Here is a 55,874-nt window from a genome sequence, read left to right as displayed (position 1 = left end):
TAAGGGAGGGCCCGCTCAGGCGAGGCGGCCTGAGCGGGCGTTAGACAATGGACAACCGGTTGATGCGGCCTCAGTAGGGGACGCGGTCCGCCTTCTCGGCGTACTTCTTCCACACCTCGACGGCCTCTTCGCGCATGATCTGCTGGGTCGGGATCGAGCGCTCGCCGACATCCTTCTTGAGTTCCGCATAGATCATGCTGTCGTCGAAGCCGCCGTATTGCAGCGCGTCCTCGACTTGGGCCGCGTAGTAGACATTCTTGATTCCGGCCCAATAGGCGGCCGCCATGCACATGGGGCACGGCTCGGCGCTGGTATACAGCGTCGCGTTCCGAAGCTTGAAGCTGCCCTGCGACTTGCAGGCCTTGCGGATAGCCTCGATCTCGCCGTGCCAGGTCGGATCGTTCTCGGCGACGACGCGATTGGCGCCCTCGGCGATGATCTCGCCGTCCTGGACGATCACGCAGCCGAACACGCCGCCGGCGCTGTCGACCAGCGACGTCTTCTCCGACAGGGCGATCGCCCGGGCCATGAAGTGCTCGTGGTTGTCAGACATGGGATCCTCTGTCGTGGAAAATCTGTTTGAATGTTCGAGATTGTGAGCCGTGATGAGTTAACGACCGATGCTCGGCGACATCTTTTATGTGGGTCGGCGCTAGACTTTGTGCGGCATGATTAAAAACCGCGGTTGTTCCAGTCGATATGACTTTCGGTTCGAGCCGTATCGCCGCGCGGATCGGAGGAACGGCGCGAGTCGAGGTGGGCGTATGGCCGCGACCGGCCGGCACGGACAGGCCTCCGCGATCATCGGTCACGCGGATTGGACCGCCCCGCTGGAACCGTGCTCCCCGCGAAGCGCATCTTCATCAGCAAATGACCGGCGGCCACGATCCGACCGTGACATGAATAGACAGGGCCCACCGAACGCCGTCAACGCCGCCCAGCAATCGCTCGCGATGGAATTGTAAATATTCACGAATGCAATAATGCGAGAGAAAATGCTTGATCACCATCGTCGACACGGCGGCTCTTGCTGCACGTCCGTCGCTTTAGGGCGACAGCGGCGCCCGGCGTCGGGCCGGCAGCATGCGGGCTGAGACGCAGGGACAAGAAAAAATCATTCGCCTCGTCGAAGCCGTCCACGGCGACCCCAATCCTCCCGGCGGCGCCCGTGAGGTCCCGGCAGGTAGATCAGGACAAGTGACGTTACCCGCGTTCAAACCTCCGGAAAAGATTGGCGCCCTGGGCAGGCAAGCCAATAAAGGCGTCCCTGATCCGGCGCTGCCGGTCCGGCCGGGCCCCTGCCTGTGAGGGGCGATGGGCGGCGCTGCCCGCAACGCGAAGAGCGGATCCTGCCACAGCACTGCGGTCAGGAGGGGTTGGTCGACGTGCCGGATGGAGCCTGACCGTAGCCTCCCGGAGACGAGCGTCGCCCCCATTTTTCGTTGTCGCTCCGTCCCAACTCGCCGGGATCGGAACTTGGCGGCGGCCGAAAAGTTTCGACGTTCCAGGCCGCGAGCGCGTCAGATAAAGAACTTGTCGGCCTCTCGTCTGAAAACGCGAGCGCTTGGGAAGGCGTATTGTATTTACAATCCAAATACTCGCTTTCCTTTCCGAGGTCTTGACTCTCTGCCGACGTTGCATGTTGATCTATGCTTGCAAGGCAGCGCCGACGTTCGAGCGGCGGAGGCACGATGCAAGACCAATTTTCGGTTGTTTCTCCTCTTGTTTCGCGGAGTGGCAGGCTCCTGCGAGTCTGTCGTCGGCTCGGTGTCATGGAATGCGAGCCGCTGCTTCCTTCCGCCGGGGGAGGTGCGTGTTCGCGCCCTCGCACCGGCCGGTCTGGCGGCCTCCTGCACGCCCATCGTGGGACCCGCCGGTCGGCGGGCGGGCGCGGTGCGGAGGGCCGTCCGCCACTCCACACGAACGCGCGGGTGCAAGCAGCTGTGCAAGGGAAGCGCGTCGGTTCATGAGCGGTGCCACAACGTCCGTCAGCATCGTGACGCAGACGACTGTCCGGCCGGAGAGCGCGGACGCCTTCGCCCACTGGCAGGCCGATACCCATGCCGTCGTCGCGACCTTTCCGGGCTTCATCGAGCAGCAGTTGATCCCGCCGCGGCCGCCGCTGCAGGTGGATTGGGTGATCGTGCAGCGGTTCCACAGTCTGGAGCAGGCACAGGCTTGGCTGGCCTCGCCCCAGAGGCAGGCGCGCATCGAGGGCGCGACGCCGATGCTCGTGGGCCGCGACGACGTCCACATCGTCAAGGACGACGCCAGTGCGGCCCGCACGTCGCCGGTCAGCACGGTGATCAGCACCCGCGTGAAGCCCGGCCTAGAGGCCGCCTATCTCAAGTGGGAACAGAAGATCGCCGCCGCGCAGTCCAGGGCGCCCGGCATGCAAGGCTATCGGTTCGAGCCGGCAGTGCCGGGGGTGCAGGAGGATTACGTCGCGATCCTGCGCTTCGACAGCGAGGCGAACCTGCAGATCTGGATGGACTCGCCCGAGCGCCAGGCCCTGGTCGCGGAAGCGGCCCCCCTGACCGCGGAATACCACACGCGGACGGTGCAGAGCGGCTTCGAACAATGGTTCCGCAACGTCGCGCCAGAAGGGGGGGCGGCCCCCGCGGCGTGGAAGATGAACATGATCGTCGTACTGACGCTCTACCCGACTGTGTTCCTGTGGGGAATCCTGATCGGCACGCCGATCCTCTCCGGGATGCTGAAGGTGGACTTCCCGGTCGCCCTGTTCATTGGCAACGTGTTCAGCGTGCTCCTCACCTCGCAGATGGTGCCCTGGACGGCCAAGCGGCTAAGCTGGTGGCTGTCGCCGGATCCGGCTCGGCGGGCGCGGGTCAACCTGCAGGGCGCAGCGCTGCTGATCGCCGCCTACGCACTCATGATCCTCGTGTTCTGGAAGCTGTTTTGACCGGCGTGGCATCCGGGCCGGCGCGGCCCGCGCGCGACCGAGCCCCGTTCGCCGCGCGGCGGCGTACCGGGAAAGGGCGCCTCATGCTCCGACCGGTGTCCCGGGTGGGCCCGCTCTCGGCGGCGGGGCTGCTGATCCTGGCCGGCGCATCCGCGCTGCTCGGGCCGGCCTGCGCTGAGCCTGCCCCGGCTCCGATCATCACCGGGGACGTAGACGGGACGCGCGTTCCGGCGGCGCCGACCCCGGCCCGCGCGAAGCGCCAGGAGGCCGGCATTCCCGTCGCGGCCGCCACCGCGATGGCGGCGCCGCCGCCCTCGTTCCTCAGCTTCTCCGACACGGTGGTGAGCTACCGGTTTCAGGGGCCGTCGGCGGAGCCCGGGCTCTTCGTGAGGCGCCCCAACGGCACGGCGCAGGGCGGGTTCGCGCCGCGCGAGGTGCCGAAGACCGTCATCAACTTCTTCCACGCCAACAGCTGGGCGTACGGCACCAACCTGATCTCCCTCGACATCCTCAGGTCTGGGTCGCAGGATCCGGCGGGCGACAAGGAGCGCCCGTTCAAGGATTACGGCGCGACCGAGGTCTACCTGATCTACCGGGGCGTTCTGAGCCTCAACAAGATCTTCGAGACCGAGTCCATCGCGATTCCCGGGCTCGTCAAAGACGTCGGACTGTCGTTCGGCGCCGACATCAATACCAAGAACACGTATTTCGACGCCGAGAAGCGGGCCGGCACGTTCGGCCTGAGCTTCGCCTTCGACGTGCCGGCCGGCTTCGTGAACCTGAAGGTCCAGGGCTACAAGGACTTCTCGCGCAACGGCTTCGCCGGGAACGGGCCCACGCCGGGCATCCCCGGGAACGGTGCCCTGCCGGGTTTCGACTACGCGCATTTCCGCAGTGTCGAGTTCAAGATGACACCGGAATTCGAGATCACCTACACGATTCCACTGCCGTTCACCGGGCTGCCGCTATCGCTTGCCGGCTTCAACACCATCGTTCTGCCCAAGGGGCGCTACGGCACGATCAACCAGAACGACACGCAACTGGAGTTCGTCTCACAGACAAATCTGGTCCTGGATGTCGGGCAACTGGTTGCCGATACGCCCAACCGGGTCGAGATCTTTGCCGGGTTCCAGTACTGGCACAACAAGTTCGGCGCCGATCCGCGGCGCACCATCAACACCGAGGAGAAGGCGCTGATCGCGGGCGTCGCCTATCATCTGAAATGAGCCGGTCCGTCGTGATCCGTGCAGTGCCCCTTGCCGGTGGCGTCAGCAATCCAGGGTCGTGTCGCGCTCCCACTGGGTGAGATGCTGGCAATAAGCGTTCCACTCCTCGTTCTTCAGCTTGAGATAGCTCGGCACGAAGGGGCCCAGGGCCTCGCCCAGGATCGCATTGCCCGACAGGGCGCGCAGGGCGTCCAGCATGTTGAGGGGCAGCCGCTTCAGGCCCTCGACCGTGTGGCCCTCGGTGTACATGTTGATGTCGAGCCGCGGGCCCGGATCCCGATGGTTGCGGATCCCGTCGAGGCCGGCCGCAAGGAGCGCGGCCTGGAGGAGATACGGGTTGACGGCCCCGTCGGCGAGGCGGAATTCGAACCGACCCGGCCCGGGAATCCGGATCATGTGGGTGCGGTTGTTGCCCGAATAGGTCACCGTGTTCGGGGCCCAGGTCGCTCCCGAGTTGGTCCGGGGCGCGTTGATCCGCTTGTAGGAATTGACGCAGGGGTTGGTGATCGCCGCCAGCGCGTCGGCCGAATGGATCAGGCCGCCGATGAAGTGGTAGCCCGTCGGCGACAAGCCGACCGCGTCGGACGGATCGGCGAAGATGTTCTCCTCGTCCCGCCAGAGGGAGACATGGACGTGGCAGCCCGAGCCGGTCAGGTCCGAGAACGGCTTGGGCATGAAGGTCGCGCGCAGGCCGTGCTTCTCGGCGATCGACCGGGTCATGTACTTGAAGAAGGCGTGGCGATCGGCGGTGACGAGGGCATCGTCGTAGTCCCAGTTCATCTCGAACTGGCCGTTCGCGTCCTCGTGGTCGTTCTGGTAGGGCTTCCAGCCCAGGTCGAGCATCGCGTCGCAGATCTCGCTGATCACGTCGAAGCGCCGCATCAGCGCCGATTGGTCGTAGCACGGCTTCATCTGCCGGTCGGACATGTCGGCGGGCTCGGCGCCGTCGGCGGTGATCAGGAAGAACTCGCACTCGACCCCGGTCTTCATCCGCAGACCGAGATCCGCCGCCTCCGCGATCAGGCGCTTGAGCAGGTTGCGGGGCGCCTGCTCGACCGGGCGGCCGTCCATGGCGAGATCGGCCGGCAGCCAGCCGACTTCGGGGCGCCAGGGCAGCTGGATCAACGCGTCGGCGTCGGGGATCGCGAGGAGGTCGGAATCGGCCGGGCTCATGTCGAGCCAGGTGGCGAATCCCGCAAATCCCGCGCCGCTCCGACAGGTGCCCGCGATCGCCGCCGCCGGGACGAGCTTGGCGCGCTGGGTCCCGAACAGATCCGTATACGAGACGAGGAAGTACTTGATGCCGCGCTCCTTGGCGGCGGTCTCGAGATCGAGCGACATCGCATGCACCCTCACTAGGGCCGACGAGGGCCGGAACGGGGGAGGGGTCGCCAGTCGGCGGCCCCTGTCTATCGGAGTGCGACCGTCAGGGCGCGGCTGTCACAGGCCGGCCTTGCCGGGGATCCAGTCGGTCCCGGCGAGGGGGACTTGCGCCATGGCCGCGGCCTCGATCGTCAGGGCGACGAGGTCCTCGGGCTCCAGGTTGTGGAGGTGGCTCTTGCCGCAGGCGCGGGCGATGGTCTGCGCCTCCAGGGTCATGACGGCGAGGAAGTTGGCGAGGCGCCGTCCACCGAGCACGGGGTCGAGCCGCCGGGCGAGCTCCGGATCCTGCGTGGTAATGCCCGCCGGATCCTTGCCCTCGTGCCAGTCGTCGTAGGCACCCGCCGTGGTGCCGAGCGCCGCGTACTCGGCCTCCCAGCGGGGATCGTTGTCGCCGAGCGCGATCAGCGCCGCGGTGCCGATCGCCACCGCGTCGGCGCCCAGCGCCAGCACCTTCGCCACGTCGGCGCCGGAGCGGATGCCGCCGGAGACCACCAGCTGGACCTTCCGGTGGAGGCCGAGATCCTGGAGGGCCTGCACGGCGGGCCGGATCGCCGCCAGGGTCGGGATGCCGACATGCTCGATGAACACGTCCTGCGTGGCCGCGGTACCACCCTGCATGCCGTCCAGCACGACGACGTCCGCGCCGGACTTCGCGGCGAGCGCGGTGTCGTAGTAGGGGCGGCTCGCGCCGACCTTCACGTAGATCGGCTTCTCCCAGTCGGTGATCTCGCGCAGCTCCTCGAGCTTGATCGCGAGGTCGTCCGGCCCGGTCCAGTCGGGGTGGCGGCAGGCCGAGCGCTGGTCGATGCCCGGGGGCAGGCAGCGCATCCCGGCGACCCGCTCGGTGATCTTCTGCCCGAGCAGCATGCCGCCGCCGCCGGGCTTGGCGCCCTGGCCGATCACCACCTCGATGGCGTCGGCCCGGCGCAGGTCGTCCGGGTTCATGCCGTAGCGGGACGGCAGGTACTGGTAGACCAGGGTCTGCGAGTGGCCGCGCTCCTCCGGCGTCATGCCGCCGTCGCCCGTGGTGGTCGAGGTCCCGGCGAGGCTCGCGCCGCGCCCGAGGGCCTCCTTGGCGTTCGCCGAGAGGGAGCCGAAGCTCATGCCGGCGATGGTCACCGGGGTCTTCAGGCGGATCGGCTTCGAGGCGAAGCGGTCGCCCAGCACCACCTCGGTGCCGCACCGCTCGCGGTAGCCCTCCAGCGGGTAGCGGCTGATCGAGGCGCCGAGGAACAGCAGGTCGTCGAGATGCGGGAGCGCGCGCTTCGCGCCGGCGCCGCGGATGTCGTAGATGCCGGTCGCCGCCGCCCGGCGGATCTCCGCCATGACCTCGGGGGTGAAGGTCGCCGAGGTGCGCGGCACCGTGCGCGGGGGCGTCTCGGCCATCAGTAGGCTCCGGCGTTGTCGACGTGGAAGTGGTAGAGGCTGCGCGCGGACCCGTAGCGGCGGAACTCGCCCGGATCGACCTCACCCGCGAGGCCCGCGGCCTTGAGCTTGGCGAAGAGCTGTTCCCGGTGCGCGTCGGCCATCGGCTTCTCGACGCAGTCGGCGCCCAGGCTCGTCACCGCGCCGCGGATATAGAGCCGGGCCTCGTAGAGCGAGTCGCCCAGCGCCTCGCCGGCATCGCCCAGCACCGTCAGGGTTCCGGCCTGGGCCATGAAGGCCGACATGTGTCCGATCGACCCCTTCACGAGGATGTCGACCCCCTTCATGGAGATGCCGCAGCGCGCCCCGGCATTGCCGTCGATCAGGAGCAGGCCGCCCTGGGCGGTGGCCCCGGCCGCCTGGCTGGCATCGCCGCGCACGTGGACGACGCCCGACATCATGTTCTCGGCCACACCGACGCCGGCATTGCCGCCGATCACGACGGTGGCCTGCTTATTCATGCCGGCGCAGTAATAGCCGGCGTTGCCGTCGATCTCGACGTGGATCGGGGCGTCGAGGCCCGCCGCGATGGCGTGCCGGCCGTCCGGATTCACGACCGTCCAGCGGGGCTCGTTCGTGTCGGGACGCAGGACGTGGAGGGCGCGGTTCAGGGCGCGCAGCGGCTCGGCGCGCAGGTCGACGGTCGGCATCAGTGGCGCTCCCAGGCGTAGACCTTGGCGGGCTCCGGCTCGAAGACCCGGGCGCTCTCGATGCCGGGCAGGCCGACGAGGGCGCGGTACTCGGAGCCGAAGGCCACGTAGGCGTCGGTCTCGGCCATGACGGCGGGCTTGCAGGCGATCGGGTCGCGCAGGACCGCGAAGCCCGTCCGAGTGCCGACCACGAAGGTGAAGAACCCGTCGAGATCGGTCAGGCTCGCCCGCAGGGCCTCCTCGAGGGAGTCGCCGGCGCGCATCCGCCAGCTCAGGTAGCCGGCGGCGACCTCGGTGTCGTTGCTGGTGGCGAAGCGCATCCCCTCCCGGCGCAGCCGCCGGCGCAGGTCGTTGTGGTTCGACAGGGAGCCGTTATGGACGAGGCACTCGTCGAGCCCCGTCGAGAAGGGATGGGCGCCGTTCGTGGTCACGGCGCTCTCGGTGGCCATGCGGGTGTGGCCGATGCCGTGGCTGCCCGCCATGCCGGCGAGGTCGAAGCGGTCCGCCACCGCGGCGGGCAGGCCCACCTCCTTGTAGATCTCCATCCGCCGGCCCGCTGAGACGACGTCGATCTCCGGCGCGTGGTCGGCGAGCCAGGCGCGGACCGCGTCCGCCGCCGCCGCGTCCACGGTCAGCACTGTGTGGGTGTCCCGCGCGCGCGCCGCGCAGGCCTGCTGGCCAGTCGCGGCCTCGAGCCGGGTCACGACGGTCGCCAGGGCCCGCGCGTCCGCCCCGCGCAAGGTGAGCTTCACCCCCGCGGCAGTGTCGCCGTAGACGGCGAAGCCGGCGCTGTCGGGGCCGCGATCGGTCATCGTCTCCAACATCGTGGAGAGCAGCGCGCCGAGCTGCGGTTCCAGGCTCGGAGCCTTCAGGAATAGTCCGACGATCCCGCACATGACGCTGCGAACTCCGTGTCGCCTGCCGGCATACGGCTCGCACGGCGCCCTGGATTCGTCAACTGAGGATCACTAAAATTTCCTGATGAGAAATTCACCACCGGCTGCGGCGAGGTCGGGCAGGGAGGCGCGGTGCGCGCGCCGCCGTCACTGCCGGGGATAGGCGATGATCGACAGGTAGGTCATCGGCCGCTTGATCAGCGTCTGCGGCCCGTGCAGCGCCTCGGCGTCGAACAGGAGCGCGTCGCCCGGCTTGAGGTGGTAATCCTGCCCGGCGTGACGGTAGCTCACCTCGCCGCTCAGCATGTAGATGAACTCGATGCCCGCGTGGCGGAAGCCGGTATAGACCTCGGCATCCTCCTCCAGGGTGATGAGGTAGGGCTCGAGCACGGTCTCGCCGCGGATGCCGGCGCCGAGCAGTTCGTAGATGTGTCCGACCTTCGTGCCGCGCCGCTCGATGACGACCCCGGTGCCCTTCTTCACGTAGGAGCAGTCGCGGCTCTCCTCGAAGGCGGCGAAGAGGGTGGTGATCGGCACGTTGAGCGCTTTCGCCACCGCGTTGACCGTGGCGAGCGACGGCGAGATCTGTCCGTTCTCGATCTTCGAGACCATGCCGGGCGAGATGCCGGCCGCCGCGCTGAGATCCGCGACCGACAGTTCCCGCTCGCGGCGCAGGGCGCGGACCTGGTGCCCGAGCGCCCGTTCCAGGCTCTTGCCGTCCTCGGTCGGCGCGTTCGAACCGGTATTCAGCATGGCAGGCCCGCGAACTGGAAGAACCCGCGGCCGGAAGCGTCCCGGCCGGTCGATCCACGGTCCATAGCCGATTGCACCGCGTTCCGCAGGCCTGCCGCGCGGCGCCGCGCGGGGACGGGCTCAGGCGCGGACGAGCTTGCCCACGACGGCGAGCAGCTGCTCGGGCTTGAACGGCTTGGTGATCCAGCCCGTCGCCCCGGCCGCCTTCGCCTGCTGCTTGATCCCCTCGTCGGATTCCGTGCTCAGGAAGAGGATCGGCACGCCCGTGCAGCTCGGCAGAGTGCGCAGCTGCTTGATCATCTCCAGCCCGTTCATCACCGGCATGTTGAGATCGGTGATGACGAGGTTGACGGTCTCGCTCCTGGCCTTCGCGAGGCCTTCGGCTCCGTCGCCGGCCTCGATCACCGTGTGGCCGGCCGGGCCGAGCACCACCTTGATCATCTGCCGGATGCTGGGCGAGTCGTCGACGGCGAGGACAGTGGCCATGACACGTATTCCGTTCTTGCGCCTGAAGCGTGCGCCTAGAGGAGCGGCGCGCTGGGGAGTGCGATCGCGGCGCGCCGGAACGCGCTCTCCACCGCCGGGGGGACGTTGACCAGCGCGATCCCGGCGGCGCGACTCTGCGCCGTCTTGTCGGCCGCGAGCACGATCTGGACGAAGGTAACGTCCGCGCGCTCGACCGCCGCGCAGTCGAGGGTGAGGCGCATCGTGCCGGCAAGCGCCGCCGACAGCGTATCAAGCAGCGACCGGACGGTCCGGATGGTGCAGTCGGGACCGAGCGTGAGGACAGAGACCTCCGACATGCGGGTTCGTACCCTCGACGACAGGAATGCGCGGCGACGCGCCGCCGCATTCGAGTCAACACCGCAACGGGTAAATTCTTCCTGAAGGTCCGATCAATCGAGGGCGGCTGACGCGGCTGCGGGGCCAGCACTGGTCAGGTCGAGATTCTATGTTGAATAGAAATCCGTCACCAATACACTGGTCCGATTCATTCGTTGCAGCCTTCGGTTGAGTGATAACGCTTTCTTTAACGGCGATCCCTAGCATCACGTGGACACCGTCCATCGGATTGCCGCTCGACCAGCGCGCATCGGTCGACGCCGAGAGACGTGCCCACCGATGTCCTTCCAAGTCGCCCACGACATTCTCAGGCAGGTCCCGGTTCGGTTCCGGCGGCCCGAAGGGCGGTGCAGGGCGGACGCGGCGCCCGCCTCGACCTCCGCGGCGCCGCTGGAGGCGTCCGCATCCCCCGCCGCCGAGGCGGCAGCGCCGCGCCTCGCAGTCGCGGTCGATGCGACGCCTTCGACGCGGTCGGCCGATCTGCTCCAGGCTTGGCTCGGCCTCTCGGCGCAGCAGCGGGAACTGCTCGATGCCCTTATCGGCGAGCTCGGGATCGTCTCGGCGGATGTCGAGAGCAACGTCCATGGCCTGTCCAACCGGTTTCAGAATATCGCCGCCTCGACCTGCGAGCAGTCGGAGATCGTCCGGGGGCTCGTCGCCTCGGTTCAGACGGTGCAGATCGATGACAGGGCCCTGCAGCTCGGCGAAGTCGCCGCCGGCCTCGGCGAGACGCTCACCGCGCTGATCGAGCGGATCACCCTGATGTCGTCCCGCGGGTCGACCCTCGCGCAGGGACTGGCGGGGGTGCTCGACGGCCTGTCGTCGGTCGAGGGCAGCGTGGCGCAGATCGAGCGGATCAACCGCCAGACCAACCTCCTCGCCCTGAACGCCAAGATCGAGGCGGCCCGGGCCGGCGCCAGCGGCGCGGCCTTCGCGGTGGTCGCCGACGAGGTGCGCGGCCTCGCCACGACCATCAACGCCCTGTCGGACGTGATCAAGCAGCAGATCGGCACCATGGCGGCCGGCCTGCGCAGCAGCCACGCCCTGCTGGGCGACATCGCGGCGATCGACATGTCCGAGGAGAGCCGGACCGCCGAGACGCGCGTCCGCATGGTGATGCGGGCGCTGGTCGAGCAGAACGCGCAGGTCGCGGGCATTCTGCAGCAGACCGCCGAGACCACGCAGGCCATCACCCAGGACGTGTCGGCGGCGATCGTGGCGATGCAGTTCCAGGACCGGGCCAAACAGCGCATCCAGAACGTTGAGGGCCTGCTGCGCGCGGCTGGGGCGGAACTCGGCCGGCTCGCCGAAGAGCGCGCGGACGACGTCGCCGTGCCGGATGCCGGCGCCGACCCGGCCTGGATCGAGGCGGCGATCGCGGGCTGCACCCTGGGGGAGGTTCGGGCACGCCTGACGGCGCGTCTGCTCGGGGATGCTCCGGCGTCCCCGCCCCAAGCCGCCGATGCTCCGGCCGCCGACGATCTGGACGGTATCGACCTGTTCTAAGCCCAATCGCGTCGCACAGGCAGTTTGCTCCGGAATCGCGCCTGGCCGAATTCGGGCGCGCTTGATTCCATGGCCACCCGCGTGCCCGGCCGCGGGACCTGCTGCGTTCACCCGCCCGCGCCCTAATTCCGGTCACCGACCGATGCGCGGGGCGGCCGCATTCCGCCTTCACAGGTCTGCATGACGTCGGCCCGTGCCGGATCGGCGCGTGCGCTGGCATGCGCCCAAGATCCTGTGATCCGCGTCTCACGCGATCGGTGTATCCGATAATCCATCTGCCTTGAGCCTCGGCAGATATACTATCGGTTAAGTATCAAAGATCGCTCGTTAACCGAAAATTTTTGAGGCCGATTATATGGAGGTGAGTGTATCGAGCGCAGGTGGGGTGTCGTTCCGCGTTTCAGCGAGGAATGGCGCACCTGTCGACATTCCATCCGGCTGCCTGAGCTCGAGAAGAATTGCCCGCGTCCGGAGTTGGAGCATCCGTTCGTGCTCACGGCCGGGCCGTTCAATTTGTATCTGCGTTTGTGCGAGCGGGCCCGATCGTCCCATGACTGCTCTCGATCCCTCAGACGTCTTCCGCGCCGAGGCCGCCGAACTCCTTGCCTGCCTTGAGACGACCCTGCTCGACCTCGGGGACCGCCCCGAGGATCGCGCCCTGATCGACACCGCCTTTCGCGCCCTGCACACCATCAAGGGTTCGGGCGCCATGTTCGGCTTCGAGCAGGTCGCCGCCTTCACCCACGACTTCGAGACCGCCTTCGACCGCGTCCGCCGCGGCGAGGTCCCGGTCGACCGCGACCTCGTCAACGTCTCCCTGTCGGCCAAGGACTACATCCGCGGCCTCATCGAGGAGCCCGAGGCTAGCGCACCGATCATCGGCGAGGCCATCCTGGCCGAACTCGAGCAGCTCCTGGGTATCACTGCCCGCCCTGCCGCCGCGCCATCGGCATCCCTCCCGGGAGCGGCTGGCGATCCCGCTCCCTCGGCGGAGAACGGCTGGCGGATCGGCATCGCCTTCGCGCCGGACGTGCTGCGCAACGGCACCAACCCCCTGGCGCTGCTTGACGAGCTGCGCGACCTCGGTGTCTGCACGATCGTGCCGCGGCTGGACTCGCTGCCCGAACTGCCGGGCCTCGACCCCGAGAGCCTCGCGATCGGCTGGGACGTCACGCTGCACGGGGCCGTGACCCGCGAGGCGATCGAGGACGTCTTCCTGTTCGTCCGGGACGAGATGGCCCTAACCCTTGTTCCGGTCAGCCCGGCGGGGCCGGACGCAGCCCCCCCCGAGCCGTCTCCGCCTGAGTCGGTCCCGAGCCCGGTGGCGGCCGCCAGCGCCCCGCCGTCCTCCGGGGCCGCCGCCGAGCCTTCGGCCCGGGCGCCGGCTCTGTCGCGGCGGACCGAGGAGCGGCCGGCCAGCAGCGTCCGGGTCGAGGCGGAGCGTCTCGACGAGCTGATGGACCGGGTCGGCGAGCTCGTCATCGCCCAGGCCCGACTCAGCCAGCTCGCCGGCCTGCATGCCGATTCCGGTCTCAAGTCCATTGCGGAGGAGATCGAGCGCCTGTCCGCGCGGCTGCGCGACACCACGATGAGCATCCGCATGGTCGCCATCGGCGCCCTGTTCGGCCGCTTCCGCCGCCTCGTCCACGACCTCTCGCGCGATCTCGGTAAGCCGGTGGAGTTCGTCACCGGCGGCGAGGATACCGAGCTCGACAAGACTATGATCGAGCGGCTGGCCGACCCGCTGGTTCATCTCATCCGCAACGCCATCGACCACGGCATCGAGGCGCCCGAGCGCCGCGCGGCCGCCGCCAAGGCCGCCACCGGGCGGATCACCCTGACCGCCGAGCATGTCGGCGCCCAGGTGCTGGTGAGCGTGCGCGACGATGGCGCCGGGCTCGACGCGGCGCGCATCCGCGCCAAGGCCGAGGAGAAGGGCCTGTGCGCGCCGGGTGCGGTGCTCACCGACCAGCAGATCTACCAGTTCCTGTTCGCCCCCGGCTTCTCGACCGCCCAGGAGATCTCGGCGCTGTCGGGGCGCGGGGTCGGGATGGATGTGGTCAAGAAGACGATCGAGAGCTTGCGCGGCACGATCGACATCGCCACCGAGCCGGGGGGCGGCACGACGGTTGCTCTGCGGCTGCCGCTGACGCTGGCGATCATCGAGGGACTGCTGATCCGGGTCGGTGAGGGGCGCTACGTCATCCCGCTGGCGGCGGTCGAGGAATGTGTCGAGCTGCCCGAAAGCGAGCGTGGCGGGCGTGGGCGGGACTTCCTGAACATCCGCGGTGCGCTGGTGCCGTTCCTGCGCCTGCGCAGCCTGTTCGGCGCCGTGGGCGAGCCGGACCTGCACCAGAAGGTGATCGTGGTGGCGGCCGGGGAGGCGCGGGTCGGCCTGGTGGCGGACCAGATCATCGGCAACCACCAGACGGTGATCAAGTCCCTGTCGAAGCTGCACGCGGACGTCGCGGCCTTCTCGGGGGCGACGATCCTGGGCGACGGCACCGCCGCACTGATCGTCGATGTGGGCCGCCTCGTGAGCGGCGGGGGCGCCGAGGCGGCGCGCGACTACCAGGAGGTGGCGTGATGAGCGGCGGCGCGATGATCGGCCCGCAGGCGGCTTTCCAGGGAAGCCGGCCAGGCGGGCAGCAGGTGGTGATGTTCCGGATCGGCTCGGAGAGCTTCGCGCTCGAGGCCGGCATGGTGCGCGAGATCATCGATCCGATCCCGGCGACCCGTGTGGCGGGCGCGCGCCCGCATATCGACCGGATCGTGAACGTGCGCGGCAACGTCGTGCCGCTGGCCGACATCCGCGAGCGGTTCGGGATGCCTGCGGCGGCGGACAGTCCCGACACGCGCTTCCTGGTCCTGGAGGTCCCGCTCGCGGGCGATCCGGTGGTGGTCGCGCTCGTGGCCGACAAGGTGTTCGCGGTGACGGAGGTCGACCCGGCGAACTGCGAGGCGGTGCCGCCGGTCGGGACGACCTGGCGGCCAGAATACATCCGATCGATCGTCAAATCCGGGGACGAATTCATCATCGTCCCCGAACTCGAGCAGATCCTCAACTGAAATCCTGTGTGTGCGTGGGGCTGAGTACGATGCGTTTCTCGATCAAGGCCAAGCTCGCGGGCGGCTTCGGCGCCGTTCTTGTCCTGACTGCCGCCGCCGGCGGGGTTGGCTACCAGAAGCTGATGGGATCGGACGAGTCGATGAAGTTCGTCATCAGTCGCTCCGAAGTGCAGAACCTCGTGCTGGACGCGAAGGCTCAGGCCATCCGCGGTGTCAGCAACGTCCGGGCCGCTGTGATCAGCACCGACGACGCCCAGATGGCGGATTTCAGCAAGCGGGCTGCCGAAAACCGCAACGACGCGCTGGCGGCCCTGGCCAAGGCGAAGGGCTATATCAGCACGGAGGAAGGCAAGCGGCTGCTGGATGAGCTGTCCGCCAAGTACGAGAAGCAGCGCGAGCTGGCCGGCAAGGTCATCGACCTGACCAAGCAGAATTCCAACGTCCGGACCTGGGCCGAGATCAACGCCACGGGCCGGCCGGCGACGGCCGCGCTGCGGGCGGACCTCGATGCGCTGACCAAGAACCGCGCGGGTGAGCAGGCCGGCGACGAACTGGCCAAGTCCGCGGCCGCCTTCCAGATTCGCATGGAGCGGGCCTGGGGGCAGATCCAGTCGGCCACCGGTGCGACCACCCTTGACGTGCTGGAACAGCGCGTCAACGCGACCAAGCAGGTGCGGGAGGAGGTCGCGCGCGCCATGGATGACCTGCTGCGCGTGAGCGCGGCGCAGGGCGTCCCGACCGATGGGGTGCGCCAGAAATTCGCCACCTGGTCGGCCTCGTTCCAGAAGGCGCTGGCGCTGGTCGAGACGGGGAGCGCCATCAAGGCTGCGGACCTCGCGTCCGGCGAATACGCGACGCTGAGCACGGCCGCGAACCGGGCCTTCGACGCGCTGGTCGAATTTCAGAATCGCCGGATGGCCGACGCCGTCGGCAAGGCCAAGGCCGATGCGAGCGAGGGACAGACGATCCTGCTCGCCACCGTCGCGGCGGCGCTCCTCCTCGGTCTCGGCATCGCCACCTGGCTCGCCCTCTCGATCTCCCGCGGGCTCGGCCGCGCCGTGACCCTCGCCGATGCGGTGGCGATGGGCGACCTGAGCCAGACCGCTGAGGTCACCTCCAACGACGAACTCGGCGACCTCGTCGGCGCGATGGGGCGCATGACCGAGAACCTGAACGCGACGGCGGCGCTCGCCAACGCGATCGCCCAGGGCGACCTCACGGTCGAGGCCCGGCCGCTCTCCGACAAGGACACGATGGGCATCGCCCTGCAGACCATGCTGACGAAGCTCCGCGCCGTCGTGGCCGAGGCGAGCGCGGCGGCGAGCAACGTGTCGGCGGGATCGCAGGAACTCTCGGCCTCGGCCGAGCAGCTGTCGCAGGGCTCGACCGAGCAGGCCTCCTCGACCGAGGAAGCCTCCGCCTCCATGGAGGAGATGGCCGCCAACGTGAAGCAGAACGCCGAGAACGCCAGCCAGACCGAGACGATCGCCCGGCAATCGGCCCAGGACGCCGAGGCCAGCGGTATCGCCGTCGGCCGCGCCGTCGAGGCCATGCAGACCATCGCCCAGAAGATCACCATCGTGCAGGAGATCGCCCGCCAGACCGACCTCCTGGCCCTCAACGCCGCCGTCGAGGCGGCCCGGGCGGGCGAGCACGGGCGCGGCTTCGCGGTGGTGGCCAGCGAGGTGCGCAAGCTGGCCGAGCGCAGCCAGGCGGCCGCGGCCGAGATCGGCACGCTCTCGTCCGACACCGTCAAGGCCGCCCAGCAGGCCGGCGACATGCTCGGCAAGCTCGTGCCCGACATCAAGAAGACCGCGAGCCTCGTGGAGGAGATCACCGCCGCCTGCCGCGAGCAGGATGTCGGCTCGGGCCAGATCAACCAGGCGATCCAGCAGCTCGACAAGGTGACCCAGCAGAACGCCAGCGCCTCCGAGCAGGTCTCGGCCACCTCCGAGGAGCTGGCCACCCAGGCCGAGAAGCTGCAGGCGACGATCGCCTACTTCCGCATCACCGAGGCGTCCGCGTCGGTCGCGCCTCTGGCCGGTGTCGATCAGGCGGTGACGCGCCTACGCTCGACCGCGGCGCGGATGGGCACGGCCTCGGCGGCGGTCCGCTCGCCGAGCCCGAAGCGGGCGAGCGGGCGCAGCCCGGCCGGGGGCGGCGGCTTCGCCCTCGACATGGGCGAGGGCGACGCGCAGGACGCCGCCTTCACCCGCGTCGCCTGACGCGCCGCCTCAAGGTTCGGATCCGCGCGGCGCCTGGCCACGCGCGGATCCCGCCGTCGCGCCGGGTCGCGGTCCCGAGCCGCAGCCGCGCCGCAATCCAGCCGGAGATCCTGCATGTCCAGTGTGTGGCAGTACCTGACCCTCGGCCTCGGGGCCGAGACTTTCGGGATCGACGTCGAGAACGTCCATGAGATCCTCGATTATCGGGTGCCGGCGGCGCTGCCGCAGGCGCCGGTCTTCCTGCTGGGGATGATCGACGTGCGCGGGCAGAGCTACCCGGTGGTGGACCTGCGCACCAAGCTCGGCCTGCCGCCGGTCGCGCGCACGCCGGCGACGCGGATCATCCTGCTCAACGTTCCGATGCCGGGCCGGGCGCTGCGGGTGGGGTTCGTGGCCGACCGGGTGATCGAGGTGACCGAACTCGACCGGGCCGAGATGGAGGCGGCGCCCGAAATCGGCGGGCGCTGGAACGCGCGCTACATCGCGGGGATCGGCCGCCGCGGCGAGGCGTTCGTGGTGGTGTTCGACCTCGTCGCGCTCATGGACGGCGACGGGCCGGCGCTGGCCGCGGCGCCCCAGGCCGCCTGAAGGATCCGGGACCATGGAGGCCGATCCGGGTCACCTGAGCGATCGGCATTTCCGCTCGGTCGCCGACCTCATCCAGCAGCAGGTCGGTATCCAGCTGCCGCCGGCCAAGCGCACCATGGTCGAGGGCCGGCTGCGCAAGCGCATGCGCGCCCTCGATCTCCCGACCCTCGAGGCCTATGGCCGCCATTTGTTCGAGGCCGGCCATCTCGCGGACGAGTTCCCGCACCTCGTCGATTGCGTCACGACGAACAAGACCGACTTCTTCCGCGAGCCCGCGCATTTCGATCTGCTGCGCGAGACGATCATCCCGCGGCTGGCGGCGCGGAGCGACCGGCCGCTGCTCAAGATCTGGAGCGCGGCGGCCTCGACCGGAGCGGAGGCCTACACGCTGGCGATGGTCCTGCACGACATGGCCGGCGACCTGTTCCGCTATGCCATCCTCGGCACGGACATCTCGTCGGAGGTGCTGGGCCGCGCCAGGACGGCGATCTACCCGGAGGAGATGCTGGCCGCCGTGCCGCCGGATCTGCGGCGGCGCTACGTGATGGTCGCGCGCGATCCGGCGCGGCGCGAGGGCCGGATCGTGCCGGAGCTGCGCGCCCGGGTCCGCTTCCAGCAGCTCAACCTGATGGACGAGGCCTACCCGATCGACCGGGACGTCGACGTCGTCTTCTGCCGCAACGTGCTGATCTACTTCGACAAGCCGACCCAGAAGGCGGTGGTCGCGCGCCTGGCCAGACATCTGCGCCCCGGCGGCTACCTGATCGTCGGCCATTCCGAGTCCATGGCGGGCGTCGGGGTGGCGGGCCTCGACCAGGTCTCCTCGACCGTCTTCAGCAAGATGAGGGAATCCAGCCGGTGAGCGCGTCCAGACCGATCCGCGTCCTCATCGTCGACGACTCGGCGTCCGTCCGCCAGACCCTGTGCAGCATCCTTGAGACGGCGCCCGACATCGAGATCCTGGGCACTGCGGCCGATCCGTTCATCGCCGCCCGCCGGATCCAGGAGGAGATCCCGGACGTCATCATCCTCGATCTCGAGATGCCGCGCATGGACGGCCTGACCTTCCTGCGCAAGATCATGGCGCAGAAGCCGCTCCCGGTGATCGTCTGCTCGACCCTGACCGAGGCGGGCTCCCGGATGCTGTTCGAGGTTTTGGAGGCGGGGGCCGTCGACGTGCTGCCGAAGCCGCGGGTCGACACGCGCCAGTTCCTGCTCGAATCCACCGTTCGGGTCTGCGACGCCGTCCGGGCCGCCGCGCGGGCTAAGCTGCGCGGGCGCCGGCCGCCCCGGCCGCTGGTCGAGGCGAAGCTCTCGGCCGACGCCGTCCTGCCGCCGCCCGTGCCCGGGCACGTCGTGGTCGGGACCGACCGGATCGTCTGCGTCGGCGCGTCGACGGGCGGGACGGAAGCGCTGCGCGACGTGCTCGAGATGCTGCCCGCCGAGTCCCCCGGCCTCGTCATCGTGCAGCACATGCCGGAGCACTTCACGGCGGCCTTCGCCAAACGCCTGAACGGCCTCTGCGCGATCACCGTCAAGGAGGCGGAGGACGGCGACTTGGTGATGCGGGGCCGCGCCCTGATCGCCCCCGGCGGGCGGCACCTCATGGTCGAGCGCCGGGGCGGCAGCTACGCGGTGTCGGTGAAGGATGGCCCGCTCGTCGCGCGCCATCGCCCGTCGGTCGACGTCCTGTTCCGGTCGGCTGCCCGGGCTGCGGGTGCGAGCGCGCTCGGCATCCTCATGACCGGCATGGGCGACGACGGCGCCAACGGCCTGCTGGAGATGCGCCGGGCCGGGGCGCAGACGGTCGCTCAGGATGAGGCGAGCTGCGTCGTGTTCGGGATGCCCAAGGAGGCGATCGACCGCGGCGCGGCCGCCAAGATCCTGCCGCTCGCGCAGATGCACCTGGAGATCCGGCGCTTCGGCCTGTCCGCGGCGGGGCGCTGAGGCCGAGGCGATCGCCGGAGCCGGGCTCAGGGCTGGTCACGTTGCCCGGACTTCACCTCGACCTTCGCCCGGCGCCCCCGCGTGCGGCTGCGCCGTTGAGCCGCTCCGCGCAGCGTCCCGCCGGGGCCCGACTTCGCCGATCTGGCTCCGGCAGGCCCCTTGCTCCCGCCACGGCGCGGGGCGACCCGGCCCGGGCGAGCGCTCTCTTCCCGCGTTCCGGAATCCAGCAGGTCCCGGACACCGGGCGGATGATCGGGCACGCTGAACAAGCGGGCCAGCCCGTCGGCGACGCCCCGGAGAACGGCATCCGCCTGCTCGTGATCGTCTTGGCCCTGTACGACGATGAAACTCATCTGCGCACCCGGATCGTTCGTTCGGATCCTAAACTCGATTCGGTGCGAAGGGTTGCCAGAGCCTGTCAGAAGTCATCCTGCGATATCGTGAAACGAGGCGTCTTGAACGCCATGTAATCAACCACTGGTCGTATCACGATGAATAATGAATGACCACGCGGGGTCTCGACGACGTTTCGCGATGACTCGTGCCGACTTCCTGAGCGCACAGTCGGATCTCGATCTGCGCGATACTGGACAGGGTTGTGCTGGTGCGCCACAACACGCGCCGCGCAGCGCGCCGGCGGTTCCATGATTGCGCGGCTCGCGAGCCGAGCCACCCCGACCGGCCGGCTCACGCAGCGTAGCGGTCGAGCGCCAGATCGTCGCTCGCGATCTCCGGGACCCGGCCGGACACGAGGTCGGCGAGCAGGCGGCCGGAGCCGCAGGCCATCGTCCAGCCCAGCGTGCCGTGACCGGTGTTGGTGAACAGGTTCCCGACCCGCGTGCCCCCGACGATCGGCGTGCCGTCGGGCGTCATCGGCCGCAGACCGGTCCAGAACGAGGCCCGGTCGAGGTCGCCGCCGGCCGGGAACAGGTCCTGCACCGAGCGCGCGAGGGTCTCGCGGCGCGGCAGGCGCAGGGCGCTGCTGAAGCCGGCGAGTTCGGCGGTGCCGCCGACGCGGATGCGGTCGCCAAGCCGGGTGATCGCGACCTTGTAGGTCTCGTCCATGACCGTCGAGACCGGCGCGGCCTCCGCGTCGGTGACGGGGAGGGTGAGGGAATAGCCTTTCACCGGGTAGACCGGCAGCGCGATCCCGAGGGGGCGCAGCAGGGCTGGCGTGTAGCTGCCGAGGGCGGCCACGTAGGCATCCGCCCGCAGAAAGTCACCGTCGGCGGTCTCGACCGCCGTCAGCCGGTCCCCGGCATGATGCAGGCGCGCGACCGCCGTGCCGTAGCGGAAGGTCACGCCGAGGCCCTCGCAGATCGCCGCGAGGCGCTGGGTGAACAGGTGCGCGTCGCCGGTCTCGTCGCCCGGCAGCCGCAGGCCGCCGACGAACACGTCCGGCACGGCGGCGAGCGCCGGCTCGGCACTGATGCAGCCGCTCGGATCCAGCACCGTGTAGGGCACGCCGTAGGCGTCGAGGACGCGGGTGTCGTCGCCGACATGGTCGAGCTGCTTTTGCGTCCGGAAGAGCTGCAGCGTGCCCTTCTCCCGGTGGTCGTAGGCGATGCCCGTCTCGGTGCGCAGGTCGCGCAGTGCGTCGCGGCTGTACTCGGCGAGCCGGACCATGCGGCCCTTGTTCCGCTGGTAGGCCTCCTCGGTGCAGTTCGCGAGCATCCGCGTGAGCCAAGCGTAGAGGCGGGGCTCCAGCCGCGGCCACAGCACCAGGGGCCGGTGCCGCATCATCAGCCACTTGAGCGCCTTCACGGGGATCCCGGGCGCCGCCCAGGGGGCCGAGTAGCCCGGCGAGACCTGGCCGGCATTGGCGAAGCTGGTCTCCAGGCCGGAGCCGGGCTGCCGCTCCAGGACGGTCACCTGATGGCCGGCCTGGGCGAGGTAGTAGGCCGAGGTGACGCCGACGACGCCGCCGCCGAGGATGAGGACGTGCATGGCGGGCCTCAGGCTCCGAGATAGACACGGTGGAAGCGGTGGCCGAAGTTGGTCAGGACCTCGTAGCCGATCGTGCCGGCCGCGGCGGCGACGGCGTCGACGTCGCGCTCCGGCCCAACGATGTCGACGAGCGCCCCCGGCCCGAGGGTGCCGGGCGCCACGTCGGTGACGTCGAGGACGAGGCTGTCCATCGAGACGCGCCCGACCACGGGCAGCCGGACGCCGCCGAACCGAGCTTCGCCACCGGCGGTGCTGCGGAAGAACCCGTCTGCGTAGCCGATCGCGACCGTGGCAAGGCGGCTGTCCCGCTCGACTTCGGCCGCGTGCCCGTAGCCGACCGGCGTTCCCGCCTTGACGCTGCGCGTCTGCATCACCCGCGCCCGCAGCCCGATCACGGGCCGCATTGGGTTGGGCGCCCCCGTCTGCGGGGCGATCCCGTAGAGGGCGGCGCCGGGGCGCACCATGTCGAAGTGGAAGTCCGGACCGAGGAAGATCCCGGACGAGGCCGCGAGGCTCGCCGGCGTCGCGGGCAGGCGCTGGCGGACGGCCTGGAAGACGGACAACTGCGCCGCGTTGACCGGGCTGTCCGGCTCGCCCGCGCAGGCGAGGTGGCTCATCACCAGCCGCAGGTCGAGGCCCGCGAGGGCGTCCGGACGGTCGAGGAGCGCGCCGACCGCGTCCGGCGCGAAGCCGAAGCGGGCCATGCCGGTATCGACCTGGAGGATCGCGGGCAGGCGCCGCGCGCGCCGCCGGGCCAGGCCCTGCCAGCCGTCGAGCTGGGAAAGATCGTTGAGGACGGGCACGAGGTCGTGGTCCGCGCAGGTCGCCTCGCTGCCCGGGGTGGCGCCGTTGAGCACGGCGATCACCGCGCCGGATCCGAGGATGGACCGGAGGGCCACCCCCTCGCCGACCTGGGCGACGAAGAAGTGCCGGCAGCCCGCGGCGGCCAGGATCGGCGCGACCCGGTCGGCGCCGAGCCCGTAGGCGTCCGCCTTGACGACGGCCGCGCAGGTCGCCGTCCGGGCCCGCGCGGCGAGGCGGCGGTAATTCTCCGCGATGGCCGCGAGATCGATCGTGAGGAGTGCGGAGGCCGCCGCGGCCGGGCCGGCATCGGGCCGGAGATCGCGATCGATCATGCTCATGCGACCCTCGTGGTAACCCTTGAGACGGCGCTGGGATGCAGCGCCAGGAGGCTACACGAAGGATCGTCGAACGGGCGTGCGTGTTGTCGAAGACCTTTGAGTTCTGAGCTTGGCCGTGCAACTTTCTGCGGCAAGTTCGAATATCCTACGAGTCGGGTGTGGACGAGATCGACCGCCGCATCATCCAGGCCCTGCGCGGCGACGGCCGGATCAGCAACGCGGATCTCGCCGCGGCGGTCGGCCTGTCGGCCTCGGCCTGCCACCGCCGTGTGCGGTTGCTGGAGGAAACCGGGATCATCCGGGGCTACACGGTGCTGATCGGCGGCGCGGTCGACGGGCCGGGGCTCGTGGTCCTCACCCAGTTCACCCTGGACCGCCAGACCGAGGATTATCTCAACCGGTTCGAGGCGGCCGTCCGGCGCTGTCCCGAGGTGCAGGATTGCTATCTGATGACCGGGACGGCCGATTACCTCGTGAAGCTCAAGGTGATCGACGCGGCCGATTACGAGCGGCTGCACAAGGATGTCCTGTCGCGCCTGCCGGGCGTCGCCCGGCTGCAATCGAGCTTCGCCATCCGGACCGTCGTGGCGGCGGGCCGGCCGCTCTGAACGGAGCCCCGCCATGACGTCGATCGCCGAACCGGACGCGGGCGCCCCCTGCGACCTGCGCCTCGACGGTGCCACGCTCGCCGAGGGCCGCCGGGCGACCATCGACATCCTGGGCGACCGCGTCGCCGCCCTGCGGGATCCCGGGGCGCCGCTGCCGCCCGCCACCCGCACCATCGATCTCGGCGGTGCCCTGGTGCTGCCGGGCCTGTCAGACGGGCACGTGCACCTCGACAAGTGCCTGCTCGGCCTCCCGTGGCGCCCGCACGGGGCGAGCGGGTCCGTCCGCGCGATCATCGACGACGAGAAGGCATTCCGCCGCGCCACGCGGATCCCGCTCGCCGAGCAGGGCGCCGAGGCGCTGCTCGAACGCATGCTCCGCGGCGGCACGACGAGCCTGCGGACCCATGTCGACATCGACGACGTCACGCGACTCGACCATCTCGCCCAGATCCTCGACCTGCGGGCGCGCTGGTCCGACCGGCTGCAGATCCAGATCGTCGCCTTCCCGCAGAGCGGGATCCTGGGCTGCCCGCCGGTCGCGGCCGACCTGGACGCGGCCCTGCGGATGGGCGCCGACCTCGTCGGCGGTCTCGACCCCGTCGGCATCGACGGCGACCGCGACGCTCACCTGGACATCGTCTTCGCCCTAGCCGAGCGGCACGGAAGGGGCATCGACATCCACCTTCACGACGGCGGCGCGGCCGGACTCGGCACGATCGCGGCGATCGCGGCCCGCACGGAGGCGGCGGGGCTTGGCGGTCAGGTCACGATCAGCCACGCCTTCGCCCTCGCGGAGGCCGGCGACTTGGAGCTCGGCCGGATCGCGGAGGCCCTGAACCGGGCCGGCGTCGCGATCCTCAGCAGCGTCCCGGGCGGGTCCCGATGCCCGCCGATCCGGCGATTGCAGGAGCTCGGCGTCCCGATCTGCTTCGGCACCGACAATGTCCGCGACTGCTGGAATCCCGCCACCGTCACCAGCATGGTCGCCCGGGCCCAGCTCGCCGCCTATCGGTTCGACCTGCGCACCGACGCGGACCTCGCAGCGCTGCTGGCGCCGATCACCGCCGTCCCGGCGCGGGTGCTCGGCCTCGGTCCGGGGACGGTGGCGCCCGGCGCGCGGGCCGACCTGGTCGCCTTCGCGGCCGGCGCCGTGCCGCAGGTGATCGTCGAGCGCCAGGAGTCGGTGCTGGTCGTGGCGCGGGGTGCCGTCGCGATCGACCGGCGCGGCACCCCCGCCGGGGACCCGCCGCCGTGAACGACCGCGCGCTGCGCTACCTGCTGGCCGTCGTGCGCGCGGGCTCGGTCCGGGCCGCGGCCGAGTTGCTGAACGTCGCCGCCTCGGCGGTGAGCCGGCAGATCATCGAGCTGGAGGCGCAGGTCGGCGAGACCTTGCTCGAGCGCCTGCCCCGGGGCGTGGTCCCCACCGAGGCCGGGCGTCTCGTCGCCGCGCACGCGCAGCGGCAGGCCGACGAGGCGGCGCTGCTGGAGGACCAGCTGAAGCGCCTGCGCGGGGTGCAGCGGGGCACGATCAGCCTGCGCTGCGGCGCCGGCTTCCTGATCGACCTCCTCGACAACGCGTTGGCCGGCTTCGCCCGGGACCACCCGGGCATCGCCTATCAGGTCGAGATCGGTACCACCGACGGGATCCTCGCGGCGATCGCCCGGGGGGACGCGGATATCGGCCTCGTCTACAACCCGCCCGCGCACCCGGATGTCCGCGGAATCGTCTCCGCCCGGCAGCCCCTGCTCGCCGTCCTGCCGATGGGGCATCCCCTCGCCGACGGGGCGGCGCCGGTCCCGCTGCGCAGCTTCGCCACCGAGCCCGCCGCCCTCCTGCCGCTCGACTACGGCGTGCGCCAGCTGATTGGCCGCGTCGAGGCCGACGGCGGCTTCCGGCTGGTGCCGCGTCTGGAGACCGCGTCCTTCGAGATGCACCGCCGCTTCGTGATGGCCGCCATGGGCGTCGCGTTCCTGCCCCGCTTCGTGGTCGCGGCCGAGCTGCGCGACGGTCTCCTCGCAGCGGTGCCGCTGCGCGACGCGATCCTGTCGGAGGCGAGTGCCCACCTGGTGATCCGCGCGGGGCGTCGTCTGCCGGAGGGGGTGGCGCGGCTGCTCGGCTGGCTGGCCGACCACATGGTGGCGTTCCGCCCGCCGTCGGCCTAATGCGAGCGTGCGGAATTTCCGCACGGAATGTGCAAAAATCGGTTGTTGTCGCAACGCTTATTTGCCGGAACGATTGTGCCGCTTCGTGAGGACGGATTGGCATGACCATCGCAACGGTAGGGGTCGTCGGGCTCGGCAATATGGGCCTGGGCATGGCCGCGACCCTGGTCCGCAAGGGCTTCGCTGTCCTCGGCTACGACATCGACGCGGGCCGGCGCCCCTCCGCCGAGGCGGCCGGCATCACCGTCCTCGACGCCCTCAACGACGTGCTGCGCCGGGCCGACGCCCTGGTCTTCTCGCTGCCGCTGGCGCGGGACGTCGAGGCGGTCGTCACCGCGGAGGGCGGCCTCCTGTCCCGGACCGACCGGAAGGTGGTCGTGGTGGACACCTCGACCTCGGATCCCGGCACGACCCGGCGCCTCGCCGAGCGCCTTGCCGCGGCCGGGCACGCGCTCGTCGACGCCCCGGTGAGCGGCGGCCCGTCCGGCGCCGCCGAGGGCACCCTGACCATGATGGTCGGCGGGGCGGAGGCGGATTACGAACTGGCCCGGCCGGTCCTGGAGGCCATGTCGGCCCGCGCCCCCCATGTCGGGCCGTCGGGCGCCGGCAACATCGTGAAGCTCGTCAACAACCTGCTGGTGGCGGCCCATCTCGTGACCACCGGCGAGGCCCTGCGCCTGTCCGAGGCGGCGGGCCTCTCGGCCGAGGAGGCCGTCAAGGTCGTGAACACCGCGACCGGCCGCAGCGCGATCAGCGAGGTCATGGTCCCGCGCTGGGTCCAGTCCGGCACCTTCGACAGCGGCTTCTCGGCCGGCCTGATGCGCAAGGACGTGCGCCTCGCCCTCGAACTCGCCGCCGAGTGCGGGATCAACCTGCCGCTCTCCGCCGAGGTCAAGCGCATCTGGCAGGCCACGCAGGCCACCATCCCCGACACGGCCGACTTCACCCGCATGGCCGATTACCGCGATCGCAAAGGAGCCCGCTGATGTCCGGCACGCCGCACTCGCCCGCCGCCGACCGGGTCACCACTCTCCTGGCCGACCTCTTGCCGGGCGGCCGCATCGGCAGCGTCGTGGCCGGCGAGATCCTCGCTGGGACCGGCGCCGCTCTCGATCTGATCAACCCCGCCGATGGCGGCGTGTTGGCAAGCTTCGCCGATGCCGGGCCGTCGGTCGTCGCGGCCGCCATGGCGGCGGCCCGCGACGCCCAGCGCGCGTGGTGGGGCATGAGCGCCGCCGCCCGCGGCCGGGCGATGTGGGCGGTGGCCGCCCTGGTCCGGCAACACGCCGCGGCGCTGGCCGAGCTGGAGACCCTCTCGGCCGGCAAGCCGATCCGCGACACGCGCGGCGAGGTCGCCAAGGTCGCCGAGATGTTCGAGTACTACGCCGGCTGGTGCGACAAGCTTCATGGCGACGTCATCCCGGTCCCGACCTCGCACCTGAACTACACCCGCCACGAGCCCTTCGGCACCGTGGTGCAGATCACCCCCTGGAACGCGCCGATCTTCACCGCGGGCTGGCAGATCGCGCCGGCGATCTGCGCCGGCAACGCCGTGGTGCTGAAGCCCTCCGAGCTGACGCCGCTGACCTCGCTGGCCCTCGGCCTGCTCTGCGACCGGGCCGAGGGGATGCCGCGCGGCCTCGTCTCGGTGCTGGCGGGCGCCGGCCCGACCACCGGTGCCGCCGCGGTGGCCCATCCCGACACCCGGCTGGTCGTGTTCGTGGGCTCGGCCGAGGCGGGCGCGCAGATCGCCGCCGCGGCGGCCCGCGCCATCGTGCCGAGCGTGCTGGAGCTCGGCGGCAAGTCGGCCAACATCGTGTTCGCCGACGCCGACCTCGACCGGGCGCTGATCGGCACGCAGGCCGCGATCTTCGGCGGCGCCGGGCAGAGCTGCGTGGCCGGCTCCCGGCTCCTCGTGCACCGCTCGATCCATGCGTCCTTCGTCGAGCGCCTGTCCCACGCCGCCGCGCGCATCCCGGTGGGCGCGCCGACCGATCCGGCGACGCAGATCGGCCCGATCAACAACCGGCGCCAGCGGGACAAGATCGCCGGGATGGTCGAGGCCGCCGCGGGGGCCGGCGCAACCATCGCGACCGGCGGTGCCTGCCCCGCGTCCCTGCGCGACACGGGCGGCTTCTACTACGGCCCGACCATCGTGGACGGCGTCGCGCCGGATGCGGCGATCGCCCGGGAGGAGGTGTTCGGCCCGGTCCTGGCGGTCCTCCCGTTCGACGGCGAGGACGAGGCGGTCGCACTCGCCAACGGCACGCCCTATGGCCTCGCCGGCGCGGTCTGGACCGGCGACGGCGGGCGCGGCCACCGCGTCGCGGCGGCGCTGCGGGCCGGCACCGTCTGGGTCAACGGCTACAAAACCATCAACGTGGCCTCGCCGTTCGGCGGATTCGGCCGCTCGGGCTTCGGCCGCTCCTCGGGCCGCGAGGCCTTGATGGCCTACACCCAGACCAAGAGTGTCTGGGTCGAGACCGCCGCCGAGCCGGCCGTGACCTTCGGCTACGTGGGCTAGAGCTGTGCCCGACCGTGGAACGACAGATTGACGGGCGAGCGACGCGGGCTCGGACAGCGCAACGGACGCCCTCTCTCGCACGGGAGAGAGGACCCGCGCTCCATCCGGCTCGGGCAATGTCGACGACTTCGTCGCGACGCCGCCGGGCACGCCCCTCGGCGTCGTCCCGCGCACAGACCAACGACAAGACCGGCGATCAAGACCGGCAGGCGGAGCAACGGGCAGCCCCAAGGGGGCCATGGAGGATGACGATGGCGGGCGAACTCTTTGCGACGAACACGCGCTCGGTCGCGCCGCCCGTCTCGGCCGGCGGGAAGCTCACGCTGTTCCTGCTCGCCCTCGTCATCGTTGTCATCGCGGAGGCGATCGGCAACGTCAGCATCCCGGTGGGCGCCGGCAAGATCGTGCTGCTTCCGCTGCTCTGGGCGCTCCTGCTCGGCGGGGCGCTGGGGCTGATGAGCCCGCGCCTGCCGGCGCCGCTGCGGCTGACAGGCGCCCTGCAGAACGCGGCCGGCGCCTATCTGCAACCGGCGCTGCTGATCTTCATCGCCAAGCTAGGCCTGCTCGTCGGCGGCTCGCTGCCGAAGATCCTCGCCTCCGGATGGGCCCTGGCCTTCCAGGAATTCGGCCATTTCTTCGGGACGATGGTGTTCGGCCTGCCGGTCGCGCTCCTGCTCGGCATCAAGCGCGAGGCGATCGGCGCGACCTTCTCGGTCGGCCGCGAGCCGAGCCTCGCCATCATCGGCGAGCGTTACGGCATGGATTCGCCGGAGGGCCGCGGCGTCCTGGCCGAGTACCTGACCGGCACGGTGTTCGGCGCGGTGTTCATCGCCCTGCTGGCCGGGCTGATCACCAGCTTAGGCGTCTTCAACCCACTGGCCCTGGCGATGGGGGCCGGCGTCGGCTCCGGCAGCATGATGGCCGCCGCCTCGGGAGCGATCGCGGCCCAGCAGACGCCCGAAATCGCCAAGGACGTCGCGACCTTCGCGGCGGCCAGCAACCTCGTCACCACCACCATCGGCACGTATTTCACCCTGTTCCTGTCGCTCCCCTTCACGATCTGGGCCTACGGCAAACTGGAGCCGATCCTCGGCCGCAACCGGCCGGACGCCGTCCGGCCGGCGGTGGCCGACCCGCAGGCGGCCGCCCCGGCCCATCAGGAGGTCCGGATCGGCCTCGCCGAGACCGTGCTCGCCTGGCTCCTGATCGGCGCCTACGGGCTCATCGGCAACTGGCTGACCTACGGTGTCGTCCCGGACGCGAGCGTGGTGGCCGGGATGGCGATCATCATCGGCACCGTCCTGGCCGGGTGGGGCCTCTACCTGCTCCTCGGCCGGCGCCTGCCCGCCGTCCTCTGGGTCTCGATCATCGGCATGGCCCTGACCTATCCGGGCACGCCCTACGCGGCCGAGATCGCCGCCCTGACCGGCAAGCTCAACTTCCTGGCGCTGGCCACGCCGATCCTGACCTTCGCGGGGCTCTCCGTCGCCAAGGACGTGCCCGCCTTCCGCCGCCTCGGCTGGCGCATCGTCGTGGTCTCGTTCATGGCCAATGCCGGAACGTTCCTCGGCGCAGTCCTGATCGCGCAGTTCTTCATGCACGCGCCGCTGGGGTGAACCGCCGCGCCGATCGGCGTAGGGTCCGGGCGGGGGATCGAGGCGCTCAAGCAGCCTCTGGCAGGTGAGAGACATCTTATGGGTATCGAGGCGGAGACCGTGGAGCGGATGGTCGCGTGGCGGCGCGACCTGCACACCCATCCCGAACTGGCCTTCCAGGAAGTCCGCACCGCGGATCTCGTTGCCCGGGAACTGGCCGCCTGCGGCCTGTCGGTGAAGACCGGGCTCGGGCGCACCGGTGTGGTCGGGACCCTGAGCCGGGGCGACGGTCCGACCATCGGCCTGCGGGCCGACATGGACGCCCTGCCGATCCAGGAGGCGACGGGCGTCGCCTACGCCTCCCGGACGCCCGGCGTGATGCATGCCTGCGGCCATGACGGCCACGTGGCGATGCTGCTCGGGGCGGCACGCCATCTCGCGGCGCGCACCGACCTGACCGGGACGGTCCACTTCATCTTCCAGCCGGCCGAGGAATGCGAGGGCGGCGGGCGTGCCATGGTCGAGGATGGTCTGTTCCGGCTGTTCCCGTGCGACTCCGTCTTCGGCCTGCACAACTGGCCGGGCCTGCCCCTCGGGACTCTCGCGACCCGGGTGGGAGCGATCATGGCCTCCCTCGACACGTTCGAGATCACGGTCACCGGGTTCGGCACCCATGCCGCCATGCCCGAGCGCGGCACCGACACGCTGGTGGTCGCCTCCGAAATCGTCCTCGCTCTCCAGACGATCGTGAGTCGGCGGATCGCCCCCACGGACCCCGTCGTGCTCAGCGTTACGCAGATCCACGGCGGCGACGCCTATAACGTCATCCCCGACCGCGCCATCATCCGCGGCACGGTCCGCTGCCTGGACGAGGCCGTGCGTGCGCGCGTCGCGGAACTCGTCGAGGCCATCGCCAGCGGGACCGCCGGCACGCACGGCGCCCGCGCCGAGGTGGCTTACCGGTTCGGATATCCCGCCACCATCAACACCGCTGACGCCGTCGGTACCGCCCTCGCGGCCGCCGGGACCGTCTCGGACATCACCGCCCGCCGCGGCGATGTCGGGCCCTCCATGGCCTCCGAGGATTTCGCCTACATGCTCGAAGCCTGCCCGGGCGCCTATGCCTGGATCGGAACCGACGGGTCTCAGCGGAGCCTGCCGCTCCACAATCCGGGCTACGATTTCAACGACGCGGCCCTGCCGATCGGCGCAGCCTACTGGGCCGCCCTGGCCACGCACAGTCTCAGGATCTGAGGCGGCGGAATGACGCGAAGGCTCTGCCGGTAACCGTCCTTGCGCGCGGTGACGGCGCGGCTCCTGGCGCAGACCCTCACAGGCCTGCGCCGACTGTGCGCGCCGGACGCTCCGCGAGTAGCCGGTAGAGCAGCATGCCGGTGAGCATGGCCGCGACGAACAGCGCCACTTCCGGCAAGCCGAGCACCACGCCGGCCAGGGCCGGGCCTGGACAGAGGCCGGCGAGCCCCCAGCCGATGCCGAACAGGGCGGCGCCGGACAGGAGCCGGCCATCGGGGCGCCGGTTCTCCGGCACTGCGAAGCGGAGCGCGAAGGCGGGCCGGTCCAGCCGGCCCTTGATCGCGTAGCCGAGGGCCGAGATGCCCACCGCCCCGGCCAGCACGAAGGCGAGGCTCGGGTCCCAGGCGCCCGCGAGATCGAGGAAGCCCAGGACCTTCTGCGGATCCATCATCCCCGACAGCGCCAGGCCGACGCCGAAGAGCAGGCCGCTCGCCAGGGCAGCGACGAGGCGCGAGACCTTCATCGGCCCACTCCATGCCGGACGAGGAAGACGGTGACGATCGCCGTGGCCATGAAGGTCGCGACCGCCGCGAAGGAGCGCGGTGACAGCCGCCCGAGGCCGCAGACCCCGTGCCCGCTGGTGCAGCCCGAGCCGAGGCGCGTCCCGAAGCCGACGAGCAGCCCCGCGGTCACCAGCATCGGCCACGACGCGCCGATGCGGACCTGCGGCCAATGGCCGGACAGGAGGTGGAACAGCACCGGCCCGGCGAGAAGCCCGGCCAGGAAGGCCACCCGCCACGCCCAGTCCCGAGCCGTCAGCGCAAGCAGGCCGCCGACGATGCCGCTGATCCCGGCGATGCGGCCATTGGCCAGCAGAAGCAGCACCGCCGACGCGCCGATCAGGACACCGCCGGCGAGCGGAGCAAGGAAGGCAGTCACGAAACTTCTCCGGTTTGCCCGAACGGCGCGGCCCGGCGGATCCGTCCGGCTCCGCTCCGACTCGGCGAGGCTCGGACCCAGCTTAACGGGAAGCCCGGGGGCGTTGCGAGGATGTCGCGCGCGGAGGCCAGCGGATCGCCGCTCGCATATGGGCCCTCCGGGTTCACGTAGATGAGCGCCTGGTGGGAGGCGGCGAGCGGGTTCTCCAGATCGTGCTCGGGCTCGCCGTTCTTGCCCCGCCAGCGCTTGTCGCGGTTCACCATGTCGTCGAAGCTCGACACCTTGCCCATGTCGACGACCTCGGGCCCCAGTAGGTGGCGTGGTCCGCCTCCCAGGCATCGAGACGACCGGCAGCGAAGCCGTAGGTCGGCAGGCCCATGATCTCCAGGGCGCAGTTGCCGGTCAGGACCATGAGATCGGCCCAGGACAGCGCGTTGCCATATTTGTGCTTGATTGGCTGCAGGAGACGCGGCCACTTGTCGGTGTTGCCGTTGTCTCACCAGCTCGAGATCGGGGCGAAGCGCTGCATGCCGGTGCCGCCGCCGCCGCGCCCGTCTGCGATCCGGTAGGTGCCGGCCGAGTGCCAGGCCATGCGGATCATCTGCGGGCCGTAATTGCCGTAGTCGGAGGGCCACCATTCCACCGACGAGGTCAGGAACTGCTTGATGTCGCGCTTGAGCGCCGCGAAGTCGATCTTGGCGAACTCGGCCGCGTAGTCGAAATCCGGGCCGAGGGGATCGGCCGCCAGCCCGTTCTGGTGCAGCAGCTCGACCCGCAGGCGGTGGGGATACCAATTCTCCAGCCCCGGACGATCGCCGAAGGCGCCGCCGATGCGGTCGCCGCCGAACTGGCATTTGCCCTCCATCTGGAACGTGGTCGTGTCTGTCTTGTCGATCGTCTCGCTCATCCGGTGGTCCCCCTTGGTGTTGGGCCGCGGCCGGGCGCACGAGGCTCGGACGGCTGTGGTCGGTGCACGCGGTCCGAACTCTCAGGGGATTCACGTCGCGCTCGAGACCCGAGACGAAGTGAGGCGGTCACCGGTGAGATCAAATCCGGACCCGTGAAGTCTTGCCCGCGAGTGGCGTCGGCGATCATGCAATGCAGCCGATGACATTGTCGCGATCCGCCAAAACACCGGCAACGCGGAGGGCGCGCGTCGACTCGGCGTCGACGCCGGCGCGCTCCCGGTCATTGCCGATCCTCTTGGGGCTGGCGTTCGCGCGTCATGAGCCACGTCTTCGTCGGCGCGGAAGGCGGCGATGGCTGCTATCGATCAGGGCACGGACCGCGTGCCCGCCGGTGGCGTACCGCCCGCGCCGTTCCCGGAGGCGCTGAGGGTCTTGCGGGCGGCTTGGCTCTGGCTGGCATAATCCGGAGGCGCGGTTTCGCCTTGCCAGTTCATCCGTCCGGTCCCCGCGGCCATCATCGGCCCTGCGACGCTGTGGATCAGATCCTCGGGGCGGCCTGCCTCGACCGGGGCACCCATTGGCGACATTGGGCGATGATCATACAGTCATACACATGACCGCTACATCTGCACTGCAGCCCGATCTCCGCTTGCCGCTCTACCAGCGCCTGCGCGACGAGATCGCCCATCAGATCGCCCGCAACGTCTGGCGGTCGGGCGATCCGATCCCTACCGAGGCGGAACTGGCGGCCGCCCACCGTGTCGCCATCGGCACGGTGCGCAAGGCGATCGACGTCTTGGTCGCCGACGGCTTGGTGGAGCGCCAGCAAGGCCGCGGCACCTTCGTCCGGCGTCCCCGCTTTGATCGGTCCCTGTTCCGTTTCTTCCGGCATCTGGGGCCGGACGGCGCCCCGTCGGTCCCCGAGGGGCGGATCCTGCTGCGCGAGGCTTGTGCGGCGCCCGAGACCGTCCGGGAAGCCCTCGGCCTCGACGCGCGCGGCGAGTCGATCCGCCTGATCCGGACGCGGCTTCTGCAGGGCCGCCCAATCCTGTCCGAGGCGATCTGGCTGCCGGCAGGGCGGTTTGCCCCTATACTCAAGGCTCCGCTGGCGGAGATCGGCGATCTCCTCTACCCGGCCTACGAGCGCCTCTGCGGCGAGATCGTCGCCCGGGCCGAAGAGACCCTGACCATCGGCATCGCCGATGCGATGGACGCGGAGCGTCTCGAAATTGCGGAGGGCGATCCCGTCGTCGTCATCGAGCGCCTCGCCTTCGGCTTCGATGCGCGCCCGATCGAGTGGCGGGTGACGCGCGGCGCGGCCAAAGACTTCCGGTATCATATCGACATCCGCTGAATGGCGAGCACCTTGACGGGCCGCCGGAGCCATGCTCATTGATTCATATAAATGACTAGTTCTCTTCGGAGGACGGAGGAAAGCCCGTGTTCCGCTGGTACCGAGAAGTCGGTCCGGCCGAGCGTCGCACCTTCTGGGGCTGTCTGGGCGGGTGGTCGCTCGACGCCCTGGACGTGCAGATGTTCAGCCTCGCCATCCCCGCGCTGGTCGCGAGCTTCGGGCTGAGCCGCTCGGCGGCCGGCCTGATCGGTGCGGTCACGCTCGCCGCCGCGGCGATCGGCGGCTGGCTCGGCGGCCTCGCGGCGGACCGGATCGGCCGCGTCCGGGCCCTCCAGATCACGGTGCTGTGCTTCGCGGTCGCGACCTTCCTGGCGGCCTTCGCGCAGAGCTTCACTCAGCTTCTGATCCTGAAGACGCTGCAGGGGATCGGCTTCGGCGCCGAATGGGCGGCCGGCGCCGTGCTCATGGCGGAGGCGATCCGGCCTGAGCATCGTGGCAAGGCGCTGGGCGCCGTCCAGGGGGGCTGGGCGCTCGGCTGGGGCGCGGCCGTGCTCCTCTCCACCGCGGCCTTCTCCGTCCTGGATCAGGAGACGGCGTGGCGCGCCCTGTTCGCCTGCGGCCTCGCGCCCGCGCTGCTCCTCCTCTACCTCCGCCGCTCCGTCCCGGAGCCGGCCCGATCGGTGGTAGGCCCGGCCCGGCCGCCGGTCGGAGGGCTCGCGATCTTCGCGCCCGGCCTGAGCCGGATCACGGTAATCGGCACGCTGCTCGGCCTGGGCGCCCACGGGGGCTTCCACGCCCTGTTCACGTGGCTGCCCACCTACCTGAGCGTCGAGCGCGGCGCCTCGGTCCTCGGCACAGGGCTCTACCTCGCCATCATCATCGCGGCCTTCGGCCTGGGCTGCCTCGTCGCCGGCGGGCTCGTGGACCGGCTCGGCCGGCGCCGGACGGTGGCGCTCTACGCCGCCAGCTGCATGGCCCTGGTCGTCCTCTACCTGCTGCTGCCGGTCGGCGGCGCGGGCCTGCTCCTCCTCGGCGCGCCCCTCGGCTTCTGCACCGCCGGCATCCCCGCGAGCCTCGCGGCCCTGTTCAGCGAACTCTTCCCGGACGGCCTGCGCGGGACCGGGATGGGCTTCTGCTACAATGCCGGCCGCCTCGCCTCCGGTCTGCTGCCCCTCGGCGTCGGCCTGCTCAGCGAGATCTGCGGCCTCGGCCCGGCGATCGGCCTCTCGGCCCTCGGTGCCTACGGGCTTGTCCTCCTCGCCGTCGCGCTCCTGCCGGGTCGGCAGTCCGGCGGCGCGCTGATCCCCCAGACCGTGAGATGATCCGATGAACCGGCGCCTGTTCTGCCGCACCCTGATCGCGGGCGGCGTCACGCTCGCACTCCCCGCCCGCGGTCGCGCGGCCGAGGCCGGCTCTGCCGCCGACGGCGTGGCCGCGGTGGACACCCATGCCCACGTCTTCACCCGGGCCCTGACCCTCACGGGCGACCGGCGCTACGCCCCCGACTACGACGCGAGCATCGCCGATTACCGCGCCATGCTGGACCGGAACGGCATGGCCCGCGGCGTGCTGATCCAGCCGAGCTTCCTCGGCACCGACAACGGCTACATGGTCTCGGCCCTGCGGTCCGCGCCGGAGCGGCTGCGGGGCATCGCCGTGCTGGACCCCGGCGCCGAGACCGCCACCCTGCGCGACCTCGCTGGGGCCGGCGTCGTCGGCCTGCGCCTCAACCTGATCGGCCGGCCGGACCCGGATTTCACCAGCCCGGTCTGGCGCGCCCACCTCGCGCGCGTGGCGGATTTCGGCTGGCAGATCGAGGTCCAGGCCGAGGCGCGGCGCCTCGCGCGGCTGCTGCCGCCGCTGGTCGAGACGGGCGTCCCCGTCGTGGTCGATCATTTCGGCCGGATCGCCCCCGCTCTCGGCATCGCCGATCCGGGCTTCGCCGACCTGCTCGGCTTCGGCCGCGGCGGCCGCGTCTGGGTCAAGCTCTCGGGCGCCTACCGCATCGGCAGCGGCGAGGCCGGCCGGCAGACGGCGCTGGAGGCCGCCGAGCGCCTGCGCGGCGCCTTCGGGGCGCGGCGCCTGCTCTGGGGCAGCGACTGGCCGCACACGCAGTTCGAGACCCAGGCCAGCCCCGCCGAGGCCCGGCGCGACCTCGACGTTTGGGTGCCGGACCCGGTCGAGCGCCGGATTGTCCTGGCCGAGACGCCCGCCGCCCTCTTCCGCTTCGACCGCTAGGCCGAGGCGAGCCCGCCCGAACTCCAGCGAGGACAGGACCATGGCAACACCGACCACGCCACACGCGGCGGACGCGGCCGCCTTCGAGAGCCGAACGATGCGGAAGGTCGGCCTGCGCCTGATCCCATTCCTCGTGCTCTGCTACTTCATCGCCTACGTCGACCGGGTGAATGTCGGCTTCGCGGCGCTGACCATGAATCACGATCTCGGCCTCTCCGCAGCGGCCTTCGGCCTGGGCGGCGGCCTGTTCTTCGTGGCCTACGTCCTGTTTGAGGTGCCGAGCAACCTCGCCATGGAGCGCGTCGGCGCGCGGATCTGGATCGCGCGGATCATGATCACCTGGGGGCTCGTCGGCATCGGCTCGGCCTTCGTCACCGGTCCGGTCAGCTTCGCCACCGCCCGCTTCCTGCTGGGCGCGGCCGAGGCCGGCTTCTTCCCTGGCGTGATCCTGTACCTGACCTACTGGTTCCCCAAGGCCTACCGGGCGCGGATCGTGGCGATGTTCATGGTTGCGATCCCGCTCTCCAGCTTCTTCGGCTCGCCGCTCTCGGCGGCTCTGCTCACCCTCGACGGTGCCGCGTCCCTGCGCGGCTGGCAGTGGCTGCTGATCATGGAGGCGGTCCCGGCCATCCTCCTCGGCGTCGCCGCCCTCGCGCTGCTGCCGAGCCGGCCGGCCGAGGCAACCTTCCTGAGCCCGGCAGAGCGCGGCTGGCTGACGGACAGGCTGGACGCCGAGCGGCGCGCCGCCGAGGCGGGCGCCGCGCACCACGCCCACGGCCTCGCGGCGGTCTGGGCGGTGCTCGCGAGCCGGCAGGTCTGGCTGCTGGCCGTGATCTACGCGGGCAGCTCGGCCACCAGCAACACGCTGTCGCTGTGGATGCCGCAGATCCTCAAGGGGTTCGGCCTCAGCAACCTGCAGACCGGCCTGCTGAACATGATCCCGTTCGGCATCGCCTCGGTCTTCATGATCGTCTGGGGCCTGCGGGCGGACCGCAGCGGCGAGCGGATCTGGAGCACGGCCCTGCCGCTGGCGCTGACCTCGGTGAGCTTCGCCCTGACGCTGCTGACGGGCTCGCTCTGGATGACCCTGGTCCTGCTCTCGCTGGTCCTGCTCGGCAACTACGCGATCAAGGGCCCGTTCTTCGCCCTGGCGACCGAGACGCTGCCGCCGGCCCAGACGGCCGCCGGCATCGCGGCGATCAACACGCTGGCGCATCTCGGCACCGGGGCGATCACCTCGCTGATCGGTGTGCTGCGCGAGCAGACCGGCAGCTTCCCCGTCGCCCTGCTCCCGCTCTGCGCGCTCACCGGCATCGGCTGCGCCCTGGTCTTCTGGCTCGGCCGGCACCGGCCGCGGACGGCGGCCGTCGGGGCGGCCCCGTCGGTCGCGCGGGGCTGACGCGACGGAGGCGACACTCAGGTCGGCTGGCCGAGGATTCCCAGGATCTCCCGGCGCAGCCGCACGATCTCGGAATCGTCGCGGTGGCGCGGATAGGGCGCCGCGACCGGCAGCTCGGCCCGGATCGCGGCCGGGCGGTCGGAGAGCACGATCACGCGCTCGGCCAGCACCAGCGCCTCCTCCACGTCGTGGGTCACGAGGAGCGCGGTGAAGCGCTTCTCCTGCCAGAGCCGCAGGATCTCGGCCTGCATGGCCAGGCGCGTCAGCGCGTCGAGCTTGCCCAGAGGCTCGTCGAGGAGCAGCAGGCGCGGCGCGTTGACGAGCGCTCGGGCGAGGGCCGCCCGCTGCGCCATGCCGCCGGAGAGCTGGTGCGGGTAGACATCCGCGAAGCCGGTCAGGCCGACGAGCCCCAGCGCCTGATCGACCCGGGCCGCCCGCGACCGCCCGACGCCGCGCGCCTCCAGCCCCAGGGCGACGTTGCCGCGCACGGTCCGCCACGGATAGAGGGTCGGGTCCTGGAAGACGAGGAGCCGGGACGGGTCCGGGCCCTCCACCAGGTCGCCGTCGACCCGGATCGCGCCCTGGTCGGGCGGCTCCAGGCCGGCGACGAGCCGCAGCAGGGTGGACTTGCCGCAGCCCGAGGGGCCGAGCAGCGCGACGAAGCCGCCGGGCTCCACCGCGAGGCTCACCTGGTCGAGGACCGGCAGGGGCGCGCCGCGGATCGCGAAGGCGTGGCTGACGGACTCGACCGTCAGGCGAGCCCCGGCCGCCCGGGCCTCGGGGCGTTCGAGGGTCGCGACGGCTACCATTGCACCAGCCCCTTCTGCCACGCGAGCAGGCGGTCGCGCAGGCGGAACAGCAGCGTAATCAGGGAGGAGCACATCAGCGCCATCACGATCAGCGCCGCGTACATGTTGGCGTAGGCGGCCCAGCCCTGCGCCCACTGGAGGTACCAGCCGAGGCCGGACTTCACGCCGAGCATCTCGGCGACGACCAGCACCGCGAAGGAACCGCCGAGCCCCATGAACAGCCCGACGAAGACGTGCGGCAGCGCCGCCGGGATCGCCACGCGCAGGATCAGGAAGCCGCGCGAGGCGCCGAGCGTCCGCGCCACGTCGAAATAGGCCTTGTTGACGCCTGCCACTCCCGACCAGGTCAGCACCGTGACGGGGAAGCCGGTGGCCAAAGCCACCAGGAAGGTGCTGGCCGACCACGACGACGGGAAGACGAAGAAGGCGAGGGGCAGCCACGCCGTGGCCGGCAGAGGCCCGACGAAGCGCAGCACCGGGTGCGCCCAGTAGCCCACCGCCCGGAAGGTGCCGATGGCGACGCCCAGGACGAAGCCGGTCGCCGCCCCGATGGCGTAGCCGCCGGAGAGCAGGATCAGCGAGTTGAGGACGCTGCCGCCGAGCTTCGGCCAGTCATCGAGGAAGACCTCCAGGAGCGCCTGGGGCGGCGGGAAGAACGGCATCGGCAGCAGGGCGAATTTCGCCGTGACCGTCTCCCAGGCCAGCAGCGCCAGGGCCAGCGCCGCCAGCCAGGGGCTCCCGTGCCGCAGCCGCGACCCGAGGGGGCCGAGGCGGGCGCCCACGGGCGCGAGCGCCAGGAGGGCGAGGCCGAGCGCCGCCGCGCCGGACCCGAGGGCCGCGGTCTCGGGCAGGTCGTCCGCGTCGGGCAGGCCGAGGGCCACGCCGGCCAGGGCGAGCCAGGCGGCGCCGGCGAGGACGATCCGCCAGGGCGGCCGCGGCAGTCTTCGGGACGGGACTGCGGCCCGCGGGGCGACGCCGGCTGTGATGCTTCCGGACATGGCGCGCCTCAGCTCAGCACGTCGGCGTAGATCCGCTCGGCGAACTTCGCCGTGTCGGTGGACCGCCGCAGGACGTTCACCCGCTTCAGCTCGTCCCCGTAGAGCGCGAGCTGCTGCTTGAGATCCCCGCCGACCGGGCTGTCGCCGTGCTGCTGGCTGCGCAGCATCGCGGCGAGATCCGCGATCGAGCCCTTGCCGCCGTAGCCGGAGAACGCCCGGGCCGCGGCCTCGGGATCCCGGTGGACGGCGTGGCCGCCCTCCAGGATCGCCCGGGTCAGCGCGCCCGCCACCGCGCGGTCGTTCCGGATCAGGCTGCCGCGGGCCGCCACGACGCAGCAGGTGCGGGTGGCGTACTCGCCCGAGAGATTGGTGGCGACCTCGGTGAAGCGCGGGTCCTTCAGCCAGATCCAAGTCCGCGGGTCGGAATCGGCCAAAGCCTGCGCCTCGCCCTTCTCGACCGCGAGGTTGAGCAGGTCGGCCGGGTACTGCCGCCACTCCACCCCGCCCTCGTGATCGATCCCCGCCTTGGCGAGCAGCAGGCCGAAGAAGTTCTTGGCCGGGCTCGCCTGATCGCTGATCGCGATGGTCTTGCCCTTCAGCCCGGCGATGTCGGCTATGCCGGAGGACTTGGCGCTGAGCAGCCGCAGGCAGCCGCCGTGCAGGCCCGCGGTGATCTTCACGTCGAAGCCCTGTTCCAGGGGCTTGAGCCAGCGCAGGGCCATGCCGATCCCGGCATCGGCCTTGCCCGTGGCGATCGCCTCCAGCAGGGCCTCGGTCGAGCCGCCGAAATTGACGAATTCCACGTCGAGGCCGTGCCGGGCGAAGATCCCCTGCTCCTTGGCGAGCGGCGCGGCCGCCGTGCAGATGGCCGTGGCGTTCCAGGCCAGCTTCACGGTCCGGAGCGGGGCCGCGGGCTCCTCCGCGGCGGCGGGCCGGCAGAGCGGACCGGGGTCGAACGGTGCCCCCGGTCCGGGCGTCCAGGCGCGGCCGGTGCCCATGCCGAGGCCGAGCGGCAGGGCGGCGGCCGCGGCGCCGACCTGCAGCAGGCGCCGCCGGGAGGGCGAGGGATCGGAGGAGGGGCTGCCCGGTCGGGAGGGCGCTTCGGTCATCTCGGGTCTCCGGGCCGCGCGGCGGGAACGGCGCGCGTCACCGCACCGGTGGCGCGACCGGGCGGATCTGGCGTCCTCGTCTTCGGGAATGATCCGTCGAGGGATCAGGGTGCCGAGTATTCGATCGCTGCGCGGCCGAGTCAACGAAAGCGTTTCCTCTATTTTCGCGCGATCGGGTGAGATCATTCACGGGTCGGCGCCGTTGCGCGGCACTCAGACGCCTCATCTTATCGGCGATGGGTGTCGTTCGTCTGTCTCTCGGTGATGGGATCCCGAACGATGACCGGGAAAAAGATCGATTCCGGTCCCCGGCGGGCGGAAACACGTTCTTCTTCGCCGTCCGACGACGCCGCAACATCCTCCTGCCGATCCATGAATATTCGGAACGGCATTCCGTTGACGCGACCGGGGTGCGGGCGGACCATCGCGGCTCCCGGGATGGCGCCGCGCGGCCGCCCGCCGATCACGTCGCCGAACGCCCCATGACCTTCGCCGTCCCGCCCCCCGACATCGTCAGCAGCCTCGCCGGACGGCTCGCCGCCCGCGCGGCCGACCACGACCGCGCGGGGACCTTCCCGCACGACTCCCTCGCGGCGCTCCGGGAGGCCGGGCTCCTGGCCCTCACCGTGCCGCGGCGTCTCGGCGGCGGCGGGGCGGGTCTCGCGCGGGCCGCCGCTCTGGTGCGGGCGCTCGGCGCCGCCGACCCGGCGACCGCCCTGGTCGTGGCGATGCAGTACCTCCAGCACGGGCTGATCCACCGCCCGGACGCCCCGTGGCCGCGCGCGCTCGCCGACGCGGTCGGCGCGGCGGCCGTGGCGCGGGGGGCGCTGATCAACGCCCTGCGGGTCGAGCCCGAACTCGGGACGCCCTCGCGGGGCGGCCTGCCGGTCACGGTCGCCCGCCGCGACGGCGCGGGCTGGCGGATCTCCGGCCACAAGATCTACGCGACTGGGTCGCCGGGGCTCGCCTACGGCCTCCTCTTCGTCCGGACCGACGAGGCGGAGCCGCGCACCGGCAACGTCCTGGTGCCGTTCGACGCGCCGGGCATCCGCATCGCGGAGACCTGGGACCATCTCGGCCTGCGCGCTTCCGGCAGCCACGACGTCTACTTCACGGACGTACCGATCCCCGGTGACCACGCCGTCGACCTGCGGCCGCCGGGCGGCTGGTCGGGGCCTGATCCCTGGCAGCAGGCCTGGAGCTGCACCCTGCTCGCCGCCCTCTACGACGGCGTGGCCCGGGCGGCGCAGGACTGGTTCACCGGCTTCCTGCGGGAACGCCGTCCCGGCAGCCTCGGGGCGCCGCTGGCGAGCCTGCCGCGTTTCCACGAGGCGGTCGGCGAGAACGAGCGTCTGCTCGCCGTCAACGCCCGCCTCGTCGCCGGACTCGCGGCCGAGGTTGACGCGGGGCACCCCCCGCCGCCGCGCGAGGCCGGCTTCGTGAAGCTCACCGCCACTGGGAATGCCATCGCGGCGGTCCAGCGCGCCGCGGAGCTGTGCGGCAATGCCGGCCTGTCCCGGGCGAACCCGCTGGAGCGGCACCTGCGCGACGTCCTGTGCGCGCGCATCCACTGGCCCCAGGCCGACGCCGTCCGCGGCGCCGCCGGCAGGGCCGCCCTCGGCGCCTGACCCCGCCCGTGACCCGGAGATCGCCCCATGAGCCTGCTTCCCCCCGATTCTGTCGAGTTCATCGGCTTCGTCGCGCCCCGCCACACCTCCGAGATCCACCCGGCGTCGGGACCGTCCATCGACCGCGAGTACCTGAAGCTCCTGGCGCAGGCGCACGAATGGGGCGGGTTCGACCGGGTGCTGGTGGCCTTCCACGCAACCACGCCGGACGCGCTCCTGCTCGCCGGGCAGGTCGCCGCCGTGACCGAGCGGCTGGGGCTGATGATCGCCCACCGCACCGGCTTCACGGCGCCGACCGTGGCGGCGCGGCAATTCGCGACCCTCGACCAGCTCACCGGCGGCCGGGTCGCGATCCACGTGATCAGCGGCGGCGACGACCGGGAACTCGCCCAGGACGGCGACCACCTCACCAAGGACGAGCGCTACGCTCGCACCCGGGAGTTCCTCGACATTGTCCGGCAGAGCTGGACCGCCACGGCGCCGTTCGACTACGCGGGCGATCACTACCGGGTGGAGCGCGGCTTCTCCGAGGTGAAGCCGGTGGACGCGATTCCGGTCTATTTCGGCGGCGCCTCGCCGGCGGCGCTGGCGGTGGCCGGCCTCCACGCCGACACCTACGCCCTCTGGGGCGAGACGCACGCGCAGGTCGCCGAGCTGATCGGCCGGGTGCGGGCGGCGGCCGCGCCCCACGGGCGGGCGCCGCGCTTCAGCCTGTCGGTCCGGCCGATCCTGGCCGAGACCGAGGCGCGCGCCTGGGAACGCGCCGAGGACATCCTGGCCCGGACCCGGGCCGTCCGGGCCGCCAAGGGCCTCGGCCCGGCGGCGACGCCGCAGAACGAGGGCTCCCGGCGACTCCTCGCGGCGGCGGCCGCGGGGCCGCGCCACGACAAGCGCCTGTTCACCGCCATCGCGGCCGAGACCGGCGCGGCGGGCAACTCCACCGCCCTGGTCGGCACCCCCGAGCAGGTCGCCGACGCCCTACTCGACTATCACGACCTGGGCGTGCGGACCTTCCTGATCCGTGGCTTCGACCCGCTGGAGGACGCGCTCCAGTACGGCCGGGCGCTGCTGCCCGCCTTCCGGGACGCCCTCGGGCGCCGCGGCGCCGCCGAGGCCGCCTGATGCGCGCCGTCATCCTCGCCCTGCTGGCGCTCCTGGCGGCCCGGCCGGCGCACGCGCAGGAGGTGCTGCGGGTCGGCGACCAGCGCGGCAACGCCCGCGCGCTGATGGAGGCGGCCGGCGTGCTCGACGGGCTGCCCTACCGGCTCGACTGGAGCGAGTTCCCGGCCGCCGCGCCCCTGCTCGAGGCGCTGAACGTCGGCGCGATCGACGCGGGCGGCGTCGGCGACGCGCCCTTCACCTTCGCGGCCGCCGCCGGGGTGCCGGTGAAGGCCTTCCTGGCCTTCCGCAACCGACAGGACGGGCTCGCGATCCTGGCCCTGAGGGATTCGCCCCTCCGCACCGTGGCGGACCTGAAGGGCAGGCGCGTCGCGACGAACCGCGGCTCGATCGGCCATCAGGTGGCCCTGGCGGCGCTGGAGGAGGCGGGGCTGCCCGCCGAAAGCGTGACCTTCAGCTTCCTGCCACCGGCAGATGCCAAGATCGCCCTGGCCTCCGGGGCGGTCGACGCCTGGGCGACCTGGGAGCCCTACACGTCCACGGCGGAGCTCGCCGGCCTCGTCCGAGTGATCCGCGACGGCAACGGCATCACCCCGGGCCTGACCTTCGCGGTGGCGAGCGACGACGCGATCCGGACCAAGCGGGCGCTGCTCGCCGATTTCGGCGCACGCCTCGCCCGCGCCCGGGCCTGGGCGCTGAAGGATCCGGCGCCCTACGCGGCCGTCTGGTCGAAGCTCATCGGCCTGCCGGAGGCGGTGCCGCTGCGCTGGTTCGGCCGCGCCGCCTACCGGGCCGTCCCGATCGACGCGTCCGTCATCGCCGACGAGCAGCGCAACATCGATCTCTACGTCCGCGCCGGCCTCATCCCGAAGGCCCGCGCCCCGCGGGCCGAGGCGATCCTCGACGCGAGCGTCTCGCAAACCGCCGCCGCCGTGCAATGATGGCGCTGGAGGATCCGACATGCACGACAGCGGCGACGACCACGGCCACAGCCACGATCATGGCCACGCGCACGGTCACGCGCCTGATCACGGCCACGGGGCGTCCGAGCGCTGGAAGCACGACGGCGTGCGGGTGATCCCCGGCGACCGGCTCGACGCCAACACCGCGCAGACCCCCGGCATGTACCGGCAGGCGGCGATCAACGCCGCCCGGGTCGGCGCCCAGAAGATCTGGGCCGGCACGGTGGCGATTCAGCCCGACGCCAAGACCGGCGTGCACCACCACGGCGCACTGGAGAGCGTGATCTACGTGGTCTCGGGCCGCGCCCGGATGCGCTGGGGCGACAGGCTTGAATACGTCGCCGAGGCCGGACCGGGCGACTTCATCTTCGTGCCGCCCTTCGTGCCGCACCAGGAGATCAACGCCTCGACCGACGAGCCCCTGCACTGCGTGCTGGTGCGCTCCGACAACGAGGCGGTGGTGGTCAACCTGCCCGACGTCGAGGCCGCCGAGGCGCCCGAGACCGTGTACTGGGTCGACCCGATCCACAAGCATCCGTGAGAGACCGGAGACGACAGCGATGAGCCGGGACCGCCAGCTTCATCTCGGCGCCTTCATGCGCCCGGTCGGCATCCACACCGCGTGGTGGCGCTATCCGGGCGGCTACCCGGACGCGAACTTCAACTTCGACCATCTGGCGCATTTCGCCCGGCGGCTGGAAGCGGCGAAGTTCGACGCCTTCTTCATGGCCGACCACCTCGCGGTGATGAACATGCCCCCGGCGGCCCTGCGCCGCTCGGCCACCGTCACGTCGTTCGATCCGCTGACCCTGCTGCCGGCGCTCGCCGTGCTCACCGAGCGGATCGGCCTGATCGCCACCGCGTCGACCACCTACAACGAGCCCTACCACGTCGCCCGCAAGTTCGCCTCCCTCGACCACATCTCGAAGGGGCGGGCCGGCTGGAACCTCGTCACCTCCGGCAACCCGGACGAGGCCCTGAACTTCGGCCGCGACGCGCATCTCGAGCACGCCATCCGCTACGCCCGGGCGCGCGAGTTCTTCGACGTGGTGACCGGCTTGTGGGATTCCTTCGCCGACGACGCCTTCACGATGGATCCGCTGAGCGGCCTGTTCTTCGACCCGGCGAAGATGAACGTTCTCGATCACCGAGGGGACTTCCTGAAGGTGAAGGGCCCGCTCAACGTCGCCCGGCCGGTGCAGGGCTGGCCGGTGATCGTCCAGGCCGGCGCCTCCGAGGCCGGCAAGCAGATCGCCGCCGAGACCGCCGAGATGGTGTTCGGCGCGGGCTCGACCCTGGAGGCGGCGCGGGCCTTCTACGCCGACGTGAAGGGCCGGATGCCGGCGGCGGGGCGCGACCCGGACCAGCTCAAGATCCTGCCCGGCTGCTTCATCGTCCTGGGCGAGACGGAGGAGGAGGCGCAGGCCAAGAAGGCGCGCCTCGACGACCTCGTCCATTCCGACAGCGGCCTCGCCAACCTCTCGGTCCGTCTCGGCGTCGACGCCACCGGGTTCGACCTCGACGCGCCGCTGCCGGAGCTCCCGGAGAGCAACGCCAGCAAAAGCGGGCAGGCCCAGATCGTCGACTATGCTCGGCGCACCGGCGCGACCGTGCGGGAGCTCGCCCGCAAGGTCGGCGGCTACGGCGGCCTGCAGATGGTCGGCACGCCCGCGCAGGTGGCCGGCCGGATGGAGGAGTGGCTGGAGACGCGCGCCTGCGACGGCTTCAACGTGATGTTCCCGTTCGTGCCCGAGGGTCTCGACGACGTCGTCGACCGGCTGGTGCCGGAGCTGCAGCGGCGCGGGCTGTTCCGCCGGGACTACGCGGGGACGACGCTGCGCGACCATCTCGGCCTCGCGCGGCCGGCCAACCGCTTCTTCCCGCCGAACGCTGCACAACTCGCCTGAGTGCGGGCGGGGGCCGAACAACGCCAGGCGCTTCGGGTTGGACCACAGGTAATCCCATACGTCTGGAGGAAACCTGCATGGGTCAGTTCAACCTGCTCGGCGGGGCCGCGGCCCTGACCGCTCTCACCTTGATTCCGACCGTCTCCCTCGCCCAGGAGGGGGGCCCGTGCACGGATGCCATCGCCCAGCTGAGGCGGGACATGGGCAACCAGGTCGGGATGGGGGCGCCGGCATCCGAGCCGGATTACGGCCAGCGCAAGGGACCGGAGAACGGCGGGAGTCAGCAGACGGCCAGCGCGACGGGCAGCACGGCGAAGCCGGTCGGCACGCCCGACACGGACCGCGTCCAGAAGGGCGGCGCCTCGCGCGAGAGCGGCGGCACGCCCGGCACCGTCGGCGGGGTCTCGGGACCGGTCGGGTCCGCCAGCGGGAAGGGGCAGGCCGACGACGTCGCCAGCGGCCGGATCGCGACGTCGCCGGATGATGTCCGCCGGCAATCCGAGAACCGGCCGACGGCGGCCGCTGCGGCGGCGCAGGGCGGCGACGCCAAGGCCTCCCCGGGTCTCGCGTCGGAGGACAAGGTCTCGAAGGCCAAATCGGCCTTCCAGCGTGCCGTCGACCTCAACGCGAAGGGCGACCAGAGCTGCCGGGATGCCATCCAGGAAGCCCGCAACCTGCTACCCCATCCGGGTCGCTGAGGGTGCGACGCCGGGGCTGACACAGGTGAGTTCGCCCCGGATCGACCGGTGACATGATCGGTTCACCGGCGGCTCGCCGTCGGTGTGGCCCCACCCCGACGTTCCTCCAAAACAGCCGGGTGGGGCCACGATTCGGGAGCCGGAGAGGTCGAGCCCGGCGCCCAACCGGCGGACCCGCCACGATCGCGGAACGGCACAACGTCCACGAGCAGTTCAACGGCTGGTTCTGCCAGTCGGCGGTCAAGCTCGGCGACGGTCCGGCTACCACCGCGAAGGAGATAACGGCCTGGAAGGCCGCGCAGGCCGAGGTGCTGCGCCTTCAGGAGGAGATGGCGCAGGCCAAGGTCCGCGAGAGCGACAGGAAGCTCTGGCCTACGCGCTGGACGCCGACGTCGACTACACCCTTAGCGCTGACGGCGTGCGCTGCCGGATCGAGACGCCGGTCGCCTGAACGGGCCGAACTTCCAGTTGTTTCGCGCGGTTGTGCAACGGTCATCCCGCCATGATGGGAGGGATCAGGTCCGACCCTGTTCGCCCGCTCGCCGGATGCGGTGTCCTCGTCGTCGAGGACGGGTATCTCGTCGCCAGCGAGGTCAAGCGCTGATTGCGCAGCGCCGGGGCCGAGGTGATCGGTCCGGTTCCGCGCGCCGATCTGGTCCTGGACCTGATCGCCGAGCAGCAGCCCGACGCCGCGGTACTCGACGTGCATCTGAGTGACGGGGATACCGCCTATCCGGTCGCCACCAAGCCGAATGTGCTCGGCGTGCCGTACCTGTTCGCCACCGGCGATGTGCGGGTCTCGGGCGCCTCGGCCGGATCCCGGCGTCACATCTTGGAGAAGCCGTTCGTGGCGGCTGAGCTGGTCCGGGTCCTGTCCGAACTCGTCGCGGCCCGCTGAGGCGGCCCCGATGCGCGGGGCCGCCTCAGATCGGGCCCGGTCCGGGATGCGGGCCCATGCGGCGGCGATCGTGCTCGATGGCGAAGACATGGGCGTAGAGGTTGGCTACCCAGCCCCGGCCCTCGACCGTCAGGTCGAGGAAACGGATCCCGTCGCCGATGACGGGCTCGATCTTGCCCCAGAAGAAGGACGGGTAACGCTCCGCGAGATCGGCCGGGCTGTCGTAGCCGAGTTCCGCGTTGACGCCGATCTCGGCGAATTCATGGAACAGGGCGTTCAATTTGCGCGGGTAGAGCGGGTCGCCGAGCTGACCGATCAGGTCGGCCGCCCGCAACAGGCCGGCCTCGGTCGCGGTTTCCCGGTGCGCGTCGTCTTCCGGTACCGGGAAGCGGGTCAGCTCGATCGCCCGGATGACCCGGGCCGCGTCGACGAGATCGTGCGTGCCGAAGCGCTCCTGCACCGCCAGTTTCGAGCGCTCGACGTGGTAGGGTGCCAGCGCCGCATCCGAGGCGCCGCGGGGCAGGCTCACGGTGGTTCCCTGCGCATCGATGACGAAGGCCCGCGCCCGGTCCCCCGCGCAGACGCCGCGCACGTAGCCGATGTCGTGGTAGAGGGCGGCCAGGATCATGTGCAGCCAGTCTTCCGGCGTGATGCCCTCCTGCAGGAACCGGCCGCGCAGGATGTCCTGGGCGACCAGGGTGACGAGGGCGGTATGGTCGCCGTCATGGTAGAGGGCGTCGCTTCCGACGATCCGCTCGATTGTCAGGCGCGCCGCAGCCTCGATGATCTCGGCGTAGCGCGGCTCCCGGCTGCCGAAGGTGCGCTGGTAGGTGTGGGCCAGGTGCTCGCCGAGGGCGTCGGCGAGCATCTTGGTCGCGTCGAACATGGTGGGTCCTCGCCGTCAGCGGCGGCGGGCGGCGACGCGCCCGGCCGGGTCGTTGGAGATCACGCGGATCGCTCCCCGCGATGGACGAGCCGCTCCTCGAGATAGGCGGCCGCATCCGCGTAGAGTTCGTAGCGGCGCAGCAGCACCGCGCGCTTGCCGGGCTCCGTCACCGCCGCGAGCTTGCCGTGAGCCTTGTCGGCTCGGGTGCGCATCTTCCGGGCGAGCTTCTCGAACGCCGCGTCAATCCGCGCGCCGGCCTTCTCGCCCTCGGCCCGCGCCGGATCCGGCTCGTCCCGCGGACGCTTCGGCACGGTCCTCGTCGCTTGTCCAGCCATGACGCATCTCCGGTCGCCGTGATCGGTGGCGAAACCGTATGACGGAACGATCACGGGCGCGACACCGGATCGGCCGGCTGCGGCTCTGACCTCACATCCCTTCGCCCGGACGCTGATCGATCAGCCCGGGGCCGATGCCGCGCTGTACCCGGCCGCGCTCTGCGCCGCCATCCTGCTGGCGGAGCCGGAGTGGATCTGACCGGATCGGCCGATCGTCACGCGACTGTCACGGTTGGGGTGGCACGTCGTCGCCACGGCGAACCTCCCGGCCCTATGCCGTCACTCCGCCCGCCCGGTCCTGCCGCGGCGGGCTTTTGTCCGTTCGGCTGCCGCCGGATCCTACGTCGAAAACGGTACGCCTGCAGATCTTCCTCGGCACGACGGCCCGGATGTATCGTCAGACGATCACGCGGCGGGTGAATGGCGTGCCGCTACGGTGAACGGTTGGTTTACCCAAACCGCACAATTGCGCCGACCGCCTCGATCCTGGCGCGATCGGCCGGCGTTCTACGGGCAGTTCCACCGGAGACGTGCTGCCATGCTGATCCTGAATCCGCTGACCGGACAGATAGTCGAGGTGTGCGTGCCCCGGCCGAAGCCGAAAACCGCCTGAGCGCATCGCACGCTCGGCGGCCGATCACCGTCCCAGCACGTCCGCCGCACAGGCGGCGTGCCGTTCCAGCCTCGCTAGACACGTGATGCAGTCCGACCTCGACCGACCTGCCGAACTGACTATCTGGCCGGGCTCTGCCCCCGCCCGGGTCGCCGCGTTACACAGCTTCCCCACGCTGCGGGCTGCGCTGGCCGCCGCGGCTGCGGCGATCGACGCCGAGGATGCCAATCCCTGGATCATCACCGAGGGCGGCGACATCCTCGCCCCGGGATGGATCCGGGCGAATTCCGCGAGCGCCCGCCTGCAGTCGCGGGCCGTCAACAGATGATCTCGGGCACCCCCCGGTTGCGGCAACGGTATTCGCTGGGTGAGATCCCGTAGCTTTCTTTGAAGCGTCTGCTGAAGTGGCTCTGGGTGCTGAAACCGCAATTATAAGCCAGTTCTCCGACGGACAGATGGGCGAAGCCAGGATCGGTGAGCCGCTGCGCGGCGATCTCCAGTCGCCGCCGCCAGATCCAGTCGGCGATATTGCGGTCCTGCTCGCGGAACAGCGCCTGGAGGTGGCGCAGGGACACGCCGACGGCCGCCGCGAGCCGGGCAGGGTCGAGGTTCACGTCGCCGAGATGAGCCTCGATATGGGCCAGGGCGCGCTGGAAGATTAGGATGCCCTGAATGTTCCTGGGGGTCTCGTGGGCAAGGCGCTCCGCGATGCTCGCGACGATGAGATCGATGCCGATGGAAGACAGGCGGTTGGACATGTCCGGCGTCAGCCGGCTCGCCATACGGACCAGCTCCTGGAAGAAGGTCGTCACCATCGACGTGCCGACTTGGTCCGCGCCGATCGTCAGGGCGGTGAAGCGGCGCGTCGAGCCGAGCGCCCGTTCCAGGCACTGGCGCGGCAATTCAACGAACAGCGTCTGCGTGTCGACATCGGATCCCATCGTCGCCGGCCGCCGGTCCATCACGACGATGTCGCCGGGATGTTGGATCGCGGTGCGATCGTCCTGCGCGCAGAACACGCGGCCCTTCAGCGTGATCGCGACATTCAACGTCTCGTATTTGCCGTGCTGGCGGATCGTATTCGGGGTCGCAACGGTCGTGACGGCGCTTTGCGTGATGCGCGTCATCAGCAGGGGGCCAACCTCGGCGGCTTCCAGGGTCCCGGTGAATCCGTGTGCGGCGGCCGGGGTAAGTTCGACCGGCACGATCCGCTCGAAGACCGTCTCGCGCCAGAGGCGGAAACTGTCTTTCGGCTTGTAATCCGCCGTCGAGAACAAAGTCCTCATCGCAAGTTCTTGTATTCGTGCTTCTGCGTGCGCGCTCGGGAAAACGGTAGCACGCTCTCAGGCAAGCGCAATGGCGCAGACCAACTTATGACGGTTCTTGCCCCCTTCAGGAGACCAGAACGTGTCCGCACCAACCCCCGTCAGCCCCCAATCCAAAATCGCGCTGACTGCCGGGCTGGTCGTCGCCTATGTATCGAACAATCGGGTGCCCGCCACCGAGCTGCCGATCCTGATCGCGCATTGTCACGACGCGATCGCCGCGCTGGCGGCCGGCCGAGACGTGTCGCCGGACGCCGCGACGGATCTGCCGGTGCGGCGCGACCGGCCAAGCGCGGCGCAGATCCGTACGTCGATCCGGCCCGACGGCATCGTGAGCTTCATCGACGGGCGCCTCTACAAGACGCTCAAGCGTCACCTCACGGCCCACGGACTGCACCCGCAGAGCTATCGCGAGCGCTACGGTCTGCCGGCCGATTACCCGATGGTCGCACAGGAATATGCTGCCCGTCGGTCCGCGCTGGCGCGCTCGATCGGGCTCGGCGTGTCGAGCGACCGCGCCGCCTGACCCGACGGGCCTCGGCCGGCAGCCGCGGATTCGCTTTCGTCTCCGCTGGCGCACCGCCGTTCAGGCGGCCGCGTGCCGGTCGTTCGGCAGCAGGTCCCGGCTGGCCTGCTCGATCCGTTTCAGCCAGTCCTCGGCCGCCTCCGCCCGCAGGTTGGCAGCCTCGGCGCGCGCCTCCGCCTCCCGGACACGCGCGCCGGCCCGCGCCTCGATCGCGCGGACCTGCACGGCCGCCTGGGCCTGCGCCTCCTGCAGAAGCGCCCTCAAACTCTGGATCTCCTGCCGAGCCGCCTCCAGATCCCCAGTCAGCGCTTCGCAGGTGGTGGATTGCTGGCGCAGGCGCTGATCCTGCTCCTGGGCCGCGACGCTCGCGGCCGACAGCGTGTCCGGGACCTTGGTCCAGTCGGCCACCGGCCCCGACGGGGATTCGCAAGAGGATGCGGCTGGCGCTGCGGGGAGCGCAGCCGGTTTCGGCGCGCCGGCCGTCCCGAGCCGGTCGCTAATCACAGCGGCTGGATCTGATTGCGCGCACGCGATGCGGGCGTCGAGTTGAGCCCAGAACGCCGCGTTCATCGCCGCCGCGACGCCACGGCGCCGGTCACGAAGCCGCCCGAGCCGCCGAGGTCGGGGTACGGGTGTGCTGCACGCCGCCCGCTTGACCGCCCACTTGGCCACCCGCCTGCATCACGAACTCCGCGTCGATCGTCTCGGCGATGCGCTGGAGCATCTGCTCCGCCGCCGCGGCCCGCGCCTCTGCGGCCGCGGCTCGCTCCTCGGCGGCCTGGATCAGCTTGATGGCCTGCGCATGGACCTCGTGGGTCTCCCGCTCGGCCGCCCGTACCTGCGCCCGGGCCGCGTCCATATCAGCCCCCACCTGCCGCAGGAGGTCCTGGACGTGCGTTTCCTGCTCCTGCGCACGCTCCTCGACGTCCCGGATGTAGCGCGCCGCGCCCTGCACTCGCTCCAGCAGATCTGGCCACCGCTCGACCGGCGACGGACTCGGATTCTTGCCCTGCGGCAAGGCACGCGCGTCCGAGGCGAGCAGGACGAGGTTGCCGGCGCCGATCCGCGTCGTTGCCTCGCGGGCGCCGCAGGCGGCGGATTCGATCAGGTCCGACGCCTCGGCCTTGGAATGCTTCGTCTGTTCCATCGCGCGTCTTGCCGACAAAGTGCAGCGCATGCCTTCGGTGAGGCATCGGCGGTCGTGCCACATCGGCCGACAATGGTTAACAGTTCGTTAATATGCTCTCTAGGGTTGTTTTATTGAGAGTATACGTGCTGCCGTTGCATCTGGGACTGCCGGATCGCGGTCCTGGCTTACGGATACCGAACGGGCTGCGGGTCCTCAGGGAGCGGGATGAACTCGGCGTCGTTGGGCACGGTGTCGAACCGGCCTTGACGCCAATCCTCCTTGGCCTGCGCGATCCGCTCTGGCCGAGAGGAGACGAAGTTCCACCACAGATGGCGCGGACCATCCATCGGCTCGCCGCCCAGCACCATAAAGCGGGAGCTCTCCAGAGCGCGCACGCTGATGCGGTCGCCGGGCCGGAAGACCAGCAGCTGGCCGGGGCCGAAGCCGTCGCCGGCGATCTCGATGGCGCCCGCGACCGTGTAGATCGCCCGCTCGTCGTAGGTCGGATCGAGGGGCAGGACGGCGCCGGCCTCGAGCGCCACGTCGGCGTAGACCATCGGGCTCGAGGTCCGGACCGGCGAGCGCGCGCCGAACGCCTCGCCCGCGATCAGCCGGACGGTCTTGCCCTCGCCGGTGAGAACCGGCAGCGCGGCGGCGTCGTAATGCTCGAAGGCGGGCGCGTTCTCCTCGTCTCGGTCCGTCAGGGCGACCCAGCTCTGGATGCCGAACAACCGGGAGCCGGTCTGACGCAGCGTCGAGGCCGTGCGCTCCGAATGGGTGATGCCGCGGCCGGCCGTCATCCAGTTCAGCTCGCCCGGCCGGATCGGCAGCTCCGTGCCGAGGCTGTCGCGGTGCATGATCTCCCCGTCGAACAGGTAGGTGACGGTGGAGAGGCCGATATGCGGGTGGGGCCGCACGTCCATGCCCTGCCCGAGCAGGAACTCCGAGGGGCCCATCTGGTCGAAGAAGATGAACGGGCCGACCATCCGGCACTCGGTGGAGGGCAGCGCCCGCCGCACCGCGAAGGAGCCGAGATCGCGCGAGCGGGGCACGATCAGGGTCCGGATCGCGTCGCAGCTGAAATGGTCGCCCGGGATTGGGTCCTCGGCACTGTGCCAGCTCATCGCCTTATCTCCTTCGCGCGGCGGAGGGCGGGGCGCCATCGGCTGCCGCGGGCATCGCCCCGGAGGGTTGGGGCCGGCCGTCCAGGACCGGCCCGTCATCCGCAGGCATCTTGGACCGGGATCGTCCGGGTTGAAACAGAAACGATCGAAACGCATCGTTTCCGGTCTCAGCCTATCTGGCCTCGGCCACGCGAAGCCTGTCTACCAGACGGTCGGCTTGGGGTTGCGCTCGTCAAAACCCTTCTGGTGCCAGTACGGGTAGATCGGCGTCTCCTGGCTCGCCGCGTCGAGGTGCGCCACTTGCTCGGCCGTCAGGCTCCATCCGAGGGCGCCAAGGTTCTGCTTCAGCTGCTCCTCGGTGCGGGCGCCGACCACGATGTTGCACACGGTCGGACGGGTAAGCAGCCAGTTGAGCGCCACCTGCGCCACCGTCTTGCCGGTCTCGGCCGCCACGGCGTCGAGGGCGTCGACTACGCCGAACAGGTAATCGTCGGAGACCGGCGGCCCGCCCTCGGCACCGCCGGCGGCGATGCGGCCGCTCTGGTTGGCCTGGCCGCGGCGGATCTTGCCGGTGAGGCGGCCCCAGCCGAGCGGGCTCCAGACCATGAGGCCGACACCCTGGTCGATGCCCAGCGGCATCAGCTCCCACTCGTAGTGACGGCCGATCAGCGAATAGTAGCCCTGGTAGGCCACGTAGCGGGAAAGCCCGTGGCGCTCCGAGGTGGCGAGCGCCTTCATGAGCTGCCACCCCGAGAAGTTCGAGGCGCCGATATAGCCGATCTTGCCGGCGCGGGTGAGGTCGTCCAGCGCCCGCAGCGTCTCGTCCACGGGGGTGAGCGCGTCGAAGCCGTGCATGAAGTAGACGTCGATATGGTCGGTGCCGAGGCGCTTCAGGCTGGCCTCGCAGGCGCGGATGAGGTGGTAGCGCGAGGAGCCGACTTGGTTCAGGTCGTCGTTGAACCGGAAGGTCGCCTTGGTGGAGATCAGCGCGCGCCCGCGCTTGCCCTTCAAGGCCTGTCCCAGGATTTCCTCCGAAGCGCCCGCCGAGTAGATGTCGGCCGTGTCGAAGAAGTTAACCCCGGAATCGAGGCAGAGATCGACCATGCGGGTTGCCTCGTCGACGTCCGTCTGGCCCCAGCGCTGGAAGAATTCGTTCGTCCCGCCGAAGGTGCCGGTGCCGAAGCTGAGCACCGGCACGGTGAGGCCGGAGCGTCCGAACTGCCTGTAGTCCATCACGTCCTCATAACGATCGCGGGCGCCGCCCATCGGCGCGCCTGCGGGTCTAACACGGCGAGGCGCTCCGGCTTTCCCGGTGGTCGGTCGGCACGACGTTCCGCGGCCGTCCTCAGCGCCGCGTCCCGACGCCCTGCGTCCCGTCGCAGCGCTGGCCGGCCGCCGCGCCCGTGCGCCGATCCGGCGGCAGGGTGGCCGGCGACCCGGCCTTCTCGGCGAGGATCGCGACATTCGCCGTCATCCCCGCCGCCAGCACGATCGGGCAGGGCACGTCGTCGAGGTCGATCCGGATGGGCACCCGCTGCGCCAGCCGGACCCAGGTGAAGATCGGGTTGACCGTCGGCAGCCCCTGGACGCCGGGGGCAGCGTCGGCGACGCTGATGCCGCGGCCGAGGCCGGTTACCCGGCCCCGGATCGGACGGTCCGGCCACGCCATGAGCGAAACGCGCGCGGCGTCGCCCTCGCCGATGCGGGGGAGCTGCGTTTCCTCGAAATAGCCCTCGATCCAGAAGCTGTCGCCGTTGACCAGCGTCAGCGCCGGCTGCCCCGTGGCGGCGAACCCGCCCTCCTGCAGCAGCAGGTTGGTGACCCAGCCGTTCACGGTGGCCCGCAGGGTCGTGCGCTCCAGGTTGAGCCGCGCCTGCGCCAGCGCGCCCTCCGCCTGGACCACGTTGGCCTGGGCGGCCTGCGCCTGTCCGCTGGTCGTCTGTTTCTGCTCCGGCGTCGTGGCGAGATCGTCGAGAGCGGCGGTGCGTTGCGCGATCCCCGCGAGGTATCCGGCCTGCGCCCGAGCGCTTTCGAGGGCGCCCTCGGCCTGGGTCACGGCGTTCTTGAACGTGCCGGGGTCGATCGTGAACAGCACGTCGCCCTTGCGGACGAACTGGTTGTCGCGGACTCGGACCGCCACCACCGTCCCCGAGACCTCGGGGGCAACCTGCACGGTGTAGACGCGTACGCGTCCGTCCCGGGTCCAGGGCGTGTAGGCGTAGTAGAGGAAGGCGAGGTAGGCGAGGCCGACGGCCGATGCGAGCGCCAGCAAGGTGGCGGCGACGTTGTAGGCAGGCGGCGGC

General features: G+C 70.8%; 54 protein-coding genes and 1 pseudogene (1 of these 55 running past the window's edge). 31 read left to right on the top strand and 24 right to left on the bottom strand.

Annotated elements, in window-relative coordinates:
• Positions 1-70: 70 nt before the first annotated feature.
• Positions 71-553 carry a nucleoside deaminase gene (locus tag CIW48_RS03805; protein ID WP_149309199.1) on the bottom strand — a complete coding sequence of 161 codons (483 nt, stop codon included), beginning with the start codon at positions 551-553 and terminating at the stop codon, positions 71-73.
• Positions 554-1,966: 1,413 nt separating this feature from the next.
• On the opposite strand from CIW48_RS03805, the gene CIW48_RS03800 reads away from it, so the two are divergent.
• Both CIW48_RS03800 and CIW48_RS03795 read left to right on the top strand, forming a co-directional pair.
• Positions 1,967-2,923, top strand: coding sequence for an antibiotic biosynthesis monooxygenase (locus CIW48_RS03800; protein ID WP_149309196.1), 957 nt, complete (start codon positions 1,967-1,969; stop codon positions 2,921-2,923).
• An 83-nt stretch (positions 2,924-3,006) separates the two neighbouring features.
• Positions 3,007-4,149 carry a hypothetical protein gene (locus CIW48_RS03795; RefSeq protein WP_149309194.1) on the top strand — a complete coding sequence of 381 codons (1,143 nt, stop codon included), beginning with the start codon at positions 3,007-3,009 and terminating at the stop codon, positions 4,147-4,149.
• A gap of 42 nt (positions 4,150-4,191) precedes the next feature.
• Here the strand turns inward: CIW48_RS03795 and glnT are convergent, their stop codons facing one another.
• The 7 genes from glnT to CIW48_RS03760 all read right to left on the bottom strand — a co-directional run bounded on the left by glnT (position 4,192) and on the right by CIW48_RS03760 (position 10,059).
• Complete coding sequence (glnT, locus tag CIW48_RS03790) at positions 4,192-5,490, bottom strand: type III glutamate--ammonia ligase (protein ID WP_149309192.1); 1,299 nt, start codon at positions 5,488-5,490, stop codon at positions 4,192-4,194.
• 99 nt (positions 5,491-5,589) lie between these two features.
• Positions 5,590-6,918, bottom strand: coding sequence for an FMN-binding glutamate synthase family protein (locus CIW48_RS03785; protein WP_149309190.1), 1,329 nt, complete (start codon positions 6,916-6,918; stop codon positions 5,590-5,592).
• Complete coding sequence (locus CIW48_RS03780; RefSeq protein ID WP_149309188.1) at positions 6,918-7,607, bottom strand: protein glxC; 690 nt, start codon at positions 7,605-7,607, stop codon at positions 6,918-6,920. The genes CIW48_RS03785 and CIW48_RS03780 overlap by 1 nt, the downstream gene beginning before the upstream one ends.
• Positions 7,607-8,503: a glutamine amidotransferase family protein gene (locus tag CIW48_RS03775; protein ID WP_149309186.1), complete on the bottom strand. Its 897-nt coding sequence runs from the start codon at positions 8,501-8,503 to the stop codon at positions 7,607-7,609. Before CIW48_RS03775 ends, CIW48_RS03780 begins: the two co-directional genes overlap by 1 nt.
• Positions 8,504-8,650: 147 nt before the next feature.
• Positions 8,651-9,256 (bottom strand): XRE family transcriptional regulator, encoded by a 606-nt coding sequence (locus CIW48_RS03770; RefSeq protein WP_091775537.1) that lies wholly within the window; start codon positions 9,254-9,256, stop codon positions 8,651-8,653.
• A 120-nt stretch (positions 9,257-9,376) separates the two neighbouring features.
• Positions 9,377-9,742 carry a response regulator gene (locus tag CIW48_RS03765; RefSeq protein WP_149309184.1) on the bottom strand — a complete coding sequence of 122 codons (366 nt, stop codon included), beginning with the start codon at positions 9,740-9,742 and terminating at the stop codon, positions 9,377-9,379.
• Positions 9,743-9,777: 35 nt separating this feature from the next.
• Positions 9,778-10,059, bottom strand: coding sequence for an STAS domain-containing protein (locus CIW48_RS03760; RefSeq protein ID WP_149309182.1), 282 nt, complete (start codon positions 10,057-10,059; stop codon positions 9,778-9,780).
• Between the two features lie 319 nt (positions 10,060-10,378).
• Here CIW48_RS03760 and CIW48_RS03755 point away from each other — a divergent pair, with 319 nt between their 5' ends.
• The 8 genes from CIW48_RS03755 (at position 10,379) to CIW48_RS03720 (ending at position 19,904) form a co-directional block, all read left to right on the top strand.
• Positions 10,379-11,605 carry a methyl-accepting chemotaxis protein gene (locus CIW48_RS03755; protein WP_149309180.1) on the top strand — a complete coding sequence of 409 codons (1,227 nt, stop codon included), beginning with the start codon at positions 10,379-10,381 and terminating at the stop codon, positions 11,603-11,605.
• 550 nt (positions 11,606-12,155) lie between these two features.
• Entirely contained in the window at positions 12,156-14,192 is a 2,037-nt protein-coding gene (locus tag CIW48_RS03750; RefSeq protein ID WP_149309178.1) for a chemotaxis protein CheA, read from the top strand.
• Positions 14,192-14,674, top strand: a complete 483-nt coding sequence (locus CIW48_RS03745) for a chemotaxis protein CheW (protein WP_246695114.1) — start codon at positions 14,192-14,194, stop codon at positions 14,672-14,674. Before CIW48_RS03750 ends, CIW48_RS03745 begins: the two co-directional genes overlap by 1 nt.
• A 29-nt stretch (positions 14,675-14,703) precedes the next feature.
• Positions 14,704-16,899 carry a methyl-accepting chemotaxis protein gene (locus tag CIW48_RS03740; protein ID WP_149309176.1) on the top strand — a complete coding sequence of 732 codons (2,196 nt, stop codon included), beginning with the start codon at positions 14,704-14,706 and terminating at the stop codon, positions 16,897-16,899.
• Positions 16,900-17,013: 114 nt separating this feature from the next.
• Entirely contained in the window at positions 17,014-17,487 is a 474-nt protein-coding gene (locus tag CIW48_RS03735) for a chemotaxis protein CheW (protein WP_149309174.1), read from the top strand.
• Between the two features lie 13 nt (positions 17,488-17,500).
• Positions 17,501-18,349 carry a CheR family methyltransferase gene (locus CIW48_RS03730; protein ID WP_149309172.1) on the top strand — a complete coding sequence of 283 codons (849 nt, stop codon included), beginning with the start codon at positions 17,501-17,503 and terminating at the stop codon, positions 18,347-18,349.
• Positions 18,346-19,434: a chemotaxis response regulator protein-glutamate methylesterase gene (locus CIW48_RS03725; RefSeq protein WP_149309170.1), complete on the top strand. Its 1,089-nt coding sequence runs from the start codon at positions 18,346-18,348 to the stop codon at positions 19,432-19,434. Before CIW48_RS03730 ends, CIW48_RS03725 begins: the two co-directional genes overlap by 4 nt.
• A gap of 248 nt (positions 19,435-19,682) precedes the next feature.
• Complete coding sequence (locus CIW48_RS03720) at positions 19,683-19,904, top strand: hypothetical protein (protein WP_149309168.1); 222 nt, start codon at positions 19,683-19,685, stop codon at positions 19,902-19,904.
• 217 nt (positions 19,905-20,121) lie between these two features.
• Here the strand turns inward: CIW48_RS03720 and CIW48_RS03715 are convergent, their stop codons facing one another.
• Together CIW48_RS03715 and alr are read right to left on the bottom strand one after the other, a co-directional pair.
• Entirely contained in the window at positions 20,122-21,381 is a 1,260-nt protein-coding gene (locus CIW48_RS03715) for a D-amino acid dehydrogenase (protein WP_149309166.1), read from the bottom strand.
• Positions 21,382-21,389: 8 nt separating this feature from the next.
• Positions 21,390-22,523: an alanine racemase gene (gene alr, locus CIW48_RS03710; RefSeq protein WP_149309164.1), complete on the bottom strand. Its 1,134-nt coding sequence runs from the start codon at positions 22,521-22,523 to the stop codon at positions 21,390-21,392.
• A gap of 158 nt (positions 22,524-22,681) precedes the next feature.
• On the opposite strand from alr, the gene CIW48_RS03705 reads away from it, so the two are divergent.
• The 7 genes from CIW48_RS03705 (at position 22,682) to CIW48_RS03675 (ending at position 30,667) form a co-directional block, all read left to right on the top strand.
• A complete protein-coding gene (locus CIW48_RS03705) occupies positions 22,682-23,131 on the top strand; it encodes an Lrp/AsnC family transcriptional regulator (protein WP_149309162.1) in 450 nt (149 codons plus the stop codon).
• A gap of 13 nt (positions 23,132-23,144) precedes the next feature.
• Positions 23,145-24,386, top strand: coding sequence for an amidohydrolase (locus CIW48_RS03700; protein WP_149309159.1), 1,242 nt, complete (start codon positions 23,145-23,147; stop codon positions 24,384-24,386).
• Positions 24,383-25,294 (top strand): LysR family transcriptional regulator, encoded by a 912-nt coding sequence (locus CIW48_RS03695; protein WP_149309157.1) that lies wholly within the window; start codon positions 24,383-24,385, stop codon positions 25,292-25,294. The genes CIW48_RS03700 and CIW48_RS03695 overlap by 4 nt, the downstream gene beginning before the upstream one ends.
• Positions 25,295-25,395: 101 nt before the next feature.
• On the top strand, positions 25,396-26,280 hold the full coding sequence (locus CIW48_RS03690) for an NAD(P)-dependent oxidoreductase (protein ID WP_149309155.1): 885 nt from the start codon (positions 25,396-25,398) through the stop codon (positions 26,278-26,280).
• Positions 26,280-27,818, top strand: a complete 1,539-nt coding sequence (locus CIW48_RS03685; RefSeq protein WP_149309152.1) for an aldehyde dehydrogenase family protein — start codon at positions 26,280-26,282, stop codon at positions 27,816-27,818. The genes CIW48_RS03690 and CIW48_RS03685 overlap by 1 nt, the downstream gene beginning before the upstream one ends.
• 251 nt (positions 27,819-28,069) lie before the next feature.
• On the top strand, positions 28,070-29,434 hold the full coding sequence (locus tag CIW48_RS03680; RefSeq protein WP_246695113.1) for a DUF3100 domain-containing protein: 1,365 nt from the start codon (positions 28,070-28,072) through the stop codon (positions 29,432-29,434).
• A 78-nt stretch (positions 29,435-29,512) separates the two neighbouring features.
• The gene (locus CIW48_RS03675; RefSeq protein WP_149309148.1) at positions 29,513-30,667 is read left to right on the top strand and encodes a M20 aminoacylase family protein; all 1,155 of its coding nucleotides are present in this window, start codon (positions 29,513-29,515) and stop codon (positions 30,665-30,667) included.
• A 76-nt stretch (positions 30,668-30,743) separates the two neighbouring features.
• Here CIW48_RS03675 and CIW48_RS03670 read toward each other — a convergent pair whose 3' ends face one another.
• The 3 genes and pseudogenes from CIW48_RS03670 to CIW48_RS03660 form a co-directional block, all read right to left on the bottom strand.
• Positions 30,744-31,190, bottom strand: a complete 447-nt coding sequence (locus tag CIW48_RS03670; RefSeq protein WP_149309146.1) for a DUF6691 family protein — start codon at positions 31,188-31,190, stop codon at positions 30,744-30,746.
• On the bottom strand, positions 31,187-31,606 hold the full coding sequence (locus tag CIW48_RS03665; protein ID WP_149309144.1) for a YeeE/YedE family protein: 420 nt from the start codon (positions 31,604-31,606) through the stop codon (positions 31,187-31,189). The genes CIW48_RS03670 and CIW48_RS03665 overlap by 4 nt, the downstream gene beginning before the upstream one ends.
• Before the next feature lie 110 nt (positions 31,607-31,716).
• A pseudogene (locus CIW48_RS03660) lies at positions 31,717-32,402 on the bottom strand (peroxidase family protein); the annotation flags it as partial.
• Positions 32,403-33,127: 725 nt separating this feature from the next.
• Between CIW48_RS03660 and CIW48_RS03655 the strand changes: the two are divergent.
• The 4 genes from CIW48_RS03655 to CIW48_RS03640 all read left to right on the top strand — a co-directional run bounded on the left by CIW48_RS03655 (position 33,128) and on the right by CIW48_RS03640 (position 37,505).
• Positions 33,128-33,868, top strand: coding sequence for a GntR family transcriptional regulator (locus tag CIW48_RS03655; protein WP_149309142.1), 741 nt, complete (start codon positions 33,128-33,130; stop codon positions 33,866-33,868).
• Positions 33,869-33,954: 86 nt separating this feature from the next.
• Positions 33,955-35,190 (top strand): MFS transporter, encoded by a 1,236-nt coding sequence (locus CIW48_RS03650; RefSeq protein ID WP_149309140.1) that lies wholly within the window; start codon positions 33,955-33,957, stop codon positions 35,188-35,190.
• A 4-nt stretch (positions 35,191-35,194) separates the two neighbouring features.
• Positions 35,195-36,106, top strand: a complete 912-nt coding sequence (locus CIW48_RS03645) for an amidohydrolase family protein (RefSeq protein WP_149309138.1) — start codon at positions 35,195-35,197, stop codon at positions 36,104-36,106.
• A gap of 40 nt (positions 36,107-36,146) precedes the next feature.
• Positions 36,147-37,505: an MFS transporter gene (locus CIW48_RS03640; protein WP_149309136.1), complete on the top strand. Its 1,359-nt coding sequence runs from the start codon at positions 36,147-36,149 to the stop codon at positions 37,503-37,505.
• A 17-nt stretch (positions 37,506-37,522) separates the two neighbouring features.
• Here the strand turns inward: CIW48_RS03640 and CIW48_RS03635 are convergent, their stop codons facing one another.
• The 3 genes from CIW48_RS03635 to CIW48_RS03625 are packed head-to-tail and all read right to left on the bottom strand — an operon-like array spanning position 37,523 to position 40,421.
• Positions 37,523-38,314 (bottom strand): ABC transporter ATP-binding protein, encoded by a 792-nt coding sequence (locus CIW48_RS03635; RefSeq protein WP_149309134.1) that lies wholly within the window; start codon positions 38,312-38,314, stop codon positions 37,523-37,525.
• Positions 38,308-39,312 carry an ABC transporter permease subunit gene (locus CIW48_RS03630; protein WP_149309132.1) on the bottom strand — a complete coding sequence of 335 codons (1,005 nt, stop codon included), beginning with the start codon at positions 39,310-39,312 and terminating at the stop codon, positions 38,308-38,310. The genes CIW48_RS03635 and CIW48_RS03630 overlap by 7 nt, the downstream gene beginning before the upstream one ends.
• An 8-nt stretch (positions 39,313-39,320) precedes the next feature.
• On the bottom strand, positions 39,321-40,421 hold the full coding sequence (locus CIW48_RS03625; protein WP_149309130.1) for an ABC transporter substrate-binding protein: 1,101 nt from the start codon (positions 40,419-40,421) through the stop codon (positions 39,321-39,323).
• A gap of 482 nt (positions 40,422-40,903) precedes the next feature.
• On the opposite strand from CIW48_RS03625, the gene CIW48_RS03620 reads away from it, so the two are divergent.
• The 7 genes from CIW48_RS03620 to CIW48_RS03585 all read left to right on the top strand — a co-directional run bounded on the left by CIW48_RS03620 (position 40,904) and on the right by CIW48_RS03585 (position 47,633).
• On the top strand, positions 40,904-42,049 hold the full coding sequence (locus tag CIW48_RS03620) for an acyl-CoA dehydrogenase (RefSeq protein ID WP_149309128.1): 1,146 nt from the start codon (positions 40,904-40,906) through the stop codon (positions 42,047-42,049).
• A 27-nt stretch (positions 42,050-42,076) separates the two neighbouring features.
• Complete coding sequence (locus CIW48_RS03615) at positions 42,077-43,171, top strand: LLM class flavin-dependent oxidoreductase (RefSeq protein WP_149309126.1); 1,095 nt, start codon at positions 42,077-42,079, stop codon at positions 43,169-43,171.
• On the top strand, positions 43,171-44,109 hold the full coding sequence (locus CIW48_RS03610; RefSeq protein WP_149309124.1) for an ABC transporter substrate-binding protein: 939 nt from the start codon (positions 43,171-43,173) through the stop codon (positions 44,107-44,109). Before CIW48_RS03615 ends, CIW48_RS03610 begins: the two co-directional genes overlap by 1 nt.
• Positions 44,110-44,128: 19 nt before the next feature.
• Positions 44,129-44,671, top strand: coding sequence for a cupin domain-containing protein (locus CIW48_RS03605; RefSeq protein WP_149309122.1), 543 nt, complete (start codon positions 44,129-44,131; stop codon positions 44,669-44,671).
• 19 nt (positions 44,672-44,690) lie between these two features.
• Positions 44,691-46,037, top strand: coding sequence for an LLM class flavin-dependent oxidoreductase (locus CIW48_RS03600; RefSeq protein WP_149309120.1), 1,347 nt, complete (start codon positions 44,691-44,693; stop codon positions 46,035-46,037).
• Positions 46,038-46,114: 77 nt separating this feature from the next.
• A complete protein-coding gene (locus tag CIW48_RS03595; protein WP_149309118.1) occupies positions 46,115-46,735 on the top strand; it encodes a hypothetical protein in 621 nt (206 codons plus the stop codon).
• Between the two features lie 604 nt (positions 46,736-47,339).
• Positions 47,340-47,633: a response regulator gene (locus tag CIW48_RS03585; protein ID WP_246695112.1), complete on the top strand. Its 294-nt coding sequence runs from the start codon at positions 47,340-47,342 to the stop codon at positions 47,631-47,633.
• Between the two features lie 25 nt (positions 47,634-47,658).
• Here CIW48_RS03585 and CIW48_RS03580 read toward each other — a convergent pair whose 3' ends face one another.
• Together CIW48_RS03580 and CIW48_RS03575 are read right to left on the bottom strand one after the other, a co-directional pair.
• Positions 47,659-48,519: a metal-dependent phosphohydrolase gene (locus CIW48_RS03580; RefSeq protein WP_091775460.1), complete on the bottom strand. Its 861-nt coding sequence runs from the start codon at positions 48,517-48,519 to the stop codon at positions 47,659-47,661.
• 59 nt (positions 48,520-48,578) lie between these two features.
• Positions 48,579-48,854 carry a hypothetical protein gene (locus tag CIW48_RS03575; RefSeq protein WP_149309116.1) on the bottom strand — a complete coding sequence of 92 codons (276 nt, stop codon included), beginning with the start codon at positions 48,852-48,854 and terminating at the stop codon, positions 48,579-48,581.
• Between the two features lie 25 nt (positions 48,855-48,879).
• On the opposite strand from CIW48_RS03575, the gene CIW48_RS33100 reads away from it, so the two are divergent.
• Together CIW48_RS33100 and CIW48_RS03570 are read left to right on the top strand one after the other, a co-directional pair.
• The gene (locus tag CIW48_RS33100) at positions 48,880-49,053 is read left to right on the top strand and encodes a hypothetical protein (RefSeq protein ID WP_173009168.1); all 174 of its coding nucleotides are present in this window, start codon (positions 48,880-48,882) and stop codon (positions 49,051-49,053) included.
• A gap of 496 nt (positions 49,054-49,549) precedes the next feature.
• Positions 49,550-49,795 (top strand): hypothetical protein, encoded by a 246-nt coding sequence (locus CIW48_RS03570; RefSeq protein ID WP_149309114.1) that lies wholly within the window; start codon positions 49,550-49,552, stop codon positions 49,793-49,795.
• Here CIW48_RS03570 and CIW48_RS03565 read toward each other — a convergent pair.
• Positions 49,785-50,753, bottom strand: coding sequence for a helix-turn-helix domain-containing protein (locus CIW48_RS03565; RefSeq protein ID WP_149309112.1), 969 nt, complete (start codon positions 50,751-50,753; stop codon positions 49,785-49,787). The two genes, CIW48_RS03570 and CIW48_RS03565, sit on opposite strands and share 11 nt — an antisense overlap.
• A 121-nt stretch (positions 50,754-50,874) precedes the next feature.
• Between CIW48_RS03565 and CIW48_RS03560 the strand changes: the two genes are divergently transcribed.
• Positions 50,875-51,318 (top strand): MucR family transcriptional regulator, encoded by a 444-nt coding sequence (locus CIW48_RS03560; RefSeq protein ID WP_149309110.1) that lies wholly within the window; start codon positions 50,875-50,877, stop codon positions 51,316-51,318.
• 60 nt (positions 51,319-51,378) lie between these two features.
• Here CIW48_RS03560 and CIW48_RS03555 read toward each other — a convergent pair whose 3' ends face one another.
• The 5 genes from CIW48_RS03555 to CIW48_RS03535 all read right to left on the bottom strand — a co-directional run.
• The gene (locus CIW48_RS03555) at positions 51,379-51,726 is read right to left on the bottom strand and encodes a hypothetical protein (RefSeq protein WP_246695111.1); all 348 of its coding nucleotides are present in this window, start codon (positions 51,724-51,726) and stop codon (positions 51,379-51,381) included.
• Positions 51,727-51,913: 187 nt separating this feature from the next.
• Complete coding sequence (locus CIW48_RS03550) at positions 51,914-52,465, bottom strand: hypothetical protein (RefSeq protein WP_149309106.1); 552 nt, start codon at positions 52,463-52,465, stop codon at positions 51,914-51,916.
• A gap of 167 nt (positions 52,466-52,632) precedes the next feature.
• Complete coding sequence (locus tag CIW48_RS03545; protein WP_149309104.1) at positions 52,633-53,571, bottom strand: pirin family protein; 939 nt, start codon at positions 53,569-53,571, stop codon at positions 52,633-52,635.
• Between the two features lie 201 nt (positions 53,572-53,772).
• Entirely contained in the window at positions 53,773-54,804 is a 1,032-nt protein-coding gene (locus CIW48_RS03540) for an aldo/keto reductase (RefSeq protein WP_149309102.1), read from the bottom strand.
• 112 nt (positions 54,805-54,916) lie between these two features.
• Positions 54,917-55,874: the 3' portion of an HlyD family secretion protein gene (locus CIW48_RS03535; protein ID WP_149309100.1), read on the bottom strand. 38 nt of this gene lie beyond the right edge of the window; the window shows 958 of its 996 coding nt (coding positions 39-996); its start codon lies beyond the right edge, outside the window; its stop codon occupies positions 54,917-54,919.

Origin of the sequence: Methylobacterium sp. P1-11 (assembly GCF_008329595.1) — a bacterium.
GTDB lineage: Bacteria > Pseudomonadota > Alphaproteobacteria > Rhizobiales > Beijerinckiaceae > Methylobacterium.
The sequence above is the reverse complement of the archived record's forward strand: the minus strand, read 5'-3'. Positions and strand labels throughout refer to the sequence as shown.

Coding starts and splice junctions, on each gene's coding strand:
- CIW48_RS03775 (WP_149309186.1), bottom strand. CDS start 8,503: ATGTGCGGGATCGTCGGACTATTCCTGAAGGCTCCGAGCCTGGAACCG.
- CIW48_RS03735 (WP_149309174.1), top strand. CDS start 17,014: ATGTCCAGTGTGTGGCAGTACCTGACCCTCGGCCTCGGGGCCGAGACT.
- CIW48_RS03730 (WP_149309172.1), top strand. CDS start 17,501: ATGGAGGCCGATCCGGGTCACCTGAGCGATCGGCATTTCCGCTCGGTC.
- CIW48_RS03550 (WP_149309106.1), bottom strand. CDS start 52,465: ATGGAACAGACGAAGCATTCCAAGGCCGAGGCGTCGGACCTGATCGAA.
- CIW48_RS03625 (WP_149309130.1), bottom strand. CDS start 40,421: ATGACCGAAGCGCCCTCCCGACCGGGCAGCCCCTCCTCCGATCCCTCG.
- CIW48_RS03670 (WP_149309146.1), bottom strand. CDS start 31,190: ATGAAGGTCTCGCGCCTCGTCGCTGCCCTGGCGAGCGGCCTGCTCTTC.
- CIW48_RS03760 (WP_149309182.1), bottom strand. CDS start 10,059: ATGTCGGAGGTCTCTGTCCTCACGCTCGGTCCCGACTGCACCATCCGG.
- CIW48_RS03615 (WP_149309126.1), top strand. CDS start 42,077: ATGAGCCTGCTTCCCCCCGATTCTGTCGAGTTCATCGGCTTCGTCGCG.
- CIW48_RS03580 (WP_091775460.1), bottom strand. CDS start 48,519: ATGTTCGACGCGACCAAGATGCTCGCCGACGCCCTCGGCGAGCACCTG.
- CIW48_RS03700 (WP_149309159.1), top strand. CDS start 23,145: ATGACGTCGATCGCCGAACCGGACGCGGGCGCCCCCTGCGACCTGCGC.
- CIW48_RS03685 (WP_149309152.1), top strand. CDS start 26,280: ATGTCCGGCACGCCGCACTCGCCCGCCGCCGACCGGGTCACCACTCTC.
- CIW48_RS03635 (WP_149309134.1), bottom strand. CDS start 38,314: ATGGTAGCCGTCGCGACCCTCGAACGCCCCGAGGCCCGGGCGGCCGGG.
- CIW48_RS03640 (WP_149309136.1), top strand. CDS start 36,147: ATGGCAACACCGACCACGCCACACGCGGCGGACGCGGCCGCCTTCGAG.
- CIW48_RS03540 (WP_149309102.1), bottom strand. CDS start 54,804: ATGGACTACAGGCAGTTCGGACGCTCCGGCCTCACCGTGCCGGTGCTC.
- CIW48_RS03755 (WP_149309180.1), top strand. CDS start 10,379: ATGTCCTTCCAAGTCGCCCACGACATTCTCAGGCAGGTCCCGGTTCGG.
- CIW48_RS03795 (WP_149309194.1), top strand. CDS start 3,007: ATGCTCCGACCGGTGTCCCGGGTGGGCCCGCTCTCGGCGGCGGGGCTG.
- CIW48_RS03545 (WP_149309104.1), bottom strand. CDS start 53,571: ATGAGCTGGCACAGTGCCGAGGACCCAATCCCGGGCGACCATTTCAGC.
- CIW48_RS03800 (WP_149309196.1), top strand. CDS start 1,967: ATGAGCGGTGCCACAACGTCCGTCAGCATCGTGACGCAGACGACTGTC.
- CIW48_RS03645 (WP_149309138.1), top strand. CDS start 35,195: ATGAACCGGCGCCTGTTCTGCCGCACCCTGATCGCGGGCGGCGTCACG.
- CIW48_RS03750 (WP_149309178.1), top strand. CDS start 12,156: ATGACTGCTCTCGATCCCTCAGACGTCTTCCGCGCCGAGGCCGCCGAA.
- CIW48_RS03565 (WP_149309112.1), bottom strand. CDS start 50,753: ATGAGGACTTTGTTCTCGACGGCGGATTACAAGCCGAAAGACAGTTTC.
- CIW48_RS03780 (WP_149309188.1), bottom strand. CDS start 7,607: ATGCCGACCGTCGACCTGCGCGCCGAGCCGCTGCGCGCCCTGAACCGC.
- CIW48_RS03765 (WP_149309184.1), bottom strand. CDS start 9,742: ATGGCCACTGTCCTCGCCGTCGACGACTCGCCCAGCATCCGGCAGATG.
- CIW48_RS03655 (WP_149309142.1), top strand. CDS start 33,128: ATGACCGCTACATCTGCACTGCAGCCCGATCTCCGCTTGCCGCTCTAC.
- CIW48_RS03770 (WP_091775537.1), bottom strand. CDS start 9,256: ATGCTGAATACCGGTTCGAACGCGCCGACCGAGGACGGCAAGAGCCTG.
- CIW48_RS03785 (WP_149309190.1), bottom strand. CDS start 6,918: ATGGCCGAGACGCCCCCGCGCACGGTGCCGCGCACCTCGGCGACCTTC.
- CIW48_RS03605 (WP_149309122.1), top strand. CDS start 44,129: ATGCACGACAGCGGCGACGACCACGGCCACAGCCACGATCATGGCCAC.
- CIW48_RS03575 (WP_149309116.1), bottom strand. CDS start 48,854: ATGGCTGGACAAGCGACGAGGACCGTGCCGAAGCGTCCGCGGGACGAG.
- CIW48_RS03610 (WP_149309124.1), top strand. CDS start 43,171: ATGCGCGCCGTCATCCTCGCCCTGCTGGCGCTCCTGGCGGCCCGGCCG.
- CIW48_RS03745 (WP_246695114.1), top strand. CDS start 14,192: ATGAGCGGCGGCGCGATGATCGGCCCGCAGGCGGCTTTCCAGGGAAGC.
- CIW48_RS03740 (WP_149309176.1), top strand. CDS start 14,704: ATGCGTTTCTCGATCAAGGCCAAGCTCGCGGGCGGCTTCGGCGCCGTT.
- CIW48_RS03690 (WP_149309155.1), top strand. CDS start 25,396: ATGACCATCGCAACGGTAGGGGTCGTCGGGCTCGGCAATATGGGCCTG.
- CIW48_RS03675 (WP_149309148.1), top strand. CDS start 29,513: ATGGGTATCGAGGCGGAGACCGTGGAGCGGATGGTCGCGTGGCGGCGC.
- CIW48_RS03680 (WP_246695113.1), top strand. CDS start 28,070: ATGGCGGGCGAACTCTTTGCGACGAACACGCGCTCGGTCGCGCCGCCC.
- CIW48_RS03805 (WP_149309199.1), bottom strand. CDS start 553: ATGTCTGACAACCACGAGCACTTCATGGCCCGGGCGATCGCCCTGTCG.
- CIW48_RS03620 (WP_149309128.1), top strand. CDS start 40,904: ATGACCTTCGCCGTCCCGCCCCCCGACATCGTCAGCAGCCTCGCCGGA.
- CIW48_RS03720 (WP_149309168.1), top strand. CDS start 19,683: ATGATCGGGCACGCTGAACAAGCGGGCCAGCCCGTCGGCGACGCCCCG.
- CIW48_RS03630 (WP_149309132.1), bottom strand. CDS start 39,312: ATGTCCGGAAGCATCACAGCCGGCGTCGCCCCGCGGGCCGCAGTCCCG.
- CIW48_RS03600 (WP_149309120.1), top strand. CDS start 44,691: ATGAGCCGGGACCGCCAGCTTCATCTCGGCGCCTTCATGCGCCCGGTC.
- CIW48_RS03715 (WP_149309166.1), bottom strand. CDS start 21,381: ATGCACGTCCTCATCCTCGGCGGCGGCGTCGTCGGCGTCACCTCGGCC.
- CIW48_RS03595 (WP_149309118.1), top strand. CDS start 46,115: ATGGGTCAGTTCAACCTGCTCGGCGGGGCCGCGGCCCTGACCGCTCTC.
- glnT (WP_149309192.1), bottom strand. CDS start 5,490: ATGTCGCTCGATCTCGAGACCGCCGCCAAGGAGCGCGGCATCAAGTAC.
- alr (WP_149309164.1), bottom strand. CDS start 22,523: ATGAGCATGATCGATCGCGATCTCCGGCCCGATGCCGGCCCGGCCGCG.